50 protein-coding genes and 4 pseudogenes (2 of these 54 cut by a window edge) are annotated in these 57,671 nt (G+C 69.7%); 31 read left to right on the top strand and 23 right to left on the bottom strand.

All coding sequences use genetic code 11. The features are described from left to right. Positions 1-219, bottom strand: the 5' end (the start) of a protein-coding gene (locus OG241_RS04225) for a WD40/YVTN/BNR-like repeat-containing protein (protein WP_405813714.1). The gene continues 867 nt to the left of window position 1, outside the view; 219 of the gene's 1,086 nt are visible here — the first part of the coding sequence; the start codon lies at positions 217-219; its stop codon lies beyond the left edge, outside the window. Positions 220-431: 212 nt separating this feature from the next. Between OG241_RS04225 and OG241_RS04220 the strand changes: the two genes are divergently transcribed. Together OG241_RS04220 and OG241_RS04215 are read left to right on the top strand one after the other, a co-directional pair. Next, positions 432-998: a hypothetical protein gene (locus tag OG241_RS04220; RefSeq protein WP_405813713.1), complete on the top strand. Its 567-nt coding sequence runs from the start codon at positions 432-434 to the stop codon at positions 996-998. A gap of 856 nt (positions 999-1,854) precedes the next feature. Further along, positions 1,855-2,436: a hypothetical protein gene (locus OG241_RS04215; protein ID WP_405813712.1), complete on the top strand. Its 582-nt coding sequence runs from the start codon at positions 1,855-1,857 to the stop codon at positions 2,434-2,436. 125 nt (positions 2,437-2,561) lie between these two features. On the opposite strand, the gene OG241_RS04210 is transcribed toward OG241_RS04215, so the two are convergent. Next, on the bottom strand, positions 2,562-3,188 hold the full coding sequence (locus OG241_RS04210; RefSeq protein ID WP_405813710.1) for a TetR/AcrR family transcriptional regulator: 627 nt from the start codon (positions 3,186-3,188) through the stop codon (positions 2,562-2,564). A 963-nt stretch (positions 3,189-4,151) separates the two neighbouring features. Between OG241_RS04210 and OG241_RS04205 the strand changes: the two genes are divergently transcribed. From OG241_RS04205 to OG241_RS04195, 3 genes are all read left to right on the top strand, one after another. After that, the gene (locus OG241_RS04205; RefSeq protein WP_405813709.1) at positions 4,152-5,672 is read left to right on the top strand and encodes an MFS transporter; all 1,521 of its coding nucleotides are present in this window, start codon (positions 4,152-4,154) and stop codon (positions 5,670-5,672) included. Beyond that, positions 5,672-6,358, top strand: a complete 687-nt coding sequence (locus OG241_RS04200) for a collagen binding domain-containing protein (RefSeq protein WP_405813708.1) — start codon at positions 5,672-5,674, stop codon at positions 6,356-6,358. The genes OG241_RS04205 and OG241_RS04200 overlap by 1 nt, the downstream gene beginning before the upstream one ends. Positions 6,359-6,791: 433 nt before the next feature. After that, complete coding sequence (locus OG241_RS04195) at positions 6,792-8,072, top strand: IS110 family transposase (protein ID WP_405825976.1); 1,281 nt, start codon at positions 6,792-6,794, stop codon at positions 8,070-8,072. An 11-nt stretch (positions 8,073-8,083) separates the two neighbouring features. Here the strand turns inward: OG241_RS04195 and OG241_RS04190 are convergent, their stop codons facing one another. Then, entirely contained in the window at positions 8,084-8,611 is a 528-nt protein-coding gene (locus tag OG241_RS04190; RefSeq protein ID WP_110627331.1) for a hypothetical protein, read from the bottom strand. Positions 8,612-8,782: 171 nt separating this feature from the next. Between OG241_RS04190 and istB the strand changes: the two are divergent. Further along, positions 8,783-9,436: pseudogene (gene istB, locus OG241_RS04185) on the top strand (IS21-like element helper ATPase IstB); the annotation flags it as partial. A gap of 363 nt (positions 9,437-9,799) precedes the next feature. Here the strand turns inward: istB and OG241_RS04180 are convergent. Continuing rightward, complete coding sequence (locus OG241_RS04180; protein WP_329225654.1) at positions 9,800-10,234, bottom strand: limonene-1,2-epoxide hydrolase family protein; 435 nt, start codon at positions 10,232-10,234, stop codon at positions 9,800-9,802. 29 nt (positions 10,235-10,263) lie between these two features. Between OG241_RS04180 and OG241_RS04175 the strand changes: the two genes are divergently transcribed. Next, complete coding sequence (locus tag OG241_RS04175) at positions 10,264-10,878, top strand: TetR/AcrR family transcriptional regulator (protein WP_405813706.1); 615 nt, start codon at positions 10,264-10,266, stop codon at positions 10,876-10,878. A 189-nt stretch (positions 10,879-11,067) separates the two neighbouring features. Further along, positions 11,068-12,357 carry an IS256 family transposase gene (locus OG241_RS04170; protein WP_405812607.1) on the top strand — a complete coding sequence of 430 codons (1,290 nt, stop codon included), beginning with the start codon at positions 11,068-11,070 and terminating at the stop codon, positions 12,355-12,357. 140 nt (positions 12,358-12,497) lie between these two features. Here the strand turns inward: OG241_RS04170 and OG241_RS04165 are convergent, their stop codons facing one another. The 5 genes and pseudogenes from OG241_RS04165 to OG241_RS04145 form a co-directional block, all read right to left on the bottom strand. Further along, the gene (locus OG241_RS04165; RefSeq protein WP_405813704.1) at positions 12,498-13,211 is read right to left on the bottom strand and encodes an IS6 family transposase; all 714 of its coding nucleotides are present in this window, start codon (positions 13,209-13,211) and stop codon (positions 12,498-12,500) included. 163 nt (positions 13,212-13,374) lie between these two features. Further along, positions 13,375-13,794: a methylglyoxal synthase gene (locus OG241_RS04160; RefSeq protein WP_405826039.1), complete on the bottom strand. Its 420-nt coding sequence runs from the start codon at positions 13,792-13,794 to the stop codon at positions 13,375-13,377. Positions 13,795-13,896: 102 nt separating this feature from the next. Beyond that, entirely contained in the window at positions 13,897-14,736 is an 840-nt protein-coding gene (locus OG241_RS04155) for a transposase family protein (RefSeq protein ID WP_405813703.1), read from the bottom strand. A 52-nt stretch (positions 14,737-14,788) separates the two neighbouring features. Then, positions 14,789-15,236: pseudogene (locus tag OG241_RS04150) on the bottom strand (hypothetical protein). 213 nt (positions 15,237-15,449) lie between these two features. Continuing rightward, positions 15,450-15,856: pseudogene (locus tag OG241_RS04145) on the bottom strand (transposase); the annotation flags it as partial. Between the two features lie 408 nt (positions 15,857-16,264). Between OG241_RS04145 and OG241_RS04140 the strand changes: the two are divergent. After that, the gene (locus OG241_RS04140) at positions 16,265-16,816 is read left to right on the top strand and encodes a hypothetical protein (protein ID WP_405812652.1); all 552 of its coding nucleotides are present in this window, start codon (positions 16,265-16,267) and stop codon (positions 16,814-16,816) included. Here OG241_RS04140 and OG241_RS04135 read toward each other — a convergent pair. Further along, a complete protein-coding gene (locus OG241_RS04135; RefSeq protein ID WP_405812650.1) occupies positions 16,773-17,564 on the bottom strand; it encodes an IS5 family transposase in 792 nt (263 codons plus the stop codon). The genes OG241_RS04140 and OG241_RS04135 overlap by 44 nt on opposite strands. A 563-nt stretch (positions 17,565-18,127) precedes the next feature. Here OG241_RS04135 and OG241_RS04130 point away from each other — a divergent pair. The 3 genes from OG241_RS04130 to OG241_RS04120 all read left to right on the top strand — a co-directional run bounded on the left by OG241_RS04130 (position 18,128) and on the right by OG241_RS04120 (position 22,204). After that, positions 18,128-19,669: a streptophobe family protein gene (locus OG241_RS04130; RefSeq protein WP_405813702.1), complete on the top strand. Its 1,542-nt coding sequence runs from the start codon at positions 18,128-18,130 to the stop codon at positions 19,667-19,669. Positions 19,670-19,901: 232 nt separating this feature from the next. After that, positions 19,902-20,585 carry a response regulator transcription factor gene (locus tag OG241_RS04125; RefSeq protein ID WP_405547457.1) on the top strand — a complete coding sequence of 228 codons (684 nt, stop codon included), beginning with the start codon at positions 19,902-19,904 and terminating at the stop codon, positions 20,583-20,585. 11 nt (positions 20,586-20,596) lie between these two features. After that, positions 20,597-22,204 carry a sensor histidine kinase gene (locus tag OG241_RS04120; RefSeq protein WP_405826037.1) on the top strand — a complete coding sequence of 536 codons (1,608 nt, stop codon included), beginning with the start codon at positions 20,597-20,599 and terminating at the stop codon, positions 22,202-22,204. A 48-nt stretch (positions 22,205-22,252) separates the two neighbouring features. On the opposite strand, the gene OG241_RS04115 is transcribed toward OG241_RS04120, so the two are convergent. The 4 genes from OG241_RS04115 to OG241_RS04100 form a co-directional block, all read right to left on the bottom strand. After that, the gene (locus OG241_RS04115; RefSeq protein WP_405813701.1) at positions 22,253-22,927 is read right to left on the bottom strand and encodes a LuxR C-terminal-related transcriptional regulator; all 675 of its coding nucleotides are present in this window, start codon (positions 22,925-22,927) and stop codon (positions 22,253-22,255) included. A gap of 507 nt (positions 22,928-23,434) precedes the next feature. Then, on the bottom strand, positions 23,435-25,645 hold the full coding sequence (locus OG241_RS04110) for an MMPL family transporter (RefSeq protein WP_405547462.1): 2,211 nt from the start codon (positions 25,643-25,645) through the stop codon (positions 23,435-23,437). Positions 25,646-25,725: 80 nt separating this feature from the next. Beyond that, positions 25,726-26,169, bottom strand: a complete 444-nt coding sequence (locus tag OG241_RS04105) for a methylglyoxal synthase (RefSeq protein ID WP_405813699.1) — start codon at positions 26,167-26,169, stop codon at positions 25,726-25,728. Beyond that, positions 26,166-26,837 carry an SDR family NAD(P)-dependent oxidoreductase gene (locus OG241_RS04100; protein ID WP_405813629.1) on the bottom strand — a complete coding sequence of 224 codons (672 nt, stop codon included), beginning with the start codon at positions 26,835-26,837 and terminating at the stop codon, positions 26,166-26,168. Before OG241_RS04100 ends, OG241_RS04105 begins: the two co-directional genes overlap by 4 nt. Before the next feature lie 148 nt (positions 26,838-26,985). On the opposite strand from OG241_RS04100, the gene OG241_RS04095 reads away from it, so the two are divergent. After that, positions 26,986-27,678, top strand: a complete 693-nt coding sequence (locus OG241_RS04095; protein WP_405813630.1) for a TetR/AcrR family transcriptional regulator — start codon at positions 26,986-26,988, stop codon at positions 27,676-27,678. A 438-nt stretch (positions 27,679-28,116) separates the two neighbouring features. Here OG241_RS04095 and OG241_RS04090 read toward each other — a convergent pair whose 3' ends face one another. Beyond that, a complete protein-coding gene (locus tag OG241_RS04090) occupies positions 28,117-29,547 on the bottom strand; it encodes an amidohydrolase family protein (protein WP_405813698.1) in 1,431 nt (476 codons plus the stop codon). Beyond that, positions 29,544-30,821 (bottom strand): CoA transferase, encoded by a 1,278-nt coding sequence (locus tag OG241_RS04085; RefSeq protein ID WP_405813697.1) that lies wholly within the window; start codon positions 30,819-30,821, stop codon positions 29,544-29,546. Before OG241_RS04085 ends, OG241_RS04090 begins: the two co-directional genes overlap by 4 nt. 37 nt (positions 30,822-30,858) lie before the next feature. Between OG241_RS04085 and OG241_RS04080 the strand changes: the two genes are divergently transcribed. The 6 genes from OG241_RS04080 to OG241_RS04055 all read left to right on the top strand — a co-directional run bounded on the left by OG241_RS04080 (position 30,859) and on the right by OG241_RS04055 (position 38,034). Beyond that, positions 30,859-31,923 (top strand): enoyl-CoA hydratase/isomerase family protein, encoded by a 1,065-nt coding sequence (locus OG241_RS04080; RefSeq protein WP_405813696.1) that lies wholly within the window; start codon positions 30,859-30,861, stop codon positions 31,921-31,923. A 272-nt stretch (positions 31,924-32,195) separates the two neighbouring features. Then, positions 32,196-33,674, top strand: coding sequence for an aldehyde dehydrogenase family protein (locus tag OG241_RS04075; protein WP_405813695.1), 1,479 nt, complete (start codon positions 32,196-32,198; stop codon positions 33,672-33,674). Positions 33,675-33,763: 89 nt separating this feature from the next. Next, a complete protein-coding gene (locus tag OG241_RS04070) occupies positions 33,764-34,990 on the top strand; it encodes a CaiB/BaiF CoA transferase family protein (RefSeq protein WP_405813694.1) in 1,227 nt (408 codons plus the stop codon). A gap of 49 nt (positions 34,991-35,039) precedes the next feature. After that, positions 35,040-36,284 carry an FAD/NAD(P)-binding oxidoreductase gene (locus OG241_RS04065; protein ID WP_328974885.1) on the top strand — a complete coding sequence of 415 codons (1,245 nt, stop codon included), beginning with the start codon at positions 35,040-35,042 and terminating at the stop codon, positions 36,282-36,284. Between the two features lie 53 nt (positions 36,285-36,337). Further along, on the top strand, positions 36,338-37,174 hold the full coding sequence (locus tag OG241_RS04060) for a mycofactocin-coupled SDR family oxidoreductase (RefSeq protein WP_405813693.1): 837 nt from the start codon (positions 36,338-36,340) through the stop codon (positions 37,172-37,174). 38 nt (positions 37,175-37,212) lie between these two features. Further along, the gene (locus OG241_RS04055; protein WP_405813692.1) at positions 37,213-38,034 is read left to right on the top strand and encodes an NAD(P)-dependent oxidoreductase; all 822 of its coding nucleotides are present in this window, start codon (positions 37,213-37,215) and stop codon (positions 38,032-38,034) included. A 29-nt stretch (positions 38,035-38,063) separates the two neighbouring features. On the opposite strand, the gene OG241_RS04050 is transcribed toward OG241_RS04055, so the two are convergent. The 3 genes from OG241_RS04050 to OG241_RS04040 form a co-directional block, all read right to left on the bottom strand. Further along, positions 38,064-38,258, bottom strand: a complete 195-nt coding sequence (locus OG241_RS04050; RefSeq protein ID WP_328974882.1) for a ferredoxin — start codon at positions 38,256-38,258, stop codon at positions 38,064-38,066. Positions 38,259-38,325: 67 nt separating this feature from the next. Continuing rightward, the gene (fdxA, locus tag OG241_RS04045) at positions 38,326-38,676 is read right to left on the bottom strand and encodes a ferredoxin (protein ID WP_266586726.1); all 351 of its coding nucleotides are present in this window, start codon (positions 38,674-38,676) and stop codon (positions 38,326-38,328) included. A 14-nt stretch (positions 38,677-38,690) separates the two neighbouring features. Beyond that, on the bottom strand, positions 38,691-40,121 hold the full coding sequence (locus OG241_RS04040) for an FAD-dependent oxidoreductase (protein ID WP_405813691.1): 1,431 nt from the start codon (positions 40,119-40,121) through the stop codon (positions 38,691-38,693). 235 nt (positions 40,122-40,356) lie between these two features. Here OG241_RS04040 and OG241_RS04035 point away from each other — a divergent pair, with 235 nt between their 5' ends. Then, positions 40,357-41,193, top strand: coding sequence for a hypothetical protein (locus OG241_RS04035; protein ID WP_328974880.1), 837 nt, complete (start codon positions 40,357-40,359; stop codon positions 41,191-41,193). A gap of 73 nt (positions 41,194-41,266) precedes the next feature. After that, positions 41,267-42,409, top strand: a complete 1,143-nt coding sequence (locus OG241_RS04030; protein ID WP_266586732.1) for an amidohydrolase family protein — start codon at positions 41,267-41,269, stop codon at positions 42,407-42,409. A 157-nt stretch (positions 42,410-42,566) separates the two neighbouring features. Here OG241_RS04030 and OG241_RS04025 read toward each other — a convergent pair whose 3' ends face one another. Beyond that, positions 42,567-44,036, bottom strand: coding sequence for an NAD-dependent succinate-semialdehyde dehydrogenase (locus tag OG241_RS04025; RefSeq protein WP_405813690.1), 1,470 nt, complete (start codon positions 44,034-44,036; stop codon positions 42,567-42,569). A 205-nt stretch (positions 44,037-44,241) separates the two neighbouring features. Here OG241_RS04025 and OG241_RS04020 point away from each other — a divergent pair, with 205 nt between their 5' ends. The 3 genes from OG241_RS04020 (at position 44,242) to OG241_RS04010 (ending at position 47,108) form a co-directional block, all read left to right on the top strand. After that, the gene (locus OG241_RS04020) at positions 44,242-45,684 is read left to right on the top strand and encodes a carboxyl transferase domain-containing protein (RefSeq protein ID WP_266586736.1); all 1,443 of its coding nucleotides are present in this window, start codon (positions 44,242-44,244) and stop codon (positions 45,682-45,684) included. Positions 45,685-45,733: 49 nt separating this feature from the next. Then, entirely contained in the window at positions 45,734-46,063 is a 330-nt protein-coding gene (locus OG241_RS04015) for a hypothetical protein (RefSeq protein WP_405813689.1), read from the top strand. A 106-nt stretch (positions 46,064-46,169) separates the two neighbouring features. Further along, positions 46,170-47,108 (top strand): VOC family protein, encoded by a 939-nt coding sequence (locus tag OG241_RS04010; protein ID WP_405813688.1) that lies wholly within the window; start codon positions 46,170-46,172, stop codon positions 47,106-47,108. 73 nt (positions 47,109-47,181) lie between these two features. Here the strand turns inward: OG241_RS04010 and OG241_RS04005 are convergent, their stop codons facing one another. Further along, the gene (locus OG241_RS04005; protein ID WP_266531566.1) at positions 47,182-48,339 is read right to left on the bottom strand and encodes a thiolase family protein; all 1,158 of its coding nucleotides are present in this window, start codon (positions 48,337-48,339) and stop codon (positions 47,182-47,184) included. Positions 48,340-48,365: 26 nt separating this feature from the next. Beyond that, positions 48,366-48,785, bottom strand: coding sequence for a Zn-ribbon domain-containing OB-fold protein (locus tag OG241_RS04000; RefSeq protein WP_405813686.1), 420 nt, complete (start codon positions 48,783-48,785; stop codon positions 48,366-48,368). A gap of 143 nt (positions 48,786-48,928) precedes the next feature. Between OG241_RS04000 and OG241_RS03995 the strand changes: the two genes are divergently transcribed. After that, positions 48,929-49,636, top strand: a complete 708-nt coding sequence (locus OG241_RS03995) for a TetR/AcrR family transcriptional regulator (protein ID WP_266586744.1) — start codon at positions 48,929-48,931, stop codon at positions 49,634-49,636. Positions 49,637-49,680: 44 nt separating this feature from the next. Here OG241_RS03995 and OG241_RS03990 read toward each other — a convergent pair whose 3' ends face one another. Further along, positions 49,681-50,448 carry an SDR family NAD(P)-dependent oxidoreductase gene (locus OG241_RS03990; protein ID WP_405813684.1) on the bottom strand — a complete coding sequence of 256 codons (768 nt, stop codon included), beginning with the start codon at positions 50,446-50,448 and terminating at the stop codon, positions 49,681-49,683. 188 nt (positions 50,449-50,636) lie between these two features. Between OG241_RS03990 and OG241_RS03985 the strand changes: the two genes are divergently transcribed. The 6 genes and pseudogenes from OG241_RS03985 to OG241_RS03960 all read left to right on the top strand — a co-directional run. Then, positions 50,637-51,809 carry a thiolase family protein gene (locus OG241_RS03985; protein ID WP_266531574.1) on the top strand — a complete coding sequence of 391 codons (1,173 nt, stop codon included), beginning with the start codon at positions 50,637-50,639 and terminating at the stop codon, positions 51,807-51,809. Between the two features lie 99 nt (positions 51,810-51,908). After that, positions 51,909-54,056, top strand: a complete 2,148-nt coding sequence (locus OG241_RS03980) for an acyl-CoA dehydrogenase (RefSeq protein WP_405813683.1) — start codon at positions 51,909-51,911, stop codon at positions 54,054-54,056. A 430-nt stretch (positions 54,057-54,486) separates the two neighbouring features. Beyond that, complete coding sequence (locus OG241_RS03975; protein WP_405813682.1) at positions 54,487-55,614, top strand: acyl-CoA dehydrogenase family protein; 1,128 nt, start codon at positions 54,487-54,489, stop codon at positions 55,612-55,614. Between the two features lie 11 nt (positions 55,615-55,625). Next, positions 55,626-56,906: an acyl-CoA dehydrogenase family protein gene (locus OG241_RS03970; RefSeq protein ID WP_405813680.1), complete on the top strand. Its 1,281-nt coding sequence runs from the start codon at positions 55,626-55,628 to the stop codon at positions 56,904-56,906. A gap of 140 nt (positions 56,907-57,046) precedes the next feature. Next, positions 57,047-57,553 carry a DoxX family protein gene (locus tag OG241_RS03965; protein ID WP_405813679.1) on the top strand — a complete coding sequence of 169 codons (507 nt, stop codon included), beginning with the start codon at positions 57,047-57,049 and terminating at the stop codon, positions 57,551-57,553. A gap of 24 nt (positions 57,554-57,577) precedes the next feature. Continuing rightward, positions 57,578-57,671: pseudogene (locus OG241_RS03960) on the top strand (electron transfer flavoprotein subunit beta/FixA family protein) (its annotated part continues 370 nt past the right edge of the window); the annotation flags it as partial.

Genomic DNA, 57,671 nt, shown 5'->3' with positions numbered 1-57,671 from the left:
CGTCCGGCCCAGGTCGTCGGAGTGGAATACCGACGGCCCCCAGTGGGCGCTGTCGCCGCCGACCAGCAGCCTCGGGCTCTCCCGCCGGGTGTCGATCGCGACCGAGTACACGGCCTGCGCGTTGAAAGAAGGGCTGTCGTCGAACTCCCACGTGCCTCCGCGCCGGTGCCCGATGAACAGGCCTTTGCGCGTGCCGACCGTGAGCAGTACCTCGGTCATGCCGATCACCTCCGGGACGTCTTTGTCCAGTCATCGGCCAGTCTGCACCCCACCACTGACAGTCACCTCTGGAATCGGCGTCGTCGCAGGTCAAAGCGGTTTGTCGGCGGGATGTGACGGAGACCTCGGACCTGTCGTGAGCAGCGGCGGCCCGTCGCGCGTATGGGAGGACGGCAGGGCATGTCCGTGTGCGCGTGAGGAGGATGCCTTCGATGGCGGCATTCCGTGGTCCGAGGGTGTGGCTGTGGCGTTGGCGGCGCAATCCGCTGAGGCGTCGCGTGGATGCCGTGGAGGGATGGGCCGCACTGGCCACCTGGGCACTCATCGTGCTCACCGGGGTCTTCGTCGGCCTGGTGTCGGCCCACTCCGTCGAACAGGGGCTGGCGAGAGAGCGCGTCGAGTGGCGTTCCGTGACGGCACTGGTGGTGGAGGACGCGCCCGGCACGGTGGGCAGCGAGAAGGTGTGGGCGAAGGTTCGCTGGAGCACCTCAGACGGCACCCGGCACACGGGCCAGGCCCGGGTCGACGCGGGCAGCACCGCGGGCAGCCCGGCGACGGTCTGGACGGACCCGCAGGGCCGTCTGGTGACGAAGCCCGCCACCGAGTCCGAGGCCCGTCTCAGAGCCGTGCTGATCGGCGCCCTGGCGGGCGCGAGCGGGGCGACCGTGCCCTACGTCGGCTGGCGTCTCCTGCGCGGCCGTCTGCAGCGCAGGCGGATGGAGGAGTGGGACGAGGCGTGGGAGCGGTTCGACCCGATGTGGGGCCGCAACACCCGCTGAGAAGGGTCACGGGGGTCGGGGGAGCCGGGGTCGGATGCGTTCGGCCTGCGGCCACCTCCCCTGCTGTGTGCGTCGGCTGAGGTGTGGCGCGCGACGGGGGAGGTGCGGTGCCGCGCCCGGCCGGATCCCGACCACCGTGACGTCGCGCTCGGCGGCCTCGTCGGCGGCACGGCGCAGACCGTCTCCGTGCCGTATCCGCCGTACAGGCGGTGGAAGGAGACCGGGCCCGTCGGTCGGGGCGAGCGGAACGCTGTCGCGGCACTCCGCCGAAGGCGGTGCGGCAGGACGGCCAACCCGCGCGGGGTATGCGGCGGTGGCCGTCAGACCGGACGTAGCCCGTACCCACCCGCCGCACGCGCCCACGCCGAGCGGGCACCCGCCCTGGTGCCGGTGCCGGCACCAGTGTCGAGCGCGAGCAGCAACGAGGAGAGCGGCGCCCCGAGTCGGAACGGCGGCGGCTGTACGAGGCGGTTGCGGGACCGCCTCGTACAGCCGCGGTGGGGGGACGGATCAGCGGTACGTGATGTCGCTGGTCGCGTACTTGCAGTATCGAACGTGCATCGCTCTGGCGCCCTCGCTGTGATCTGGATCTGGGTCGTGACCTGGCCATCTAGTCTTTCTGGTTCTTTCTCGGTGTTTCGCGATGTGTCGTTCAGCACCCCCCTGGGAACTCCCTGAAGGGCTTCGAACCCCCTCTGAACCCCCTGAGATTGAGCCCCGTAAGAGGGGGTGTAGGCCTCGTGTAAGAGGCAGTGAGCTGGAGAAATAGCAGCCCCCCTGCGCCAGCTGACGACGCAGGGGGACTTCCGATGCCCCTGACCAGGTCCCGGCCCGCGACGCGGTCTGCCTGCTGGACGTGCCGACGTACAAGACCGGCACCGCGTTCACCAAGCCGGTCGATCCGATCCTCGGTCAGGCCCTCGGTGCGTGGCAGGCGATCCGTTCGGAGCAGCCGCAGTTCACTGACCGCCACACCGGCGACCTGGTGGATCTGCTGTTCGCCACCCGGGCCCGGAAGGTTTCCTCCGCCTACACCGACAGCACCGTCATCCCGATGCTCTGCCGCAAGGCTGGTGTTTCCCGCCGCCGACGTGCGTGGGAACATCACCAGCCATCGGGCCCGGTCCACGATCGCCAGCCAGCTCTACAACGCGAAGGAGCCGATGACTCTGTTCGAACTGTAAGCCTGGCTCGGCCACTGCTCGCCGCAGTCCACTCAGTTCACTTTTACGCGAAGATCAGCCCGACGGCGCTGACCCGGGCCTACGACGACGCGGGTACTTCTCCAGTAACGTCCGCACGATCGAGGTCCTTGTCGACCGCGACGCGGTCACCTCCGGCGCCGCCGCGCCGGGCCGTCGAGTGCGGCGGGGCGCGCTCGGTGCTGGAGAAGCTGGGGTCGAAGTCGGTCGTACCCGAGGCGGTGCGGTCCAGGTAGACCTCCCTCGTCACCAGATGGCCGGTCGTATCGGAGGTGACGCAGACTCATCGCGCCGCGAGACGGCCGAGGCAAGCCCGCACCCCGGCACCTCGACGACGGCCCTCTGTCGTGGCATGGGGAGATCAGGCTTCCGGTCCCTGTGTGTAGGCAGCAGACCCGGGGAACTCCCGTGCCGGGGGAGGGGGCAGGGGGGTCGGCGAGATGCGCAGCCCATCGACGACCAGGGCGAGGTAGCGCCTGCGGCCCGCGCCGTCGGGATCGCCTAGACGCACCGTGGCCAGAACCATGACGATGACCGCCGCCACGTCACGAATCTCCAGCTCCGGTCGCACCACCCCCGCCTCGACGGCACGTCGTAGCAGCCGTTCAAGGGAGCGCAGGTAGTGGTGCACGCTTTCGACATCGAACGCGTCGGACTCCCGGGCAAGGGAGAGGATGACCTGCCGTTGAGCCAGTACATCGATGCTGGCCCCGAGCACGTCGACGAGATCTCGCCACGGATCTTCGGTGTGCGCCGCCGCCATGGGCTGGATCTCCGTGGTGAGAACGTGGTCCAGGACGGCTCGGACCAGCTCGTCGCGAGCGCGAAAACGCCGGTAGACCGTCATCACACTTACCTCCGCGCGCCGAGCGATCTCCTCGAGGGTCACCTCCGGCCCGATCTCCTCGAACGCCTGGACCGCGACACCGACGATCCGCTGGTAGTTACGAGCCGCATCAGCCCTCAAGGTCCGTCCCTGCGTCGCCATGACTGCACAGTAGTACGCGCTGCCGGGCCGTCGGCCGTCCACAACCTGGCCGTCAGGCCACGTGCGGCGACGTCAAGCCGTACACCGCCAGTGCGGCGGCACCTCCGGTGCTTTCGTTGTGACCCGTTCCCTGGGTTGTGACCATCATGAAAATAAGTGAAAGCCAACTAACACTTATCGCCAGAGTGGTGCTACGGTCCAGGTGTGATGAGCAATCTCTTCCAGATCACAGATCAAGATCGCCGTGGCAACCGGGTCCGGCCGGTCATTGGCGCCGCGACGGTGGTGGCACTCGCCGAAGCGGGCGCCGACGGGGTCATCCCTTCGCGCACCGAGGAGGATCTGACCACGGTGGCCGCGCCCTTCATGCAGGAAACCGGGGGCGGAGCGATCGCCCACAGCGCGACGATCCTCTCCCTCGCCTCACCCACGAATTCCCAGGTCACCGGCGAGATCATCGAAGTCGACGGGGGAGTCAACTTCCGCCCGTCGGCCTTTGGCCGTCGGACCTGTAGGACACCCCATGGGACGACGGGTCGGCCGAATGGGGGTGCGCGCTCGGCGTTCTCGCAGGACGTGCCGGGTCGCCTCCGCCGCATCAGTGGTGACATCACCGTGTTGCGTCCGGCCACGGAGAGCGCATGCTCACGGGCAGCCGGAGCGGCACACTCCGCGGCAGCCTTTTCGGGAGGCGTACGAAACAGCTCGATCTGCGACGGCGAGGCGCACCCGGGGCGCCGTACAGCCGTGCCTGCTCCGCCGGCGACGTGGCGGGAGGGGTGCGCCGGGAGACCGCGGTCTCGTCGGCGAAGGCCTCGACCGTCAGGGTCTCGCGGACGCGCTCAACTCAAGGTGCCCGGCCGCTTGTGCAGCGCTTGACGGGCTGCCCGCTTTCTGACGAATGAACGATCGCACGACGTCCCCTCCATCCCTGTTACCGATCGCCCCTACGGAGGCTCGACCATGCCCCATTCCCGTCCCCGAACCGTCGATGACGGAAGGGCCACAGCACCGCGATCCCAGGCCGTGGTGGCGGCCCTGGCCTTCGGCGGAATCGTGTTCTCGCTGATGCAGTCCCTGGTCATCCCCATCATCCCGGACCTTCCGAAGCAGCTGGGAACCTCGCCGTCGAACGCTTCCTGGGCCATCACCGCCACCCTGCTCGCGGGCGCCGTCGCCACCCCCGTGATGGGCCGGCTGGGAGACATGGTCGGCAAGCGCCGCATGCTTCTGGTCAGCCTGGTCATGCTGGTGACCGGCTCGGTCATCGCCGCACTCAGCGACTCACTGACACCAATGATCGTCGGACGGGTGCTGCAGGGAATGGCTGCCGGCGTCATCCCGCTCGGCATCAGCATCATGCGTGACGAGCTGCCCCCGGAGCGGCTCAGCTCCGCCACCGCACTGATGAGCGCATCCCTGGGCGTGGGCGGTGCCCTCGGCCTGCCCGCCGCCGCGGCCATCGCCGACAACTTCGACTGGCACACGCTGTTCTGGGCCTCCGCCGGCGCCGGCGCCCTCGCCACCGTCCTGGTACTGGCGCTCGTACCGGAGTCGCAGGTGCGCACTGGCGGACGCTTCGACGTCGTCGGCGCCATCGGCATGGCGGCCGGCCTGGTCTGCCTGCTCCTTGCCATCTCCAAGGGCGCCGACTGGGGCTGGACCAGCGGCACCACCCTCGGCCTGTTCGCCGCGGCCGTCGTGGTGCTGCTGCTGTGGGGCTTGTTCGAACTGCGCGTCAAGGAACCGCTGGTGGACCTGCGCACCGCCGCGCGCCGTCAGGTGCTGTTCACCAACGTCGCCTCGATCGCCGTTGGGTTCGGCATGTTCACGATAATGCTTGTCGTGCCGCAGCTCCTGCAGCTGCCCACTGCGACCGGCTACGGTCTGGGCAGGTCGCTGCTCACCGCCGGCCTGGTCCTGGCGCCGATGGGCCTGGTGATGATGGCCGCGGCTCCGGTGTCCGCCCTCCTCTCCAAGGCCCGGGGCCCGAAGACGACCCTGATGACCGGCGCTCTGATCGTGGCCGCCGGCTACGGCCTGAACATCGTCCTCATGGACGAGGTCTGGCAGTTCATTTTGGCGTCCTGCATCGTCGGCGCCGGCATCGGCTTCACCTTCGGCGCCATGCCTGCCCTCATCATGGGCGCGGTCCCCGCGTCCGAGACGGGTGCCGCGAACAGCCTCAACACCCTCATGCGGTCTATCGGCACGTCGTCCGCCAGCGCGGTCGCCGCCGTGATCCTCTCCCAGATGACGACGACGGTCGGCTCCGTCTCCCTGCCGTCGGAGAACGGCTTCAAGACGGTCATGGCCGTCGGCGCCGGCGCAGGCCTCCTCGCGTGCGTCCTCGCCTCCTTCATCCCGCGCCACCGCCCCGCCACCGCCAGGGCGGTGGACACTGCAGCCGAGTCGGCCATACCGACCGCGATCCCGGACAGGGCCGCCGTACCGGCCACCGGGGCCAACACCATGGAGAAGTAGTGGGTCACCGTTCACCGGCCGCCGCCCAGCGGATGCCGGTGCCCTCCACCGCCGCGGCCGTTGCCGGAGGGCTACCGGACGGTGGACGCGCCCGAGGCGCGGGGAAGACGCCCCTGGCCGGAGCCTCGATGACGCTGATCCCGCTCGCAGGACGTCAGGTGGGCCGCTCCGTCACCCGCGCCGACGGCTCGTACGGCGTGGACGCGCCCGGCGCCGGATCCTACGTCCTCATCGCGTCCGCAGACGGCTACCAGCCGCAGGCCACGACAGTGGCCGTGGGCGACGAGCCGGTTGCGTTCGACATCCTGCTCAGCGGTACCAGCGGGCTGACCGGGGTGGTGCGCTCCGCCGACAGCGGGGCCCCGGTCGCCGACGCCGCAGTCATCGTGACCGACGTGCGCGGGGACGTCCTGGCCAACCGAACGCCATCTGGCCGCACTGCCGCCCGACTCACGTCCGCTGCCGTCGGTGGCCGCCTACGACCAACTCCTGCGTCACACCCGGCCGTCAGCCGGGCGTCCCACCAGTTAAGGAGCCCCGCCATGAGCGTCACCCGTCACCGCGGCCTGACCGAACAGGCTGCTGATGCCGCCATCGATGCCGCCTGCCGCAACCTGCGGCTGCCCACGATGCGCGGCCAGTTCTCCGAGCTCGCCGACGCCGCGGTCCGCGATCAGATGACCTAATCCGTAGTTAGAGCGGTCGAGTTGGACGCTCAAGCGGTGATGGCCGCGCGGGTGCCAGGTGGATGCATGCGGTTCGGCCTGGCCTTTGAGGCCTACGGACAGACTGGGCACGTCTTGGCGCCCGTGGGCCATCACCCCGACCTGCATGTTGGTGCTCGTCGGCGCTGGACGTACGCCTGCAGATGACTGGGCTGAGAAGGCCTGGCGGTAGATCGGCGCCGTTCAGCGCTGTCGGGCATCAACACCAGGCCTTGCTCGTTCGTTGGTGTTGGTGGGACGAGCCCACCTCATGGTGACCTCTTGATAGGCCTGAGCCGTCTGAGCTCCTGCATAGACCGAGGCCCGTGGGGCGAGCTGGTGCCACGAACAGCTACTGAGGTGGCGGACCGGCTGTAGAGGCTGAGTCCTGGGATTAGGTCGCTGCGTGGCCCGCATGAGCTCGTGGATAGGACAGAGCTACGGCGGAAGGAAAGCCTTGATCTACTGCGGGATTGATTGGGCCGAACGTACCCATGACGTTGCCTTGGTCGACGACAGCGGCCAACTCGTCGCCAAACGGCACATCACCGACGATGCCGCCGGCTATCGGGTGCTCCTGGATCTGCTGGCTGAGTACGGCGACACCGAGGAGAACCCGATCCCAGTTGCGATCGAAACCTCCCGTGGCCTGCTGGTCGCGGTGCTGCGGACGGGCAAGCGCAAGATATTCGCGATCAATCCGATGGCCGCAGCCCGCTATCGCGACCGGCATGCCGTCTCCCGCAAGAAGTCCGACCCCGGTGACGCCTTGGTCCTGGCGAACATCCTGCGCACCGACATGCATGCCCACCGGCCACTGCCGCAGGACAGTGAGCTGGCCCGTGCCGTCACGGTTCTCGCTCGCGCCCAGCAGGATGCTGTCTGGAACCGCCAGCAGATAGCCAACCAACTCCGCTCCCTGCTGAGGGAGTACTACCCCGCGGCTTTGATGGCCGTTGAGTCGTGGAAGAAGGGCCTGTGCCGGCCCGAGGCCCGCGAACTTCTCCGCCTCGCCCCCACTGCGACGCGAGCCGCAGAGCTGACCCGCGCACAGCTTCAGGCCGCCCTCAAGCGAGCCGGCCGCCAACGCGGCATCGCCGCGGAGGCTGACCGGCTCCGTGACATCCTCCGAGCCGACTGGGCTCACCAACCTCAGCTGGTTGAAGATGCACTCGGCAGGCAGATGCTCGCCCTCCTGCTTCAGCTGGAAGCCGCCTCCAAGGCCGCCGACGACCTCGAAGAGGCGGTGGATGAAGCGTTCCCTGAGCACCCGGATGCTGAGATCATCCTCAGCTTTCCCGGCCTCGGCATCCAGCTCGGCGCCCGGGTGCTCGCCGAGATCGGAGACGACCGCCAGCGCTTCGCAGACGCCCGCGGACTGAAGGCATACGCCGGCGCCTCACCCATCACTCGCGCCTCAGGCAAAAAGTCGAGCGTCACCCGGCGGTGGGTGAAAAACGACCGACTGAACCACGTCGGCTATCTCTGGGCCTTCTCCGCACCCAACGCCTCGCCTGGAGCCAAGATGCACTACCGCCGGCGTCGCGACGATCACGGAGACTGGCACGCATCCGCCCAGCGCAACCTCTTCAATCGCCTGCTCGGACAGCTCTACCACTGTCTCCAGCACGGCCGCCGCTTCGACGAAGCCGTGGCTTTTCCTGCCCCAGTCTCTGCGGTCGCGCGGGTGGCCTGAGCGCGGGGATCTCACAGAAGTCCGGCGGCCTGCCGAAGCTTCGCCCGGCTGTCCGGGTTGATCAGGCCTTCCGGCAGCATCGCCACCACACTTGCGTGTTGCTCGAACACGGCCCTGCACTGCTCGCGCTCGGGGTGATCGTTGTCGTTGCCGAACCACAGCGCCATGGCCTCGTTGCCGGAATCGATCGGCTCGGAGTAGTCGGCGACAGTGACCAGACGGTCCAGTAGTCCGGACCGCTCAGGAACCTGCGGGTCGCCTGCGAGACGAAGCAGGAACGGCAGGACCACCGGCATGGCCGGATTCATCTCGGCGATGCTGAACATGGTGTTGGTGAGCACACGCTGGGCCTCGGCCGCGGCAGCCTGATCGAGCAGGCCGTACAGCAGGACTGGGATCGCGGCAGGGCACCCGGAAAACTCCGACCAGCGGACCTCCTCACACCCGTGGAGGGCAGGATGCCCACGGCCGGCATCAGCTGCCTGCGGATACTCGTGGAGAAACCGAGCGATCGCCGCCTCCTTGGCGGCCACATCCATCCTGCACACCTGTCTGTCCCCCGTCCCGCCGCCATAAGCCCCGAGCTCTGCGTCAACCGCACTCTTGCCCGACCGGCGATCCGCACGCAAGCCAAGACAGCGAGCCAACAGTGTTCGATTCCCCAGGCGCACACAGCTGCTCGGCTTGACGAGTTAAGCGCCTGAGGTGTCTACCGCGGGTTCCTGGCCGAGCTGCTGATGGCCGAGTGCGACGACCGCAACCGCCGCCGTTGCGAGCGCCGGATCAAAGCCGCGGACTTCCCCCGCGAGAAGGCACTGCGCACCTTCGAGTTCGACGCGAACCACGCCATCGACCCAGCTGCATCCACACCCTGGCCTCGTGCGACTGGGTCCGCAAAGGGCTGCCCCTGTGTCTGATCGGCGACAGCGGCACCGGCAAGTCACACCTGCTGATCTCGCTGGGCACCGAGGCCGCGATGGCCGGCTTCCGGGTCAAGCACGTCCCGGCCACCAGGCTCGTCAACGAGCTCGTCGAGGCCGCCGACGAGAAACTGCTGACCGAGACGATCGCCCGCTACGGACGAGTCGATCTTCTCTGTATTGACGAGCTGGGCCTACATGGAGCTGGACCGGCGCGGCGCCGAGCTGCTGTTCCAGGTTCTGACCGAGCGCGAGGAAAAGAACAGCGTGGCGATCGCCTCCAACGAGTCGTTCTCCTCCTGGACCAAGACGTTCACCGACCCGAGGCTCTGCGCGGCCATCGTGGACCGCCTCACCTTCGGCGGCAACATCATCGAGACCGGCAGCGACTCCTACCGACTCGCCCACACCAAAGCCCGCCAGCAGGCCGCTGCCGTCTCCTGACGGCACCGGGCCCTTCCTTCCCAGGCGCCGATCACACCGACCGGAGGACGGGTCAACGTGGAGAGCCCGCAGGTGTCGGCGTACACCTGCAGGAGAAGAACAACTCCCCTCGCTGGGCAGGCAGGCTCCAGGATGACGCGCGCAGAAGCGGAACGGTCACGCTGGCATGGTGGCCGGTTCGGTTGTCATCCCGTCGCCTGATCTGGTGGCTATCACGCCGCCCTGGGACCGCAAGCTTGGCGAATTCGGCCGGCGGATCGGAAATGGGTTGCGGTCCCAGCACGGCGTGACCGAGGCGCCATCAGGCGACGGGATGACAGCCAAACCTCGACGGGCGCACAGAAGGGCGGCGCGGCCCCTGGATCAGGACGATTGCGGGACCAGGGCGCTGTAGTCCTCGCCGGTGTTCATCTTGACGAGGAGCGCAGTGTCGAAGTAGTCGGTCCACCGGCTGATCTTGCCGCCAGTGATAACGAAGGTGCCCATCACCGGAACCCCGTGCTTGATACCGTCCGGTGTGCGGATCATGTCGACCCGCTCGGTGAGCACGACATCACCGTCCCCAGCCAGGTTGACCATCCGGTACTCATAGCTGTCTGGGAACGCCGTCATCTGCTGAGCCAGGTTCTCTACGATGGCGTCGACGCCGACCGCCGGCGGCATACCGACGTTGTGGTACACGGCGTCGGCAGTGAAGAAACGGCGCAGGACCTCCGCGTCACGTTTGACCATCAGGTCGCAGAACTCGCTCACCAGCGCTGTGTTGGTGCTCATCATGTCCTCCGAATCAGTCAACATACAACCTGTATGTGGACCATACTGAGGGCATGTCGAACGAGCAACCCCCCACCCGGGCCTCCGCGATCGCGCAGCGGTCAGAGGCCACCCGCGCGGCCCTACTCGAGGCGGCCAGGCGCCTGTTCGTGACCAAGGGCTACTTCAACACCGGGACCGAGGAGATCGTGGCCGAAGCGGGGGTCGGGACGAGGGGTGCGCTCTACCACCACTTCAACGGCAAGAAGGCGCTCTTCCACGCGGTATTCGAAGCCGTCGAGACCGAGCTCTTGACCGCCGCCTCAGGCGCAGACCGGATCGGCAGCGCCGCCGAACAGCTCAGATCCGGGCTGATCGGATTCCTCCACGCTGCCGCCAGCCACCGCGACGTGCAGCAGATCCTCCTCATCGACGGACCCGCCGTCCTCGGCTGGCAACAATGGCGCACCCTGGAGGAAAAGTACGGACTCGGCGCCATCCGCACCCTCCTCGAACGCGCCGTCACCGAAGGCACCATCGCCCCACAACCCCTCGACGCGCTCGCCCACATCCTGCTCGCAGCACTCGACGAGGCGGCTCTCTACATCGCCAACGCCCCCGACCCCGACACAGCCAAAGAAGAATCCGCCACCGCCATGGAACGACTCCTCCGCGGCATCAGCGCATAACCCCAGACGCGATCTCATCACCCAGTCCAACCGGGGACGCTTCCAGCGATCGAGCGCACCCACTCCCTGTACCACATTCGTGCAACACGACACCGGCGAAGCACGACAGGCGACGATCATTGACGAACACGTCGACCGCAGGGGACTGTAAAACGTTCGGTGTAACTCCCGATCATGGAAGATGCATCGATGACCAGCAACAACGTGACTGAGCCCGAGGCCGTCGAGCCGTCTGAGGCGCCGGCGAAGTCTGTGGACAACCGACTGATTGACGAGCTGGTGGGCCGGGCTCAGGCCGAGGGCCTTCAGCTGACCGGCGAGGGCGGGCTGCTCCAGCAGCTGACCAAGCGGCTCCTGGAGTCCGCTCTCGAGGGTGAGATCACCGACCATCTCGGCTATGACAAACACGATCCGGCCGGGAAGAACGGCGGCAACTCACGGAACGGCACCCGGGCCAAGACCGTGTTGACCGATGTCGGCCCGGTGGAGATAGCCGTGCCCCGCGACCGGGAAGGCAGCTTCGAGCCGAAGATCGTCAAGAAGCGGCAGAAGCGTCTGTCCGGCGTGGACGAGATGGTCATCTCGCTCGCGGCGAAGGGCCTGACGACCGGTGAGGTCCAGGCCCACCTGGCCGAAGTCTATGGGGCCGAGGTGTCCCGGCAGACGATCTCAACGATCACCGACAAGGTTCTCGACGGGATGGCCGAATGGCAGAACCGGCCCCTCGACGCCGTCTATCCCGTGATCTTCATTGACGCCATCCACGTGAAGATCCGTGACGGGGCGGTTGCCAACAGGCCCATTTACGTGGCCCTGGCGGTCACTGTCGAGGGTCGGCGGGACATCCTCGGGCTGTGGGCGGGCGACGGCGGCGAGGGCGCCAAGCACTGGATGCACATCCTCACCGAGATCAAGAATCGCGGTGTGAACGACGTCCTCATGCTGGTCTGCGACGGGCTCAAGGGCCTGCCTGACGCGGTCGAGGCCGTCTGGCCCCGCACCACGGTCCAGACCTGCGTGGTGCACCTGCTGCGGAACTCATTCCGTTATGCCGCCCGCCAGGACTGGGACAAGATCGCCCGCGTCCTCAAGCCCGTCTACACCGCGGCGACCGAGGAGGCCGCACTCGAGCGGTTCGCCGAGTTCGCCGATGCCTGGGGCCGGAAGTATCCGGCGATCGTGCGGCTCTGGGAGAACGCGTGGGAGGAGTTCACCCCGTTCCTCCGCTTCGACACCGAGATCCGGCGCATCGTCTGCACCACCAACGCGATCGAGTCCGTCAACGCCAGGATCCGGCGGGCGGTCAAAGCCCGCGGACATTTCCCCACCGAGCAGGCCGCATTGAAGTGCGTCTACATGGCCATCACGTCCCTGGACCCCACCGGCAAGGGACAAGCCCGCTGGACCATGCGCTGGAAGACCGCACTCAACGCCTTCGACATCACCTTCGACGGCCGCCTCTCGGCAGCCCGTCAGTAACTCCAACAACCCCAGTTACACCGCTCGTTTGACAGACCCGACCGCAGCTCAGAAGCCATAGCCCGGCACTGTCAATTTGTGTGGGTGATGGGGTAGTTGGGGCAGGCTGGGGTGGTCTCGTGTGGCCGGTGTTGTGCCCGTCAGGCATTCGCGGGGGCGCAGCCGGTGACGGTGCGCCAGATGGTGAAACGGTGGGTCATTTCGGTGCGGTAGTCACGGGCTGTGAGCAGGTGGCGGCGAGGGCGGAAGTGGGCTGAGACGCCGCTGAAAGCGGACAGGAATCTCTGGGCGTGCCCTGGTGAGGTGAAGCGCCGCATGGCGCGTTCCCGCTGCCTCGTTGGCTGGTGACTGTTCTCGGCCCGGTTGTTGAGGTACTTCGACTGACGGTGCTCGGCCGAGGGCATGACCTGGCGGTGGGCGGCGCCGTAGGAGCGCAGTTTGTCGGTCACGATCACCCGGGGCACGTACTCGTACTCCTTGAGCAGACGGCGGAAGAACCGCTTGGCCGCCTGCGTGTTCCGCTTTGACTGGACAAGAATGTCGAGGACGTTGCCGTCCTGGTCCACAGCGCGCCAGAGGTACTGGAGCTTCCCGTTGATTTTGAGGAGGACCTCGTCCATGCACCACTTGTCGCCCGGCCGGGGACGCCGGCGCCGCAGCTGGTTGGCGTAGGCCTGGCCGAACTTGGCGCACCACTGCCGGACCGTCTCGTATGAGACCGTGACGCCCCGCTCGAGCATGAGTTCCTCGACCTCCCGGAACGAGAGCGGGAAACGGTGGTACAGCCACACGCAGTGAGCAATGACCTCGCCCGGATACCGAGAGCCCTTGTACGACGGCGGCACGGCATCCACGAACAGGCCCTCCCCAAGACGATCGACTCGAAGACCATCTCGCGGAGCCCGACCGCCAAGTTGACAGTGCCCACATCGAAGCTTCGTTGTGGGACGGCGACTTGGCAAGGTCACCCCCACAACGGAGCTTCGTTGCGTCCGGTCGTGCACCCGACCAGCATCGTCACACCGCCGTGACCTGCACATCCGAGAGATCACCACGACTTTGCAATCGCCCTGGCTGCGGCATCCGCGAGGGGAACCACGAGTCGGCAAGAGCATGTGCCGTGGCCGGGTTTGTGGCGGTGGGAATGTTGTACAGGGTCGCGAGGCGCAGCAGTGCATACACGTCGTGAGCGTGCGGGTGGACTCCCAGCGGGTCCCAGAAGAACACCAGGCAGGTCACCTGTCCGGCGCTGACCAGCGCGCCGATCTGCTGGTCTCCACCCAACGGCCCCGACTCGACCGAGTCGACGGGTAACCCCGTCGACTCGGTCACAACACGCGCCGTACTACGTGTGGTTACCAATCGCTTCCCCATGAGCCAGGCGTGTTGCGCCTGGGCCCATTTGGCGAGTTCATGTTTCTTCGCATCGTCTGCAATGAGAGGTGTGCAAGCTGAAGTTCCTGGTCACGTGGCTGGTGTGCGTGGGCGTCGGGATGCTCGTGCTGGTCGCTGGCAGGTGACTTTGGTGAAGATCGTCGGTCATCGGGCGACTTCGCGGTTCGTGAAGACCAGCAGGGCCCGGACCAGGGCGGTCGCCCAGGAGGGGTCGGTGCGTACCTTGCCGAGGACGCGCCAGTTCTTGAGGTGGGCGAAGCCGTGCTCGACGGGTGCCCGGACGGCCGCCAGTGCCGTGTTGGACAGCTTCTGGCCTCGTGTCAGGGGCCGGTTCCGGGCTGCCTTGTAGCCGGTGATCACCGCCGGGTCGGCGTCGGGGCCGCCGTCGTCGAGGCCGACGAATCCCAGGTCGGCGATGGCTCCGAGCCCGGCTTCCCGCAGTTTCCGGGTGAGCTTGTCGTGCCGGCAGGCGGTGATCTCCGAGGTGCGTCTGGGGCGGGCCGCCGAGATCCACAGCAGTCGACCCCGGTCGTCGGTGAGGGCGATCACGAGCAGGCCGTGGCATTTGTTCTCGCCGGAGTAGTTCTTCCGGTTTTCCTTCCCGGTTCTGCGCCGGGTGCGGATCACCGATCCGTCCAGCAGTACGATGCCGCCGCCCATTCGGGTGATCTTCTTCAGGGCCCGGTCCAGGCGTGGGGCGCGGGCGGCGAGCAGGCCGACGACCTCCCTCACCCATCGGGTCACGGTGGTGCGGTGTACTCCGTTGCCGCCGGCCGGGTCGCCGGGCCGCTGGTCACAGCGCAGCACTGCCAGCACGATGGTGGCGATCTTCCCGGCGAGCAGGGTGCGCCACCGCGAGCCGATCTTCTTGAGGTGGCCGCGTATCAGGTCGGCGAGATGGTTCAGGGTGGCGCTCGACAGCGGCAGGCGGGCGGTGTGGACAAGGCCGTCAGGGCCCTCGACGGGATGGTTGTTTTTCGTCACACAAACTCAACTGCCGTTGGGGGCCCGTCCGTTACGGGCGCACCGCGCGTGACTACGGACGTGCCGTGAACCGCCCGTCGCCCCGCTTGTGCAGCCAGCCGCGGTCGGCGAGCTTGGTCATCTTCGCTCGCAGAGGTTCCAGCTTGCCGCGCACCGAGGCGTCCAGGCCCAGCCGCTCGCCGACCGCCCTGACCTGCACCGGGCCGTCGGCCTCCCGCACGATCGCCAGGATCTTGCGGTAGTCGCCGGGCAGCGCGCCCTCGTCGGCCGCGTCGCTGCGGTGCGGGATGAGCAGGACCGCCCGCCCGGCCACCTTCGCCGATACCGGAGCGCCAGCCCCGGCATCGGCCTGGACCTGCTCGGCCAGGCGGTTCAACACCCGCTCCGCGATTCGCCAGTTCGTCCCGTTCGACCTGGACCTCCTGAAGCTGCTTGGCCAACTCCTCCCCGAGGGCGTCCAGTTCACTCCGGCGGGCGGTGATCCACTGCCGCTCCTGCATCCCCGCGCCCTCCCGCGTTCTCACGGCGTGCCGACCTGCTGACGGATCGTAGGCGGGGGTCTGTCGTGGGCGCAGCCGAACCCGGCATCCCGCAGGAGCCGGACCTGCCCGACGATCTACGCCATGGTCATCGGCCGCCGACCGGCACGAGCGCCCAACTCGCCATTCACACCAGACCCGTGACCTGCGACTTCACGATGCACACCACTCCATGGAGTCCTGGACACTGGCTGCGGTGACCAGCACTGCCAGCAGCAGGCTGAGGGTGTCGGTGATGATGCTTCGCTTGCGGCCTGCGATCTTTTTGCCCGCGTCGATGCCCTGACTTCGCGTGGGGACACTGGTGTCGGTCTTCACGCTCTGCGCATCGAAGACAGCGGCCGACGGGGCCGCCGGCCGGCCCTGTGCGCGACGGGCCTTGTCACGCAGCAGGTCATGCACCCTGTGCGTCGTGCCGTCCGGTTGACATAGAGGATCGCGTTCACGATCTCCCGCAGATCGTGAACCCGCGCCGCGATCCCCGGCCCTGTCCGGCCTGCCCGCCAGGACACGAACACCGGCTCGATCAACATCCAGCGGGCATCGCAGACATCACTGCGATACGGGCGTCGAGGACTCACAAGACACGCAACGACCCACCAGCGTCCTGGGTCACAGCGAGTACCCCAAATCACTTGCAAAGCAGATCAGTTGCCCTCTAAGTCGATCGGCGGGGCCACGTTCCACCACGTGGGAGGTCAGGTCGACGTCCTCGCCGGTGGGTTCGTCGCTGATGGGGTGCCGATAGGTCACCACGGGTGAGTCGATGACGGCGAAACCCGGATAAGGCCTGCCGTTGCTCAGACACTGCTTCGTCGCCCAGTTGGCACGTGGAGACTTTCGTTTGGATCAGCGGTCGACCAGAGCGAGAGCCTGAGAAGCTGTTGTCTTTCCGGACTTGAGGACTGCGTTTCCGCTGGTCAGGCGTAGGGTCGGCGATCCCGTGGGAGTTGTGGCCTGTCGTGTTGTCGCTGCCCGGGAGGTCGTGGATGCCGTCGGTGGTTGGGCTGTTGGAACAGCGTGAGCTGGGTGCTCGCCGTCGTGTTGACGAGCTGCGGGAGGAAGCCGACCGTGTCCAGGCCGAGTTGGCCGTGGCCGAGCGGGAATGGAGGGAGTGGGCCATCGCCTGCTCGCGGGTCGGCGAGGTGCTGGCCCCCGTGGACGAGAGCGGGCAGGACCCCGCCCGGGCCGAGGGGACCGCGCCAGCCGCCGGGGAGCAGACCGGAAAGACGCCGCAGGTGCCGGAGGCAGCGAAGAGGAAGTCGCAGGTTCCGATGTGGCGTGAGGGGCTGGCCTGGTCGGTGCTGTCGGTGGACTATCAGCGCATCCTCACCGCGCTCGCGGACCGGGACCGGCTCCGTCAAGGTCCGCTGACCTGCCAGGAGTTGGCCGTGTTGTTCGGTCTTGACGTGGTGCCGGCCAAGGTGGAGGCGCTGCGGTCGAAGGCGAAGCGACTGGTCGCGCGGGGCTGGCTGGCCGAGGGGCAGCCGGGACGGTTCACGCTCGCTGCGGGTGTGGCCGGGCGAGGCGGCGGGTCATGAGCAGGGTCATCGACCAGTAGATCATCGCTTCGGCGCTGGTGGTGCGGCGTTCGTAGTCGCGTGCCAGGCGGCGGGTGCGCATCAGGTGGGCGAAGAGGCGCTCGACGATCCACCGTTTGGGCAGGACCACGAAGCCGCGCATGTCGTCGCTGCGTCTGACGATCGCGAGGACCAGGGCGAGCACGGTGAGGCAGCGCTCGACGAGGCTGCCGGTGTAGCCGCCGTCGGCCCAGACCAGCTCCAGCCGGTGGTGGGCGTCGGCGACCTGCCGCAGCAGGACCTGGGCGGCGGCGCGGTCGCCGGTGTCCGCGGCGGTGACCATCACGCCCAGCAGCAGGCCGAGCGTGTCGACCACGACGTGCCGCTTGCGCCCGTTGACCAGCTTTCCGCCGTCGAAGCCGCGGCTGTCCGCACCGACGACGGCGTCCGCCTTGACGGACTGCGAGTCGATCACGCCAGCCGTCGGCTCCGTGTCGCGCCCGTCCCTTTCGCGGATCCTTGCGCGCAGCCGGTCGTGGAACTCCTTGACCAGCCAGTGGTCGCGCCAGCGGCGGAAGAACGCGTAGACCCGGTCCCACGGCGGGAAGTCGGCGGGCATGGCCCGCCACTTGATGCCGTTGTCGACCAGGTAGCGGATCGCGTCGAGTATTGCCCGGTGGCAGTACGCCTCCGGCTGTCCGCCCCGGCCGCGCAGCCAGCCCGGCACGGGCAGCAGCGGCCGGGCCACGGTCCACTCCGCGTCCGTCATGTCCGAGGGATACCGCCGAACACGTTCCGGGTGATCGGCTGCGTTTCCGAACCGGTGGGCGACACAATCACACGTCGGTGCAGCCGAGTTGAACTCCACCGGCGTGTGCACGTACAACTGCGGCAACAGGGTCTCCTGGATCTCGGTTGGCTTCGCAACCCCGAGCTACCAAGAGGCCCTGCCTTCATGCCCGCAGCCGGCGCCAACCACCCGATCGAGACTCCCGTTCGACGCACACCCCTCAAGATCGGAACGACAACAGCTACTGAAATGTAGCGTCCGGGCAGGCGACTGGCGACGGTCTTCTCGGAGTGAGCGGCGATGCCTTGCCACGGCTGTCAGTGCAATCCTGGGAACTTTCTGAGAAGCGGGCCAGGACTTCGGCCGTCGGTGTGCTGTGACCTGTGTCGTTCTCTGTCAGCTCTCAGGAATCTCCCAGAACCTCTCAGGAACGTCGTATCCGCAACCGCCACTGTGCGCGGGTCCCCATGGGCACGCGGCGCCGCACTCTCCCCGTCTGGCGCCGCATGTCTCCTTCCATGAACGAAGCGGAGTTGCTCTGCATGGCTGCCACCACACCCCGTCTCCAGACCAAGCCGGACTCCCGTCCGCAGCCCGGTACGATCCCCCGGCCTCTACGCCGCACCGTGCCGGTGCAGTTCGTCGGGCCATGGGAGAACTTCGTGGAAGGGGCTGCGGCGGCGCTGTGCGCGGTGGTCGCCATGATGGCCGTGTCCGCGCTCGCGCTGATGTTGCTCGACGCGGGATCTGTCGGCTCGGTTTGGTCGTTGACCATGGCTCTGACGGCTATGGCCGTCGGCGGTTCCGCCAGCGCCGGTTCTGATGTGTCCGGGGACAACGGGTCGATGGGTGGCCTGGCCTCCCTGTTCGGCGATGCCATGAGGCCGTCGATGAGCGGTGCGGCCGACGTCGTACCGCTCAGTGTCACGCTCGTCGGTGCCGTCGTGTTGTGGATCGCCTTCTCGCGGCGGTTGGGCCATGGGCAGCAGCGGCGGTTCGCCGCCGGTGAACTGGCCGTCCGGGCGGCGGGAGCGGCGACTGCGGCGCTTTTCACGCTCGTGATCGTGGCCGCTCTTGCGAAGGGATCGGCCACGATGCCCGCGTCGGCGATGAGCGGTATGAGAGGCCGGGGCGGCGGCCAGGCTTCCGAGGGTTTCGGAGGGAGCGGCGGCCTTGGTGAGCTCATGGGCGGTGGCAGCGGTGGTCTGGGCGGTCTCATGGGTGGTGGTTCGGGGTCCCAGATGACCGTGACGTACCACGTGAGCACCGGGTCGGCGGGCTTTGGCGCGTTGCTGTGGGTGGCCGTCGTGCTCGGTGTGGGATGCCTGATCAGCCGTCGTGTGCGGCTGCCGTTGGGCGGTGCGCTGGGCGGACTGCGCAGCGGCTGGGGCCAGAGTCTGTCGGCTGTTGTGCGTACAGTCCTCATCCTGGCGGCCGTACCGCTGGTGACCGTGGCCGTCGTCGGGTCAGTGGTCGGCGGCAAGGCGGCCTCAGCGGCAGGTGCCGCCCTGCTACTCGCCCCGAACGCCGTGGCGGTGTTCCTGACCCTGGGCGTCGGTTCCTCGTGGACGGCCGAGATGCATCCGGTGCAGAGCGACAGCAGCAACCCGCTCGCCTCTCTGATGGGCGTCATGGGCGGGAGGACTGGGGCCATGGGCGGCGGCCAGCAGGCTGACCGTACCGAACACCTGAGGTCCCTGGCACTTGGCGGCTGGCCCCTGTGGCTCGCGGCCCTCATGGCGACCGCGCTCATCCTAGTCTGCTGTGCTTACCGGGCGGCCCGTGCCACGAACACGGCCCACCTGGTTCCGCTGCACCCCTACCGAGGACCGTTGGCCGGGCACCTTGGCATGGCCCAGCGGTTCGGTGTCGTCACAGCGGTCGTGATGGGTGCGGCGGCCTGGCTGGTGGGGGCATCCGGCAATTTCGGCATCAGTATGTTCGGCAGCGAGATGGGCGGAATGCGGGCCGAGCTGAGCGGCAGCGTGTTGCAGACGGTCGCCTTCGGGCTGCTCGTCGGCGGGCTGGCCGGTTTCGGCGGAAGTCTGTTGGCCGCTGTGCGCGGTGTTTTCGGGGCACGGTGACAACGGACTTTATGTGGCGGAGACAGGACGGTTCCGTATCCTGCCTTGCAGGATCCCGGCTGCCGTGGGCTGCGCGTTTTCTGCCGTGTCCCCCTATCTGTGGCGGGGCCGGGAGCGTGTTCCCGGTGACTGGAGGCTTCCTTTGACTGCGATTGAGCGTTCTGCCTTGCCTGGCACCGGTGCTGGAAGCGACTTCGGCTTGACGCGTGCCAGAGATGTGAATCTATTGGTCGTGGACGACGAATCCACTGTCCGGGAGCTGTTGTGCGCGGCCCTGAGGCATGCCGGCTTCACCGTTGCGGCGGCCGGGACGGGGCAGGAAGCACTGGACCGGGCGCGGGAGGTCTCACCGGATCTGGTGCTGCTCGACGTCATGCTGCCCGACCTGGACGGCTTCGAGGTGATCCGGCGGCTGCGCGGGCAGCATCGCCTTGCCTCGGGGCCCCAGACCGGACACGTCCCCGTTGTGTTCCTCACCGCCCGCGACGGCACCCAGGACAAGATCGAGGGGCTGGTACTGGGCGGCGACGACTATGTGACCAAACCCTTCGACCTGGAGGAGCTGATCGCGCGGATCCGCGCGGTGCTGCGCCGCACCGGCGGCGACCCCACTGCACTCTTACGGGTCGCTGACCTGGAACTCGACCCCGAGGGAGTGCAGGCGGCCCGTTCGGGAGAGCCGCTGCGGCTGTCGCCCACCGAGTTCCGGTTGCTGCACTACCTGATGACCAATGTCGGACGCACGGTCTCCAAGGCGCAGATCCTTCAGCGCGTGTGGGACTACGACTTCAACGGCGACACCGGCATCGTCGACACCTACATCAGCTATCTGCGCCGCAAGATCGACAACGGCGGTCCCAAGCTCATCCACACAGTGCACGGCGTCGGGTACGTGCTGCGAGGGCCGAAGACGTGACCAGCTCCCGTATGCCTGGGGTGTGGGCGAGGGCGTCACTGCGCAGTCGGGTGCTGCTGCTCGCTGTCGCGCTCCTGACGGTCGGCTTCACGGCGTTCAGCCTGGTCACCGGCAACGCCCTGCGTGGCTACATGGCGGACCGCGTCGACGCGCAACTGCGTGCTGTCGCTCAGGTGTTCGCCCTGGTTCCGCCCACGGCAGCGGAGAGCGGCGCCGCACGAAAGCTGCCATCCGGCCTCGGTGACTTCAGCACGGAAGTCCTCGGTAACCCCGTCATCACCTATGTTACGGAAGACGGCACGGTCGAGACCAGTGTCGACTCCCTCGCCGGGACCGGCCGGACGGAGCAGGCGACAGGCCCGGCACTGCCCCGGATGAACACCGCTGCGATCATCGCCCGCGGCGGTCGCCCCTTCACCGTCGCCAGCACGAAGGGCGACACCCGCTGGCGGGTGATCGCCGTGCCAAGGATCATCGGCGCCCGCCTGCCGGGCGCCGCGACGACGAACTCCTCCAATTCCGGCAGTGTCCTTGTGGCGACGACGATGACCCAGGCAGACAGCACGGTGAACCGCATGTGGCGGATCTACCAGAGCACGGGACTCGGCCTGCTTGCCGTCCTGGCCGTGGCCGGCTGGTTCGCGGTCCGCTCGGGACTGCGTCCGCTGTTCCGTATCGAAGAGACAGCAGCCGAGATCGCCGGCGGCGATCTCTCTCGTCGTGTGCCCGAACTGGCCGGTTCGAAGACGGAGTTGGGGCGACTGGCGGCGGCGCTGAACGGCATGCTCGGGCAGCTTGAGTCCGCTTTCGCCGCCCGCGCCGAGTCCGAGGCGCGGATGAGCCGGTTCGTCGCCGACGCCAGCCACGAGCTACGCACCCCACTCGCCGGCATCAAGGGCCTGACCGATCTGCACCGCATGGGCGCCCTGCCTGAACGTGAGGACGTCGACGCCACGATGAACCGCATCGCCCGCGAGTCCGAACGCCTCACCCGGCTCATCGAGGACATGCTCCTCCTGGCCCGCCTCGACGAACACGCGCTGAAGACCACGGGCAAGCCCACCGGTTCCCGCGCGTCGGAGGGCCCTCCGGATCTCGACCTCGCCCCCGCCGACCTGCGCACCCTGGCCGCCGACGCCCTCCACGACGTACGCGCTCTGGACCCGTCCCGCACCGTCACGCTCACCGGACCGGGCAGCGAGGGCCCACCCGCCCTCGCGCCGGCTCTCGCCGACGAGGCCCGGCTGCGCCAGGTGGTCACCAACCTGGTCGGGAACGCCGTCGCCCACACCCCGTCCGGCACACCTCTGCGGATCGGCGTCGGCACGGTCGGCGGCCACGCCGTCCTGGAGGTGGCCGATGAGGGCCCCGGGCTCACGCCGGAGCAGAGCGACCGCATTTTCGAGCGCTTCTACCGTGCCGACACCTCTCGCAACCGCGCCACCGGCGGGGCCGGTCTAGGCCTGTCCATCGTCCAATCCATGGTCACCGCCCACGCGGGACACGTCGTGGTCGACTCGACCCCTGGTCAGGGCGCCACGTTCCGGATTCTGCTCCCAAGACTCGCCGACCAGCCGACGCCGACCGGCCCACTTGAACCAGCGACGCTCAAGGGATGACCAGTGCACATGGGCTCTGGCCTGGTCCGACTCCTCGGGCATCCAGCATCAGGCCGCGGGTCGTATGAGGCCGGACTCGTAGCCGAAGGCCACCGCCTGGACACGGGCGCGGGCGCCGATCTTGGCGAGGATGTTGCTGACGTGGCCTTTGACGGTCGCCGGGGCGATGGGCAGCCGCTCGGTGATCTCGGCGTTGGACCAGCCGGAGGCGACGGCGATGAACACGTCGTGTTCCCGACCGGTGAGCGGGTCGAGCCCGGAAGTCTGAGGGGGCACCGGGCCGGCGTCGGCAGAGGCGGGCAGGAGGCCATCGAGCTGGGCGAGTTCACTGTCACGGCCGGTGAAGCCAGCGACGGCCAGGGGAAGTTGGGCGGGGACCGCGCACGGCATCGCGGCCGTTGTAGGCATCGGGGCAGGGGATGTGTCCTGGCGCAGAACGGCCGTCTGGATGTCCCGCAACGCTGGGCTGGGGTCGATGCCCAGGTCGTGGGCCAGTCGCCCGCGAGTGTGATGGAAGCGGTCCAGGGCTTCGGCGGAGCGGCCGCTGAGGTGCAGTGCGAGCATCAGCTGGCCCGCCAGACGTCCGGAGGAGGCGGGCAGGGGTACGGCGCCGCACAGATGGGCGAAGGCTGCCTCGGAGCGCAGGCGCTCGGGGTTGTCGCCGACGGCTCTCAGGAGGCGGGCGGCGGTCTCGGGTCCGACGCCGTTGACGGCCAGCAGCATCGGAGCGGCCTGAGTCGCCGATGTGGTTAACTCCGCGTCGTACTCGCTGATTTCACGCCCGAGGTCTTGGTAGCGGCGGGCAAGGCGACGCAGGGTTGACAAGGTCGGGTGTCGGTCGGAGTCTGGCGCACACACTGATCAGGTCTGCCGCTGCCAGACCGCGCAGGGTGTCGGGCGCGGTGACCAGGAAACTGCGGATCTGATTGATGGCCTGGGTGCGGGCCTTCACGGCCGAGGTGCGGGCGTTGCGCAGGACTCGCAGTCCCTCGGCGGCGCCGGCGTGGATCTTGGGTATGACGCCCGCGCGTCCGGAGGCGACTGCCTCGGCGGCGGCATAGGCGCAGGGGCGTGGGAGTGGTGCGACCGGGCGGGGCGCGGCACGGGGGCGCCGTCACCTCGGGCAGAGATTCATACGGCCTATGGCCTTCTGGTGGGGCGTCCCGGCTCATGATCTCCGGGACGCCCCACCACGGGTGCCTGTTCCGCCTTGTGGCGCAGGGGCGGTCTTCAGGAACGCGCGGACGGCTCGGGTTCGGGGGCCGGGCTGTCCTGTGCGGAGGCCGGGAAGGGTTCGTCGGGTGGGTCGACCGAGAGGTGGGGCATCCTGCGGTCCAGCCAGGCCGGGAGCCACCAGTTGGCCTTGCCGAACAGGTGCATGGATGCCGGGACCAGGATGGTGCGCAGGACGAAGGCGTCCAGGGCGACCGCGGCGGACAGGCCGATGCCGAACTCCGCGATCGTGCGCTGGCCGCCGAAGACGAAGGCGATGAAGACGCAGACCATGATGGCGGAGGCAGCGGTGATGACCCGCGCCGTCTCCACCTGGCCGACGCGCACCGAGCGGGCGTTGTCCTTGGTGTGCACCCACTCCTCATGCATTCGGCTGACCAGGAACACCTGGTAGTCCATGGACAGTCCGAACAGGATGGAGATCATCATCACGGGGAGGAAGGCTTCTATCGGACCTGCCCTGCCGAGTCCCAGGGCTTCCGAGCCCCAGCCCCACTGGAACACCGCGATCAGGATGCCGAAGGAGGCTCCGGCGGCCAGCAGGTTCATCACCCCCGCGACGACCGGGATCAGCAGACTGCGGAAGGCGAGCATGAGCAGCAGCCCGCCGAGGATGACGATCACCACGATGAACAGCGGCAGCTTGCCGGTGAGTACCGTCGCGAAGTCGTTGAACGTCGCGGTCGGTCCGCCGACGTAGACCTTGAGGGCGGTGCCCTTCTCGGCTGTGGGGATCACCTCGTCACGTAGGCGGTCGATCAGGTCGGAGGTCTCCTTGTCCTGGGGGGAGGCGGTGGGGAAGACCTGGACGATGCCCACCGTGGAGCCGGGCCGGATGGGCATCGCGGTGACGCTCGCGACGCCTTCGACGTTCTCCAGCCGGGCGGACAGTTTCGTCAGGGCGGCCTTGTCCGCGGCCGAGGGGACCTGGGCGACGAGCTGCAGTGGCCCGTTGAAGCCGGGGCCGAATCCGTCGGCCAGCAGGTCGTAGGCCTTGCGGGTGGTGGTGGACGCCGGGTTGTTGCCCGCGTCCGACGACCCCAGGCGCAGGGAGAAGACGGGGAGGGTGAGGGCGACCATCACCACCAGCGCGACCAGGGACAGCACACGGGGGCGCCGCTCGACCACAGCGGCCCAGCGGACCCAGGGGCCGGATGTGGCGTTCTCGGGCAGTGGCTCGCCGGCTGCCAGCCTGCGCCGCGCCCGCCGGCCGAGAACCCGCATGCCGAGCAGTCCCAGCAGGGCCGGAAGGAGGGTCACCGCGGCGAGGACGGTCAGCGCCACCGTCAGCGCCGAAGCCACGGCGACTCCGTTGAGGAATTCGGTCTGCAGGACGAACATGCCCAGCAGGGCGATGCAAACGGTGCCGCCGGCGAAGAGTACGGCACGTCCCGAGGTGTTCACCGCCCTGACCAGGGATTCCTGGACGTCGAGCCCGGACTGCAGGCCCTTGCGGTGCCGGGTGACGATGAACAGGGCGTAGTCGATGCCCACACCCAGGCCGATGAGGGTGGACAGGGTCGGGGCGATCTCACCGATGGTCATCCCATGACTGAGCAGGCCCGTGGCGAGGATGGCGGTGCCGACCCCGGCTGTCGCGGTCAGGATCGGCAACAGCATGGCGAACAGCGAGCCGAAGGCGATGAAGAGCACCACGGCGGCCGCCAACACGCCGATGAGTTCACTGGTGGCCGGCGGTGCCTGCTCGGTGCTCTTGATCGCCTGGCCGCCCAGTTCGACCTGCAGGCCGTCGGTCCTGGCCGCATCAGCGGTGTCGATCACCCGCTGGACGTCCGCATCGTCGAGGTCCTGCTGGACCTTGGCGAAGTTCACCTGGGCGTAGGCGGTGCGGCCGTCCTTGCTGATCTGGGCCGCGCCCTGCGCACTGTAGGGGCTGGTGACACCGCTGATCTCGGGCAGCTTGGCGATCTTGTCCAGGGTGTCGGTCATCCGCTCCCTCGTCGCGCTGTCGCGGACGGAGCCGGAGTCGACATGCCAGACCACGGTGTCCGTGTCGCCGGCCTGAGCGGGGAAGGACGATCTCAACAGGTTCAGTGCCTTGTTGGACTCGCTGTTCGGCAGTGAGAAGCTGTTGTTGTAGGCGCTTCCGGCGCTCTGCGAAGCGGCAACGAGTCCGCCGAGCAGGCCGAGCCAGAGCAGCACGACGACGACCCGGTGTTGGTAGCACCAGCGTGCGAGAGTAGACAATGGGGCTCCACGTTCAGGGGTGGGTGGTTCGGTAGGTGCCGAGGCGCTCTCGCCGAGAGCCGGGTCCGGTGACCGGATCATCATGATTTTGCAATCGCCCTGGCCGCCGCATCCGCGAGGGCCTGCGAGTCGACAAGAGCATGTGCCGTGGCCGGGTTTGTGGCGGTGGGAATGTTGTACAGGGTCGCGAGGCGCAGCAGTGCATACACGTCGTGAGTGTGCGGGTGGACTCCCAGCGGGTCCCAGAAGAACACCAGGCAGGTCACCTGTCCGGCGCTGACCAGCGCGCCGATCTGCTGGTCTCCACCCAACGGCCCCGACTCGACCGAGTCGACGGGTAACCCCGTCGACTCGGTCACAACACGCGCCGTACTACGTGTGGCTACCAATCGCTTCCCCATGAGCCAGGCGTGTTGCGCCTGGGCCCATTTGGCCAGTTCATGTTTCTTCGCATCGTGTGCAATGAGAGCTACCACCCTGGGTGGCGTGGCCGTGTTCGCCGCGGGCGTGCCGGAGGTGTTCACCGGGTGCCTCCGGGGGCGGTGTGGACGATCTCGGCCTGGTCGCGTTTGGTGTAGGCGTCCCAGTAGTGCTCGGCGATGGTCTCGGGTTCGGTGCCGGGGCCGCTGCCGATGTACACGCCGATGGCCACGTGTGCGGTGTGCACTCCGTGCTCGGCGAGGTCGATGCCCAGGGCGATGGCGTAGTTGCGCAGGGCCGCCGCCGCGACGCCGATGCTGCCGAACGCGCCGCCGCTGGGCCGGATGGAGGAGGCGCCCGTGGAGAACAGCAGGGTGCCGCTGCCGCGTTCGAGCATGGCGGGCAGCACCTGACGGACCGCGGCGACCGCTCCGTAGAGGTAGTAGTCGAGCTGCTTGTGGAGGTCCTGCGCGGTGGCGTCGACGGCGGCGGCGCCGGCGAACGTGGGGTCGGCGGGTGAGTACTCCAGTACGTCGAGGGCCCCGAACCGGTCGGCGACCGCGGCGAGCGCCGACTGCAGCGAGTCGGGACGCGTCACGTCCGCGGCGAAGCCCGCGGCCTCGATGCCCTCCTCGGCGAGCTGTGCGGCGAGCGCGTCGAGCTTGTCCTTCGTCCGGGCGACCAGGGCGACCTGGAAACCCTCCTTTCCGAAGCGGCGGGCGATGGACAGGCCCAGTCCGGGGCCTGCTCCGATGACGGCGATGACGGGCATGGGTGGTGCTCCTGTGGTCGGACGGACTGAATGGATGAGGCGCACCCTTTGCCGTGGCAGCGGCCAGGACTGAAAGTCGAGGGCGGCCTCATGTTCTGGAGCGTAGCAGAGAATATGAGGCTGCCCTCCGGTTGATAGGCTGAGGGGCATGGCCATCGACCGTCCGTCCGCCTCCGCCGAAAACCCGGCCCCTGTCCGCCCCCTGCGGCGCGACGCGCAGCGCAATCGCGAGTCCCTGCTCACCGCGGCCCGCTCCTGCTTCGCCGAGCAGGGCCTGGAAGCATCCCTGGAGCAGGTGGCCAAGCGGGCCGGGGTGGCCATCGGCACGCTGTACCGGCACTTCCCCACCCGGCTGAACCTGGTGCAGGCGACCTTCGCCGAGAAGCTGACCCTCTGGCGGGAGGCCGCCGAGAAGGCCGTCACCATGGACGACGCCTGGGCGGGGCTGTGCCACTTCCTGGAGACCATGTGCGAACTCCAGTCACAGGACCGGGGGTTCAACGACCTGGCCTCCATACGACTGCCGGAGAGCGCCTGCCTGGCGGGCACCCAGACCCGCATCCGCGAACTCGGCGTACACATCGTCGAGCGTGCCCAGGAACAGGGCAGCCTGCGCCCCGACCTCACCCCCCAGGACCTCGCCTTCGTCATCTGGTCGCACAGCCGCGTCACCGAGGCCACCCACGCCATCGCCCCAAACGCCTGGCGCCGCCACCTCTACCTCCTGCTCGACGGCTTCCGAACCGACCGCGCCCACCCACTGCCGGCACCGCCGCTCACCGGGGAGCAGCTGTACCGCGCCATGATCACCCTCGGCGGAAACGGGGCCTGCGGCACCTGACCATCGGCACGCGTCGTTGTCTGGCTCTAATGACTCCTAAGAGGTCGTTTTGAGATATTTTGTGCGACTTCACGCGCCACAGACAGGTGCTTGCGTCTCTCGCGTATCGGGTTCCTGCAGGGAGCGGCGGGAGTAATCGCCGATATCACCTTCCCTTGGAATGAGACGGGCTTCCTCGGATGAGACGGGCAATTCGAGCCTCCCTCGCACCCCGCTAATCGCCCCAACCCCTGAGGTATCTCAAGGCCCAATCCGCCACGGGGACTTGTTGGGATGAAACGTAATCTGCAGATGAAAACGACCTCTCAGCGCAACGTCCCCGTCGATGCCTGCCGCTTTCTTTCCGGTGCTCTGCTGCGTCACCCGGCGCACAACTCCTGATCTCGGATGTCCGTCCAAGCGGATCAAGCCCACGGCGCCGGTGAACCGCGCAGCTGTTCACGCGTCCTGCGCGGGTCCGGTGTCATCGCCGGCCACGGGACGACCGCCGATCAGCACCAGCCGTACCAGCTCGGCGTCCAAGAGGGCCAGTGCCTGGGCCACGGGGGCGCGCAGCAGCACCAGATCGGCCGGCGTCCCGGGGCGGATCCGCTGTGGCGAGTCGCCCGGCCGCTGGGCGGTGGAGAGGTAGCCCTCCAGTGCCTGGGCGGGAGTGAGCCGTTCGCCGGGGCCGAGGACCGTGCCCGAGCCGGTGCGCCGCTGCACGGCGGCGCGCATGACCGCCCAGGGGTCGATGGGCCCGTAGGGCGCGTCGCTGGACAGGCCCACCGGGATCCCGGCCGCACGCAGCGAGGCGCAGCGGTACAGGTCGCCGTGCTCGTCGGCGGGTGTGCCGCGCCGGTAGTCGTCGCCGCGGTCGGCGAGGAAGCCCGGCTGGGTCACCACCCGCAGGCCCAGGCGCCGTACGGTCGGCAGGACTTCGCAAGGAGTCAGGGACGCGTGTTCGAGCCGGTCGCCGGGGAGCGTACCCACTTCCTCCAGTACCGCCAGGAGCAGCAGGATCGCTTCGCGGGTCACACAGTGCACGGCGACCGGCCGGCCGGTCCGGTGCGCCGCCTCGACGGCTTCGGCGAGTTCGTCGAAGCCGGGCAGCGCCGAGTCGGCGATGACGATCTTCCACGGGCCGGATCGCGGACCGGACCGTTCGGGCGGGCTGCCGGTGAGCGGTGCGCCGAGCAGATGCACCCGTTGCGGCAGTTCTTGGCGGGCCATCGCCTCGGACACGGCCGCGACCGTGGCGGCGTCCAGGCCGGGCGTGGCGTCGGTGACCGTGGTGATGCCGTATCCGGCCAGTCGTCGGCCCAGGTCGGCCAGCGAGGGCGGGGCACCGGGCGGCAGGCGATCGCGCAGCCAGGCGTCCGCCCGCCACAGCCGTCCGGTCGGGCGGCCGTCGGCGTCCCGTTCCACCCCGGCGTGATCGGCCGTGGCCAGGCCGACGGCCGCGACAGCACGGGAGTTGAGCATCCACAGCGCGCCGCTGCGGTGCTGCACCCTCACCGGCACGTCAGCGCGCAGCGCGTCCAGCCGGGCCGCGTCCAACTCGCCCGCCACGGATTCGTGGTAGCGCACCCCCCGGACCCAGCCGTGCCGGTCGGGGCCGGTGCGGTGCAGGGCCCGCGCCAGCCCCTGCGCGTCGTGGACCGTGGCCGGGTCGCACGCGGCGGAGGCGAGGTCCGCCGCGGTGGCGAACAGGTGCAGGTGATGGTCCGTCAACCCGGGCAGCAGCGCTCCACCGTGCGCCTGGAGCTCGTGCTCCGCACGGCCCGCGCGCGGCAGGGCGCGGCCCGTCTCCAGCACCCGGCCGCGTCCGATCCGCACATCCAGGAGCTCTCCGTCGATCTCCGCGCCGCGGATGAGCAGGCCGGTCATGGTACGGCGATCCCGAGCCGGCGCAGCACCGCACCGGTGTCCGCGCCCAGCATCGGCGCGGCACCGGCGGGCGTGCGGGCCACCGGCGCCGCCACCGGGACCAGGCCCGCGCCGGTGTCCACCTGCCAGCCGTCACCGCCGCCGGAGGGCAGCGCGCGCGCCGTGGGGGCCGTATGCGCGCGTACCGTCGCCGCCACCACATCGGCCATCGCCACCTCCCACAGCACTCCGCCACCGCCCTCGGGTTCGGACATCGCCAGCGCGGCGGCCGTCAGACCGGTCAGCGGGTCGGCGATCGCGTCCCCGCAGAAGACCGGCGTTCCCTGGTCGTCGGTGGCCAGCAGGCCGCCTGCCGCGGCCACGTCGTCGCCGAACCCCACCCGGTCCACGGACCGGCCGTAGGCGGTGATCGACACCCAGGTGCAGCCGCGCTCCACCTCGGCCGCCGCGTCCAGGCCGAACCGGGCCAGGGCCCGGGGGCGGGAGGCCTCGACGACCACGTCCGCGGCGCGCACCAGCGCGTGCAGCGCCGCTCGGCCGACCCGGTCGGCCGGGTCCAGTGCCACCGCGCGGTGCCCGGCGTGCAGCAGGTCGTAGAAGGCCCGGTTGCCGAACCTCGCACCGTCCGGACGCGAGGGCACCTCGACCTTGACCACCTCCGCCCCGGCCAGCCCCAGCAGGTGCGCGCACAGCGGACCGGCCCACAGTGCGCTGAAGTCCACGACCAGCATGCCGCGCACCGAGCGGGGCCGGCCAGGGCGCGGCACGCGTACGGCATCCGCCTCCAGCCCCCCGCCCGGCCACCCGCGTACCGCCCCGGCCGCCAGTCCCAGCAGCGCCACCCGCTCCTCCAGCTCGGCCGTGCTGTGCGCGGCGAGCCAGGCGGCCAGTCGCCGCGGCAGCCACTCGTCCAGCTCATGCCCGATCAGCGCGCTCCACAGCAGCGGGTCGTCCGGGCGTACGCAGGAGACCGCCGCCCAGCCGTCCGCCGTGGGCAGCAACCGGCACCCGCCGCCCACCGAGACCCGCCCCCTGCGAGTGGCGCCGGTCAGCGCCGCCCGCTCGGCCAGCAGCCGCCCTCCGTCCACCCGTACCGGACGGCCCGCCTCCGCGCCGGCCCGCCCGATGTGCGCGGCCAGGCGCGCGGCGAGAGCGGCCGCCTCGCCCATGGGTACCAGCGGAGTCCCGCCGGCGTGCCCGGTCAGCCACATCACTCCGCTGCGTGCCCAGGCGTCTGCCGCGGCAGCTGCTGACTGCGGTGCCCCGGTGACCATGCCCAGATGGTAGAACGGGGAGGTGGCTGCCCCAACCATGATCCGTGTCGAGGACCTGGCCGCGGGCGCGGCACAGGCGGAGCTGCTCGGTGCGGACGGGACCGTGGAGGATCCGCTGGTCGTCGTCGACCTGGACCAGCCGGCCGCCGACGAGACAGTGCTGCGCCGGGCGGTGCGCCGGGCCGCGGAGTGCGACCGCCTGCTGGTGGGCCTCACCCGCACGACCGACGGCACACGCCACCTCGTCCCACCGCTGCTGGACGCGCTGGACCTGACACTCGTGCCCGTCGACAGCGCCGATCGGCGTCTGGTCGCAGTCGACGACCCTGAGGCGACAGCCCGCACCCTGGTGCGCGCGGCCGCGGACAGCCCCCAGGCGGCCGTCATCCTGGGCCGTCTGCTGCGCACCGGCCCGCGGCTGACCGTAGGACAGGCCCTCGACGCCGAGTCGCTCGCCTACTCCACACTGCTGGCGGGCCGTCGCTTCGCCCGCTGGCAGGCCGCCCGCGCTCCCCGCCGGCCGCCGCCGCCCGCCCCGGCCGATCCCGTGCTCGTGTGCCGGGACGGGGACGTCCTGCGGGTGACCCTCAACCGGCCGGAACGGCACAACGCCTATGGCCGGGAACTGCGCGACGCCCTCGTCGCCGCGCTCGACCTCGCACTGCTGGACGACACCCTCACCGAGGTCGTCCTGAGCGGCAACGGGCCCTCCTTCTGCTCCGGCGGCGACCTCGGCGAATTCGGAGTCGCCCGCGACCTGGACACCGCACATCTGATCCGCACCCGTGCCGGCGCCGCCCTTCCCCTGCACAAGCTGCGCGACCGCGTCACCGTCCGCCTCCACGGCAACTGCATCGGCGCCGGGATCGAGCTGCCCGCCTTCGCCTCCCGGGTCGTCGCCGACCCGGGAGCCGTCTTCCGCCTGCCCGAACTGGGCATGGGCCTGATCCCCGGCGCCGGCGGAACGGTCAGCGTTTCGCGCCGCATCGGCCGCTGGCGCACCCTCCATCTCGTGCTGACCGGCTGCCCGCTCACCGCCGAACGCGCCCTGGACTGGGGTCTGGTCGACGAACTGAGCTCGTCCGGCCCGACCGGCGCCTGACCCGGAACACGGGAACACACGCCGAGCTGAGGCGTGCACGGATCTCGACACCCCTGCCTGGAAGCCATACGATATGGCTTCCAGAAAGCCTTTCGTTAGCGTGGACGGAGGGGCTGGCGTCCTTGCGACCTGCGGTGTCACCGCAGGAACCGGGCGTCGGCCGAGCCCTGCCGGGGGGACCGCCGCCGCGTACCCACGGTCAAGCGCCGCCCCCCGCCGTTGCCGACCGTGACGTCACCCGCGATGTCCGCACCCACGGAGAGGTAGCGCAAATGATCGAGACCAGCGTCGGTCCGTTCACACCGGAACGCCGCATGCTCATCGACGGCAAGCTCGTAGAAGCGGCGTCCGGCAAGCTCTTCGACAACATCAACCCCGCGACCGAGGAAGTGCTCGGCAGCGTCGCCGACGCCGGGCACGAGGACATGGCGCAGGCCGTCACTGCGGCCAGGCGGGCCTTCGACGAGACCGACTGGGCCACCGACCACGCCTTCCGCCGACGCTGCCTCGAACAGCTGCAGGAGGCCCTGGAGTCCGAACGCGAGCAGATGCGCGCCGAGCTCGTCGCCGAGGCCGGCACCCCGGTGGCGATGACCCGGCTGCAGTTGGACTCCCCTCTGGAGGACGCCCTCCGCTGGCCCGCCGGGTACATCGAGCAGTTCCCATGGGAGCGGCAACTGCCCGACGGGAACGCCTTCGGGATGGCCAGCAAGCGGAAGGTGGTCAAGGAGCCGCAGGGTGTCGTCGGCGCGATCATCCCGTGGAACTACCCGTTCGAGGTGACCGCCAACAAGCTCGGCCCGATCCTCGCCACAGGCAACACGGTCGTCGTGAAGCCCGCACCGGACACCCCCTGGAACGCCACCCGCCTGGGCCGGCTCATCGCCGAGCACACCGACATCCCCGCCGGTGTGGTGAACATCGTTCCGTCCTCCGACCACCTGGTCGGCGAGGCCCTCACCCTCGACCCGCGGGTGGACCTGATCTCGTTCACCGGCTCGACGGTCACCGGCAAGCGGATCATGGAGAAGGGCGCCGCCACGCTCAAGCGCGTGTTCCTCGAACTCGGCGGCAAGTCCGCGATGATCGTCTGCGACGACGCCGACCTGGCCCAGGTGTTGCCGGCCGCCAGAGCCGTCTGCTCGCACGCCGGGCAGGCATGCGCGCTGCAGACCCGCGTCCTGCTGCCCCGGTCCCGGTATGCCGAGGGCGTGGCGATCCTGAAGTCGGCCATGGAGAACATCCCGTACGGCGATCCGACCGACCCGGCCAACATCCAGGGCCCGCAGGTGAGCGCGAAGCAGCGCGACCGCGTCCTGGCGTACATCCACAAGGGCGTCGACGAGGGCGCCGAACTGGTCGTCGGAGGACGCCGGCCGCCTCACCTCGGCAAGGGCTACTTCATCGAGCCCACGCTGTTCGTCAATGTCGACAACTCCATGACGATCGCCCAGGAGGAGATCTTCGGCCCCGTCCTCACCGTGATCGCCTACGACGACGACGAGGACGCGATCCGCATCGCCAACGACAGCAGCTACGGGCTGTCCGGCGGAGTCTTCTCGGCCTCGCCCGAGCGGGCCATGGCCATCGCGCACCGCATCCGCACCGGGTCGATCTCGGTGAACGGCGGCAGGTGGTACGGCGCCGACGGACCATACGGGGGCTACAAGACCAGCGGGATCGGACGGCAGAACGGCGTCGAGGGGTTCGAGACCTACCTCGAGACCAAGCTCATCGGGTACATCGGCTGAGCGGTCCTCGACCGCCGCGCCACAGACCCCGCGTTCAACACCGGACAAGGCACCGGGCAAGCAAGGCACCGGACAAGCAAGGAGTACCCGTGAAACGTCCCATGGAAGGCGTACGGATCGTCGAGGTCGCCCAGTACACATTTGTGCCGGCGTCCGGCGGGGTCCTCGCCGAGTGGGGGGCCGAGGTCATCAAGATCGAGCACGCGGTCCGCGGCGACGCGCAGCGTGGCCTGGTGAAACTGCTCGGCCTCGACGTCGTGCCGACGACATCCTTTTTCCCGATCATGGAGGGCCCGAACCGGGGCAAGCGCAGTGTCGGCATCGCCCTGGAGGTGCCGGAAGGCCGCGCGCTGCTGGACGAGCTGATCCGCTCGGCCGACGTGTTCGTCACGAACTTCCTGCCGAGCGCGCGGGAGAAGCTGCGCATCAACGTCGACGACATCCGCGCGGTCAATCCCGACATCATCTACGTCCGCGGCACCGGCTTCGGCGCCCGGGGCGAGGATGCGGGCAAGGGCGGATATGACAGCACGGCGTTCTGGGGAAGGGCCGGGAGCGCCGACGGCGTCACACCGGTCGGCGCCGACCGGCTGGCCAAAATGCCGTCGGGCGCGTACGGCGACTCAATGGGCGGCCTGACCATGGCCGGCGGCATCGCGGCCGCGCTGTACGCCCGCAAGGCGACCGGCGAGCCGTCGGTCGTGGACGTGTCCCTGCTGGGCCTCGGCGCCTGGGCGACCCAGTACTCCGTCAACCAGGCCCTGCTCGTCGGCGGCCCGTTGCCCAAGGTCCAGGAGCCGCGGCACGGCTCGTCGTCGAACCCGCTGGCCGGGTCCTTCCGCACGGCCGACGGCCGCTGGCTGCTGCTGACCATGCTCCAGCCCACCAGGTACTGGCCCGAGTTCTGCGAGCGCATGGGACGGCCGGAACTGGTGACCGACCCGCGCTTCGCGGGCGCCGCCGTCCTGGAGCACGGCGCCGAGGGCGGTGACATCGTCGCGGAGATCATCGGCGGTATCACCCTCGACGAGTGGTGCCGGCGGATGGAGGGCGCGCAGGGACAGTGGGCACTCGTGCAGAACGCCTACGAGGTCGGCATGGACCCGGCGCTGCGCGAGAACGGCTTCATCACCAAGGTCGTCGACGCCGACGGGGTGGAGCGGGAACTCGTCGCCAACCCGGTCCAGTTCGACGAGACACCCGTGAAGAGCCGACGGGCTCCGCAGTTCGCCGAACACACCGACGACGTACTGCGCGACCTCGGCAAGTCCGAGGAGGAGATCATCGATCTGAAACTCCTCGGTGCGGTCACGTGACCGCACCGAGCACCGGCCACAGCGGGGCGTGCCGCGGAGAGGGAAGCACGTGAGGGCCGGCGTGCGGCAGGTGGTGGTCGTGGGCGCCGGCCTCGGTGGTCTGACCGTGGCAGAGGAACTGCGCAGGCTCGGCTTCGGCGGGTCCGTCGTCGTGGTCGGCGCGGAGGCCGAGCCGCCCTACGACCGGCCGCCGCTGTCGAAAGAGGTACTGAAGGGCACGCGCGCCAACCCGCCACTGCTGCGCGAGCCGAAGGAACTGGACGCCCTCGGACTGGATCTGCGGCTGGGCACCGTGGCGAGGGGCGTGGATACCACGGCTCGCCGAGTCCACCTGGAGGGCGGCGGAGAGCTGCCCTACGACGTGCTCGTCATCGCGACCGGCGCACGGGCCCGCCGGTGGGAAGCCGCCGGTGCCGCGGCGAACGTCTGGTCCCTGCGCACCGCACAGGACGCCGCCCACATCGCTGCGGCCGTCGCGGGCCGGGGCCGCATCGGCGTGCTCGGTGCCGGCTTCATCGGGTGCGAGGTGGCGGCCAGTGCCCGGGAGACGGGCTGCGACGTGACACTCGTAGAGGTCCGGTCGGCGCCACTGTCACACGCGCTCGGTCCGCAAGCGGGAGCCGAGATCGCCAGACGCCATCGGGCGGCCGGGGTCGACTTGCGGTGCGGGGTGACGATCGACGAGGTCGTCCTGGACGGTGAGAACCTTTCCGCGGTCCGGCTCTCCGACGGCAGGAGTGTCGCGCTCGACGCGTTGGTGGTCGGCCTCGGCGTCGTCCCGGACACCGAGTGGGTCGAGGGCTCGGGGATCGCGGTCGACGACGGCGTCGTGTGCGACGCGTCCGGGCGGACGTCCCACGAGGACGTCTACGCCGTCGGCGACGTCGCGCGCTGGGTCAATGCACGCACCGGCCGGCACCGGCGGATCGAGCACTGGACCACCACGACCGAGCAGGCGGCGATCGTGGCGAGCGGCATCGCCGGGCACGAGCGCCGGGTGCTCGACGAGGTGCCGTACTTCTGGAGCGACCAGTACGGCACGAAGATCCAGTGCGTCGGCGAACCGGACGCGGGCGCCGACATCACCGTACGGATGACCGGTGCGGGCGGAGACCGGCCGCTGTACCTCTACAGCCGTCACGGCGAGCTGACCGGCGTCCTCGGATTCGGTCTTGCCCGCGTCGTGACGCGGCTGCGGGCGCTGGTCACGGAACGGACGGCACTCGGGGACGCCCTGGACGTTGTCGACGGACTGCACCCGCAGGCGCCGTCACGGACGAATTCACCAGCATGAGGAAGAGGGCGCGTCACCGTCCAGGTGAGGCCCCGTCGGCGAGGAGAAACGACATGACAGGTCGGGTTACGGGCAAGGTCGCACTGATCACCGGTGCCGCACGCGGGCAGGGACGCAGTCACGCCGTCCAGCTCGCCCGCGAGGGCGCGGACATCATCGCGGTCGACTATCTCACCTCCTTCGACACCATCAGCTACCCGATGGCGACGCAGGAGGATCAGCAACAGACGGTGAAGGAGGTCGAGGCGCTCGGCCGGCGGATCCTCACCATTCAGGCCGATGTCCGCGACGGGGCCGCCATGCGGAAGGCGGTGGCCGACGGCGTCGCGGAGTTCGGCAAGATCGACGTCGTGGTGGCCAACGCCGGTATCTGCGCGATGACGAAGGACCAGCCCCTGCAGGCGTGGGTGGACGTCAGCGGCGTCGACTTCGGCGGCGTGCTCAACACCCTCAACGCGGCGATTCCGCACCTCGGTGCCGGTGCCTCGCTGGTGGTCACCGGTTCCCTCGCCGCCCTGGTCAAGGGCGGCCCGAGCAAGGAGCCGGGCGGCGTGGCCTACGCCTGGGCCAAGCGCTCGCTCGTCTCGCTTGTCCATGACCTCGCGCTCGTGCTGGCGCCCCACTCCATTCGCCTCAACGGGGTGCACCCGACCAACTGCAACACGGACATGCTCCACCACGAGGCCATGTACCAGACGTTCCGGCCGGATCAGGAGCACCCCACGCGCGAGGACGCGACCAAGGCGTTCCCGGTGATGCAGGCCATGCCGGTGCCGTGGGTGGAACCCTCGGACGTCAGCCAGGTGATCGTCTTCCTGGCCTCGGACGAGTCGCGCTACATCACCGGGCAGTTCATCAACTGCGACGCCGGAGGACATCTCAAAATCTGATCGAGCGGTATCCGGCTGCACAGCGCGGAGGAGGACTGATGCGCGTCGGCTTCGTCGGCCTGGGCGACCAGGGCGCGCCCATCGCCGCGCGCATCGCGGCGGCGGGGGTCGACTGCACGGTGTGGGCCCGCCGCCCCGAGACGCTCGACCCCTTCCGCGCCGGCCCGGCCCGGGTGGCCGACGCCCTCGCCGACCTCGGCGAGGGCGTCGACCTGCTCGGGACCTGCCTGTTCGACGCGGCCGGCACATGGGAGGTCCTCTTCGGGTCGGCCGGTGTCGCACCGGCGATGCCGGCCGGCGCGACGATCGCGGTGCACAGCACGATCTCGCCCGACGAGGTGCGGGCACTGGCCCGCGAGGCCGCGACGTACGGTCTGCACCTGCTGGACGCCCCGGTCAGCGGTGGCCGGATCCGCGCGGAGGCGGGCGAACTCATCACGATGGTCGGCGGCGAGCAGAGCACGTTCGCCCGCTTCGAGCCGCTGCTGCGGACGTTCTCCGCCGAGGTCGTGCACGTGGGACCCGTGGGTGCGGGCCAGCACGCCAAGTTGCTGAACAACGCCATGCTTGCCGCGCACCTCGCCCTCGCGGCGGACGCCTTCCGGATCGCCGAAGGCCACGGGATCGATCCCGTGGCCTTCGGAAAGGTGCTCGCGGGCGGCTCGGGCCGGAGCTTCGGCGTCGAAATGTACGCTCGTGCCGGCGGACTGGCGGCCGTCGCCCGGTCCCAGGCCCGGCCGACGCTCGGCAAGGACGTCGCACTGCTGGCCGACTCGATGGTGTCCGCCCGCGAGGGCGGGCTTCTGCTCTCGGCAGCCCGAGCGGCGATCGCCGGGCTCGACGCGGCCGCCGACGACTGAAGGACGACGCCGGCGGCCGCATTCGCGTGTCAGGAGCTGAGCGTGATGGCGCGCTCCGGGCAGTTGGTGGCCCCGGCGCGCGCCGCGGCCTCCAGCTCCGGGGGCACCGCCTTGTCGGAGCCGATGTCGCTGTAGCCGTCGTCGTCCACGGTGAAGACCTGCGGGGCGACCGCGTTGCAGCGCGCGTGACCGCTGCACTTGGCCGAGTCGGCGGATGCTTTCATGTGCTGTGTCCTTTCCTGGGGGCGGCGGGGCGTGTGTCGGCCCCGCGCCGAGTGAGGTTCGAGTCGGTCAGGCCCCGGCGCCGACCTGCGGTGGCTGCGCCACGACGAGGGGGGTGTCGGCGTCGACCGGACCCACGGATCGCGCTCCGCCGGGATTGCCGAGCGGCGCCCCGTCGACCAGCGGAAGGGAGAAGAAGGCGGCGTTGTCGGCGATCGACGCCTGAAGGGCTTCCGGCACTTCCTGATCGAAGTAGACGGCGTCGTTCGGGCACACCGGTGCGCAGGCGCCGCAGTCGATGCATTCCTCCGGATTGATGTACAGGGCTCGGGCACCCTCGTAGATGCAGTCGACCGGACACTCGCGCACACACGCGCGGTCCTTGAGGTCGACGCACCTGGTGGTGATGACATACGGCATGACGGACTGCCTCCTCACGTTCGTGGCGCGAGCCGCGCCGCATCCGAAACCGCGTCGGCGCGCGCCCGGTCGACGACGTCGTGCATCTGGGTGAGCGAGGTGAGCTTGACGCGCGGTCGCCCGAGCGGTTCGCCCCTCGCCCGCTCGTGACGGTCGATCGACAGCCACGCGTTCCAGTCGACGGAGGCCGGAACACCACGGCGGATCCATGCCCGCACCTCGTCCGGCGCGGCACTCGCACGTCCGTTGAGCCGTCCCCGGCGCAGGTCGTCGAGAAGGGCCGTGACGGTGTTCTCGGCGTCCGACTTGTTCGTGCCGATCACCCCCGAGGGCCCGCGTTTGGCCCAGCCGACGACATACTCACCGGTCAGGGCCACGCTGTCGGGGCCCACCAGCCGGCCGGCGACGTTGCGCAGGACGCCGGTGTGCGGATCCAGCGGAAGGCCCTCGACCGGGCGCGCGCGATGACCGACCGCGCGTATGACGAGGTCACAGGGCAGCACCTCGTGCCGGTGGGTCGGCCGCGCGACGACGCGCCCGTCCGGATCGGCTTCCAGTACGTTGTGCGCGGTGCGGACCGCGCTCACGCGCTCGCCGGCGGGGTCACCCAGAAGTTCGACGGGCGAGCGCAGGAAGCGGAGTTCGATGCGCCGGCTGCCCGGTGAGGCCGGGCGCCGGGAGAACTCGGTGAGCAGCGCCAGCCGCCGTGCCGCCGGTGAGTCGGCCCCGTGAGCGGCCAGCTCCCGGGCACTGTGCGGGTCGAGCCGGAGCTCGGCCGGATCGACGACGACATCCACGCCGTCGAGCCGGCCCAGCTCCAGCAGCTCCGGTGTGCTGAAGGCGGACTGGACCGGGCCGCGCCGGCCGAGCACGCTCACCCGGCGCAGGGATGAGGCGGCGAGCGTGTCGATCGCCCGGTCAGAGGCGTCGGTTGTGCGAAGGGTCTCCTCGGGCAGTACGAGCATGCGTGCAACATCGAGCGCGACATTGCCGTTTCCCACGACCACGGCATGGGCGCCACCCAGGTCGAACCTCCGGTGCGCGTGGGCCGGGTGGCCGTTGTACCAGCAGACGAAGTGCGTGGCCGGATGCGATCCGGACAGGTCCTCGCCGGGGATGCCCAGCCGTGCGTCGAGTTCGGTGCCCATCGCGTACACGACCGCCGTGAACCGTTCGAGCACCTCGGCGCGGGTGATCGCCTCGCCGAACTCGACGCCGCCGAAGAAGCGGACAGCGGGATGCGCGGCCGTGCGCTCGAAGACGCGGGCCACAGACTTGATCTTGGGATGGTCGGGTGCGACGCCGGCTCGCACCAGCCCGTAGGGGGTCGGCAGGCAGTCGAAGAGATCGACGGCCATGCCCGCGCGCACGAGGTGATCGGTCGCGTAGAACCCTGATGGGCCGGCGCCTATGACGGCGATTCGGGGCGGGGGAGTCTGGGCCACGGCTCGGACCTTTCCGGCGACGACGTCGAGCGGAACCTGAACCGTTCCGGGCTTCGAAGGGGCTGTGGTGCACCATACCGTATCAATTACGGGAAGCTCCCTCCAGTGGTGGTGCGCAGTGCTGTCGGCCGAAGTCCGGGCGTGTTGGCGCAGCGGGCTCCCACGTCCTTGCCCCGATGTGGCGAGGTAGTTACAGTAGGGCTATCGGTATCGTCGATGAGGACGGAGGGCCACTATGCGGGCCCCTCTCGCGGTCGAACGTCTCGGGCAGGTGAACCTGTTCACGCGGTCCTTGGACGCGGAGCTGACTCTGCAGCAGGACGTTTTCGGCGCACGGGTTCTCCGGCGGTGGGGGGACGGGCCGGCGGGCAGCAGGCATGCCCTGGTCCTGATCCATCGCACCGGTGTCGAGACGTTCGCCCCGACCGCGCCGGGCGGGGCCGTCGCACTCCGGTCCGACGGCAACGGCTGGGATTCGCTGCAGTGGCAGGTGTCCTCCCTGGGCGATGCCGTCACGGCGCTGCGAGAGCACGGCGTCCGGGTCGGCGAAGACGCCGACGGCCGCGCCTTCGTGCGCCCAAAGGACATGCACGGCCTGGCGATCGGGCTCACTGACCGCCGCGCCGAGAGCCACGACCGCGACCTCGTGGACCGCGAACCCGCCTTCTGGTCGGACGAACATGCCCTCGGGCTCGTGGGCGGCGCGACCGTCAAGGTGGTCGCGGCACAGCCGGAGAAGGCCGCCGCCGATCTCGCCGCGCTGGTGGGCCGGGAGGCGTACGTCGTCGAGCGACGGCACCTGAACATGGCCGGGCACGGAGTGCGGTTCGACGACCATGCCGTCGAGTTCGTCGGCTCGGCGACCGGCTCGCGGGCGGACCTCGCCGGCGGCCATCTCGTCGAGCGCGGGGAGCGGATCTTCTGCCTGACCTTCACGGTGCGGGATCTGCTCGCGGCGCGGACGTTCCTGGTGGGAAGGGATGTGCGGTTCGAGCAGTTCGGCCGGCACAGTCTCCTCCTCGCCCCGGTCGACGCCGGGGGAGCGCGCATCGAGATCACCGACACCAACTGAGCCGCCTCCGCGTGTGATCGCGGAGTTCAGGCGAGGTGGGTGACACCTTGCTGACTGGAATGTGGAGGACCGCATGCTGCCACCTGATGCCCAGATCGTCTCCGTGGACGACCACGTCATCGAGCACCCGAACGTCTGGACCGACCGCCTGCCCAAGAAATACCGGGAGGCCGGCCCCCGGATCGAGCACCGGCCGGACGGCAGCGACGTATGGATCTACGAGGGCGCGCTCGCCGGCACACTGGCCCTCAACGCGGTGGCCGGCAAGGATCCCAAGGACTTCGGGCTCGATCCGCGCAGCTACGACGACATGCTTCCGGGCTGCCACGACATCCACGACCGCATCCGGGACATGGACCTCGAGGGCGTCTGGGCCCAGATGTGCTTCCCGAACATGGGCGGATTCGCCGGCAGCGGATTTGCGAAGTCGAAGGATCTCGACCTCGCGGCCGCGTGCGTCCGGGCCTACAACGACTTCATCCTGGACGAGTGGTGCGCGGCCTATCCCGAACGTCAGATTCCGCTGGTGATGGTGCCGTACTGGAACGTCGAGCAGAGCGTGGCCGAGATCGAGCGGACAGCGGCCAAGGGTGCCAAGAGCGTGACCTTCCCGGAACTGCCCGACCGGCGGGATCTGCCGTCATGGCACAGCGACCACTGGGACCCGGTGCTCGCGGCCGCCGCCGCCCACGACCTGCCGCTCTCGCTGCACTTCGGGTCGGGCGGTAGCCCGCAGGCCTCACCGGAGGCGATGAGCACGAACTTCACCGTGGGCATCTCGCTGTTCGGCCTCAACTCGATGTCCGCGACCGCGGAACTGCTGCTCTCGCCCGTCTTCCACAAGCACCCGAACCTCAAGGTCGCGCTGTCCGAGGGCGGGATCGGCTGGATGCCGTACATGCTTGAGCGCATCGACGTGGTGTGGGAGCGGCACCGCTGGTACAACGACGTCAACAAGGACGTCCGTCCCTCGGAACTGTTCAAGGACCACGTCTACGGGTGCTTCATCTCCGACCGGGCCGGTGTGTTCACGCGCCATCTGATCGGCGTGGAGAACATCATGTTCGAGAGCGACTACCCGCACTCCGACAGCAACTGGCCCCAGACCCGCAAGTTGCTCGAGAACGTCATGCTCGACGTTCCGGACGACGAGGTCCGCCTGATGGTGGAACTCAACGCCCGCCGTCTGTACAACTTCCCGCGCTCCGACGCCTGAGGCACAACACCGCCCCGCCCGGCCACCGACATGTGAGGGGACAGTGTCGGTGGCCGGGCGGGGCTGCGTCTGACGCCCGCGGCTGGGCCGTACTTGAAGAGCGGCGCGGGCCGACGGGTGCGCCGTGCACGCACCGGAAAGGCACGTCCGCGAGGAGTCACAGCGTGATGCCGACCAGCTTGGTGTCGAGGTACTCGTCGATGCCCTGCGGTCCGCCCTCGCGACCCAGCCCGCTGTGCTTCGTGCCGCCGAACGGCGCGGCGGCGCTCGTCGGGTTGATGTCGTTGATCCCCACGATGCCGAAGCGCAGCGCCTCGGTGACCCGCAAGGCGCGGGAGAGGTTCTCGGTGTAGACGTACGCCGCGAGACCGTAGGCCGTGTCATTGGCCATGGCGATGGCCTCGTCCTCGTCGTCGAAGGCGATGACCGGGGCGATCGGGCCGAAGGTCTCCTCGTGGTAGATGTCCATCCGTGGTGTCACGTCGGTCAGGATGGTGGGGGCGAAGAACCGGCCGCCCGGCAGGCGCGGGTCGGTGAGCCGTTCGCCGCCGGTCAGCACCTTCGCTCCGTGCCCGACGGCGTCTGCCACCTGCCGCCGCATCTTCGTCATGGCGGCCTCGTCGATCAGCGGGCCGATGCTGACGTCCTGGTCGAGCCCGTTGCCGGCCTTCATCGCGCTCACCCGCTGGACGAGGACGTCGAGGAAGTCGTCGACCAACTCCCGCTGGACGAACACCCGGTTGGGGCAGATGCACGCCTGACCGGTGTTGAGGAATTTCACCAGGCCGAGGCCCTTCGCGGCGCGCCGCGGGTCGGCGTCGCCGAAGACCAGGAACGGGGCGTGACCGCCGAGTTCGAGCGACACCCGCTTGACGGTCTGCGCGGCCTTGGCGCTCAGCATCATGCCGACCTCGGTCGACCCGGTGAACGTCAGCTTGCGGACGGCCGGGCTGTCCAGCAGGGCGTCGCCGACCGGCGCCGGGTCGCTCGTGGTGACCAGGTTGACGACACCCGCGGGCAGGCCTGCGTCGTGCAGCACCTGGAAGACCGCGACGGCGCACAGCGGGGTCTGCTCCGCCGGCTTGAGCACGATCGTGCACCCCGCGGCGATCGCCGGTGCCACCTTGCGTGTGATCATGGAGACCGGATAGTTCCATGGAGTGATCGCGGCGACCACGCCGACCGGCTGACGCATCGTCATGAAGCGGTGGCCGGCCCGCGAACTCGGGATGGTCGCGCCATAGACCCGCTTGGCCTCCTCGGCGTACCAGCTCAGGAAGTCCGCGGCGTAGCGCACCTCGTTGCGGGCCGCCTTCAGCGGCTTGCCCTGCTCCTTGGTCATGAGGACGGCGAGGTCCTCCGCGCGCTCCAGCATCAACGCGTGCGCGCGCTCCAGGTACGCCGCCCGCTCGTAGGCGGTCGTGCGCGACCACGAGGCGAACGCCGCCGTGGCGGAGTCGACCGCGCTCCGCGCCTCGGACGCCGATCCGTCCGAGGCCGCGCCCAGCACGGACCCGTCGGCGGGGTTGAACACGTCGAACTCCCGGCCCAAGGCGGCTGCCCGCCACGTTCCGTCGATGTACAGCGTGGCCGCGGAGGTCGACCGGGCGGAGTTCTCGGCAGTCATGGAGCGGGCCTCCAGATGGAAGTCGGATTGGCTTTACGGTATACCTTTCGGGATGTCTTGTCAGTGCGTGTGACCAGCATTTTTCGATGTCGCGGGTGTGACGTTTGCCGCGTTGTCGGGCGGCTCGGGAATTGAGATGGTTGGTGGACCATCAATCTGTTCGCCCGAGCCTCACGCTCGATGGCACCCCTTCGATGGGAACTCCATGACCGTCGAGCGCAATCACGTGGGCCTGTCCATGCCTTCGCTGACGCACGAGTGGGATGCCGATCTCGCCTCGGCGAACCCGCTCCGTTTTCCCGGCTACGACGCTCCGGCCCCGCAGGACGAGTCCGTCCGTACGGGTGTCGCCGAGCATCCCCGTGGTCCCCTCGTGGTGATCGAGTGCCGGTTCGACCGGCACGGTGGCACGATGGGTGTGGCCGCCGGTGAACGCATCGTGCGCGCTTTCGACCGAGCCCGAGAGGAGCGGCTGCCGGTCGCCGCGTTCGTGGCCAGCGGCGGTGCGCGGCTGCAGGAGGGCCTGGTCTCGCTGACCCAGATGGCGCGCACGGCCGGCGCTGTCGGGCGCCTTCGCCGCGCCGGCCTGCCGTTCGCCGCGGTGCTGCGGCCGCACACGACCGGCGGCGTCTACGCGTCCTGGGCCTCCCTCGCCGACGTCCTCGCCGCCGAGCCCGGGGCCACGATCGGATTCGCCGGTCCCCGGGTGGTCGCGCAGGTGACCGGCTCCTTCCCGCCCGCCGACTCGCACACCGCGCAGGCCGCCTACACGCAGGGGCGGGTCGACGCACTCGTCGGACCCGAGGCCCACTGGGTGTGGCTGGGCGACGCGCTGTACGGTCCCGGGCCGGCGCTGCGACTCCCGCCCGGGCGTCCGCTGCCGGCTCCCCGCAAGCCGATGCCCCGCGACCCCTGGGCCGCCGTCCTGCACGCGCGGGATCCCCGCCGCCCCTCGGGGCTGGAGTGGAGTGCCCTGCTGACCGAGGGCTGGGTGGAGCTGCGGGGAGGCGACCCGGCCGTCCGGGCCGGCCTGGCCGTCATGGCGGGCGAACGCCTCGTCGTCGTGGCGATGGACCGGCACAGCCGACCTGACGCGGCCGCGCGCGTACTCCCGGCCGGATTCCGCCTGGCCCAGCGCGCGTTCGACCTCGCCGAACGGTTGCGGCTGCCGGTGCTCACCTTGATCGACACTCCCGGCGCCGAGCCCGGACCGGCGGCCGAGGCCGACGGTGTGGCCGGTGAGATCGCCCGGACGCTGCTGGCGATGTCCGGCCTGACCGTGCCCACGGTGGCCGTGTGCGTCGGGGAGGGCGGCAGCGGAGGAGCCATGGCCTTCGCGTACACCGACCGCCTGTTCCTGCTGGAGGGATCGGTGTTCTCCGTCATCGGTCCGGAGCCGGGAGCCGCGGTCCTCTTTCGCGACGCGTCCCGGGCGGCGGAGCTGGCGCGGTCGTTCCGGCTGACCGCCGTGGAGCTCGCACGGCTCGGGGTGGTCGACGACGTGCTCCCGGACGGTGACGTGGGCGCGGTCCGGTCCGCGGTCCTCGTGGCCCTGCGCGAGGCGCACCCCGGCGAGCGGGACGCACGCATGGACAGGCTCGCCCGCAGCCACCTGCGAAGGCCCTCGATGATGTGCCGCCCGGAGTGAGTCCGGGCGGACGGCGCACGACCCGGCACACCGTGAAAGGAATGGTGGGATGAGTACTGCGATGTTCCTGGCCTGGAGCAGCCCGGCGGGCCCCGAGGCGGAGGACGAGTTCAACGACTGGTACGTCAACACGCATGTCCCGCAGGTGCGAGAGGCCGTCCCGGCCGTCACGGTCGTGCGCCGCTATGCGGTCCTGGGCACCGGTGAGCAGTCCGGGCCCCGGCGGTACCTGTGCTGCTACGAGCTGAGTGACGCCGATGCGGCGAGCGCGGCGCAGGCGCTGGCCGCGGCCTTCGACAACGGCCGGTTCGACATGTCCCCGGCGATGGACACGACCACCGCGCCACCCGACCTGCAGTTCCTCGTCCCGGTCGACTGACCCCTCGGTCCGATGTGCCGCGCCGGCATGTCCGGGCGCTGCGCAAGATGAGACTGTAAGCCTTACGATAAGCCATACGGAAGGGTTACCCGTCGGAGGGACGGTCGTGCGGAAGCAGGCGAAGAAGACCGGTGACTTCGGCATCGGCATGATGATCCACGCGGTCCACATGACCGATGACGTCACGAAGCTCAACCAGTTCTACGAGGACGTGTTCGGCGGCCTGGTCTACATGGGCGTCGACGAGCCCAACTTCCTCCCGCCGGAGGACAGGTGGGCCGGACTGATCATGATCAGCGACCTGTGCATCGAGACGATGGCACCCAACACGCCGGTCGATGCGACCAAGCCGGTCGGGAAGTTCTACACCAAGTTCGGTCAGCACCTGCACTCGGTCGGCTACCTGGTGGACGACCTGGTCGGGCTGGGCAACCGGATGATCGGGAAGGGCCTTTACATCGGCAGGCCGGGCGGCGGCAAGATCGAGGAGATGGACCCCGACACGCAGTACTTCTACCCGAGCCCACGCGACACCGCGGGCCTCATGGTCGAGCTGTGCAAGGTCCACATGCCGGACGACCCGCGCGAGCTCGGAACCTGGTCCTCACAGCGCAAGTTCTGGGAGACCAGCCACCCGCTCGGCATCAAGCGCATGCTGTACGTGACCCTCGGGGTGAAGGACCTCGAATCGGCGGTGAAGACCTACGTCGACGTCATGCAGGCCGTGCCGATCGCCGAGGGCGTCGACGGCGGCGGGCAGTACAAGTTCGCGACCGTCCACCTCGGCGACTGCCTGCTCCAGCTCGCCGAACCGCTCGGGCCTCACTCGCCGCTGGGCAGGCACGTCGCTCAGTGGGGCAACATGATCTACTCGATCACCTTCCGGGTCAACGACCTGGACTCGGCTCAGAAGTGGCTGAACGGCAAGGGCATCAGGACCTCCCGCCCGCGCCCCGGCCTGCTCGCCGCCGACCCGCAGGACACCTTCAACGCGCCGTACTTGTTCACCACGGACGTACTGGAGGGCGATCCGTTCGAGGAGTGATCCCGCGTATGCGTCGGGCCCGTGCGGAGTCCCTCCGCACGGGCCCGACATTGTCCGGGTACGCAAGGGCGCGTCACTCGGCGGTGATGAGGGCGCAGCCGGAGAACGGGCCGACGGCGTTGCTCACCACGCCGGCCGTCGGCCGGCCCGGCAGCGCGCGCTCACCCGCCGTACCGCGCAGTTGACGGGTGACCTCGATGAAGTAGTTCGCGCCGTGCCGGCGTCCGATGTTGCAGGCGCCGCCGTCGGTGTTGGTCGGGATGACCCCGTCGGCCCGGGTGTGCCCGGACGACACGAACGGACCGCTCTCGCCGATGCCGCAGAAGCCGAGCGCCTCCAGCCACTGCAGTGCGATGAAGGAGAAGCCGTCGTACAGCCCCGCCACGCCCACGTCCGACGGCTTCAGGTCCGTGCGCGACCACATGCGCCGGGCGGCCCGGAACGGGGACGACTGCGTCATGTCCTCGACCAGGCTGAAGTCGCTCTCCTGGGTGGTGCCCATCGCCCAGGACTCGAAGAACACCGGCTTTTGGCGCAGGTCGCGCGCCCGCTCCTCGGTGGTGAAAATGAGTGCCGAGCTTGAGTCGACCGGGTAGTCGCAGTCCAGCAACCGCAGGGGCGCGGCGATGTAGCGCGCGCTCAGGTAGTCGTCGATGGTGAGCGGTTCGGTGAAGAAGGACTCGGACGGGTTGGCGATCGCGTACTCGCGCTGGGCGACGGCGAAGGCGCCGAAGTCCTCTTCCTTGGTGCCGTACATCGCCATGTGCCGCTGCATGTACAGCCCGGCCCAGTGGGAGCCGGTGAAGGAGCCGTAGGGCATGGTGAACTGGAAAGGCCCGGGCGCGCCGCGTTCCATGCCCGGGACCAGCGAACTGCCACCCGCCGCGCCCGCGCGATGCACGGTGCGCAGGGTCAGGACCGTCTCGGCGCTGCCGGAGGCGATGGCGGCGATGGCGTGCTGCGCGGCCATCGAGTAGGCGGCGCCGTCGACCGACCCGGAGTAGAACGCCAGGTCGGGGATGCCCAGCATCGCCGCGGTGTGTGTCGCCGACACGTACTGGTGCGGAAAGCTGTGCACGACGACGCCGTCGATGTCGGCCGGCTTGACACCGGCATCCTCCATCGCGGCGATGGACGCCTGGGCGGTGAGGGTGTCCAGCGACAGGCCGGTGTCACGGCCCACCGTCGAGTAGCCGACGCCGACGATCGCGACGCGCTGTTTCTTGGGCACGGGAGTCCTTTGGGGGTGGTTGTCGGTCAGGCCCGTACCAGACGGAAGACGGGCAGGTCGATCTCGTCGCTGAGGGCGCGGAAGCACACCTCGACCGGATCACCCACGTTCACGCCGTCGGCCGGGAGATCGACGATGTTGGTCAGGAGCTTCAGCCCCGGCCGCTCGTCGAGTTCGACCACGGCGATGCACAACGGGAGCTTGTCGGCGAAGGAGGGGTGGAACGCCTGCGTCGCCGTCGTGTAGCTGTAGACGGTCCCGCGGCCGGACACCTCGGCTCCGCCGAGGTCGAAGGAAAGGCAGGAGTGGCACACCGGCTCGGGCGGATGCTGGTAGGTGCCGCAGGCCGAACAACGCTGGATCATAAGCTCACGGCGGCGGGCGGCCTCCCAGAAGAAGCTGGTCAGCTCGTCCGGAGCAGGCAGTAGAGGCGGTGACTCGGTCATGCCCGGTCTCCCTGTCGGTAGGCCTGTCGGTAGGGGGAACGCATTGCTAGCGTGTCATACAGTAAGCCATGCCGTATCCTCGTCGAGGTCTCTGGTCGCCTTCTCGAGCGCCTAGCGCTCAGACTCCCGGTGAGGATCGAATCGTGCCGAACGAAAAGCGGCAGACGACCCGGCACCGTCGCAAGCGCGGGTCGATCAGTGCCGACGAAATAGTGGAGGGCGCCTTCGCGGTCGCTCGTCGGCGCTCCCTGGACCAACTGAGCATGCCGTCTCTCGCCGAGCATCTGGGCATCGGTGTGACCAGCCTCTACTGGTACTTCCGAAAGAAGTCCGACCTGCTCGGCGCGATGACGGACGTCGCGGTCGACCGGTTCCTCACCCGGATGCCCGCGGTACGTACCGAGGACAGCTGGCAGCGGGCCATGCTTGAGCATTTCACCGCGCAGCGCACCGTCCACCGGGAGGACGAGGTTCTCTCCGACCTGCTGCTGACCCGGACGTCCAGCTACGGCGCCGAGGCGACGCGGCGGACGATGGAGCTGATCGAGGCCATGGTCGGCAAGCTCGTCGACGCCGGGTTCACCCCTGACGCCGCCATGCTGGCGTACAACGCCTTCTCGGTGTACACGCGGGGCCACATCATCCACGACCGCCTCCTGCGCCGGTCGAACACGCCCACCCTGGACCAGCGGCAACAGCGCATGACCGACTGGTCCTCGATGCCGGTCCTGGCGAGTCTGCTCGACCGGCATCCGCTCGCCGGCACCACGGACGAGGACTTCGCCTTCTCGGCCGCCCGGTTGCTGTGCGGCTTCGAGGTGGCGCTCGCCGAGCAGGGCGAGCAGACCTGACCCGCCGGGCCGACCGGGCGTGGGTCAGAGGTTGAATCGCTGGGTCAGAGGTTGAACCGCAGCGCGCCGTCGATGCGGATCACGGTGCCGTTGAGATAGTCGTTCTCGGCGATGTGCACGGCGAGCCGGGCGTATTCGTCGGCGTGTCCCATGCGCTTGGGGTTGGGCACCCCCGGCCCCCATTTGGCCTGTGCCTCCTCTTCGGTCATGCCGTAGGCGGGCGTGAAGAAGGTGCCGGGGGCGATGCACATGACGCGCACCCCCGCGGGGACGAGGTCCCGTGCCGCGGTGAGGGTGAGCCCGATGACGCCACCCTTGGCCGCGGAGTAGTCGCTCTGCCCCGCCAGGCCCTCGAAGCCGGCGATGCTCGCGGTGGAGACGACGACGCCGCGCTGGCCGGAGTCGAGCGGCTCGTTGTGGGTCATCGCCGCGGCGGCCTTGCTCATCACGCGGTAGGTGCCGGTGAGGAAGATGTCCATCGTCCGGGCGAAGATGTCGGCCGAGTACGGGATGCCGTCCCGGCCGACCATCCGGCGCCCGGCCGCCGGACCGCCGTGGACGATGACGGCCGTGCGCAGCGGCCCCAGCTCGGTCGCGGCGGCGACCGCCTGGTCCACCGACTCGTCCTTGGTGACGTCGGTGGGCACGAAGACCACGGCGTCGCCGAGTTCGGCGGCCAGGGCCTTGCCCTTGTCCTCGGCGAGGTCGGCCACCACCACCTTCACGCCGGCCTCCACCAGGCGGCGGGTGGTCGCCTCGCCGAAGCCGCCGGCGCCGCCGGTCACGAGTGCGGACGATCCGGAAAGATCCACGATTCCTCCTGGGGAAGACGCGCCCCGGCGGCGTTCCGTCGGGCGGCGGCGGGTCGATGCCCCGACTGGAAACAGCAGGGTTCGATTCACCGGAAGTACTGTACTGTTGCAGCAACAGTATTGACTACTGTTTCGCGTCGGCCATCAGGGCGCCGCGGACCCGAGGCCATCACCCCAGAGAGGTGCACGTGTCCGCTCCAGTCATCGTCAGCGCAGTACGCACTGCCATCGGCACCGCCCGCAAGGGCACTCTCGCCAACACCGACGGCGAGACCCTCGCCTCGGCGATCGTCGAGGAGACGGTGCGCCGATCGGGGCTCGAACCCCAGCGGTTCGACGACATCCTGCTCGCGGAGAGTCAGTACGGAGGCGGTGACCTGGCGCGCTACGCCGCCGTCGTGAACGGCATGCTGGACGTGCCCGGCGTCGCGCTCAACCGGCACTGCGCCGGCAGTCTCACCTCCATCGGCCTGGCGGCCGCGTCGGTGCAGTCCGGCATGGAGTCGGCGCTCGTGGCCGGTGGTGTGCAGGCGACCTCGATGGCGCCGCGGCTCAGGCAGCGGGTCGCCGGCACGGCCGACGAGTACGCCGACTGGTATCCCGCGTCGCACCCGAACTCGCCCGAGGCGCCCAACTTTGACATGTCGATCTCGGTCGGCTGGAACACCGCCAAGGCCGTCGGCATCACCCGCGAGGAACAGGACGCCTGGGCCTGCCGGTCGCACCAGCGCGCGGTCGCGGCGATCGACGCCGGCAAGTTCGCCGACGAGATCGTGCCGCTCAAGTTGGACGGCCCGGGCGGCGCCCCGGTCGAGTTCGCCGTGGACGAGCACCCCCGGCGCGACACCTCGTTGGCGAGGCTGGCCTCGCTGAAGGTGCTGCACCCCGAGATCCCGGGCTTCTCCATCACCGCGGGCAACTCCAGCGGCATCAACGACGCCGCCGCCGCGGTGGCCGTGACCGGCGCGGAAGTGGCCTTTGACGAGGGGCTCACGCCACTGGCGAAGATCCTCGCCTGGGGCGCGGCCGGGGTCGACCCGGCGCTGATGGGCTTCGGGGCGCTGCGCGCGGCCGACAAGGTGCTGCGGCGAGCCGGACTGACGTACGCCGATGTGACGCTGTGGGAGATCAATGAGGCGTTCGCCGCCGTCCCGATCGCCGCCTGCAAGGAGTTCGGGCTGGACGAGGAGCGGGTGAACTTCAGCGGCAGCGGGTGCAGCCTCGGCCACCCGGTGGCCGCGTCCGGTGCCCGCATGGTCGTCACGCTCGTGCACGAGTTGCGGCGGCGCGGCGGCGGTCTCGGGCTCGCGACCATGTGCGCCGGTGGCGGCCAGGGCGGCGCGGTCCTCATTGAGGTCTGAATCGGCTGAACGGGCGCCTGGAATTCACTACTGTAAATCTTACGGTATAAGGAGCGGTCGACGGTGGGTCGGCCGGTCCCAGCATCGAGGAGTCGCCCGATGGGGCTTGCCATCACCGAGGAACACCAGGCGCTCGCGGCCGTCGTCCGCTCCTTCGCCGCCGATCAGCGGGTCAGGAGCGGCGCGCGTGCCGCGCTGGACGCGGACGCTCCCGCCGTACCCGAGACGTGGAAGCGGATCGGCGACCTGGGCTGGCTGAGCCTGCACCTGCCGGAGCAGGCGGGCGGCTCCGGCTTCGGCCTTCCGGAACTCGCCGTCGTCGTCGACGAACTGGGTCACGCGATCACGCCCGGCCCGCTCCTGGCCACCGCCACCGCCTCCGCGGTCCTGTCCGCGACCGGGGGTGACTCGCTGCACGAGTTCGTCACCCGGCTGGGCGACGGCTCGGCCGTCGCCGGACTCGGGCTCAAAGCCGGACTGACCCGCGACGGCGACGGCGCGTACAGCGGCGAGCTGACGGTGCTCGCCGGGCGATGGGCCGACGTGCTGCTCCTCGCGGCCGGCGACGACCTGCTGATTACCCCCACCACCGACGCGGCGGTCGACGTGGTCCCGGTGAAGGGCCTGGATCCGTCGCTGGGGCTCGCCAAGGTCTCCGTCACCGGGCTGGTCCCGGCCGACGGCCATGTCCTCGCCGGCGCCCTCGGCCCGGCGGTCGCGATGTTCCGGACGCTGGCCGCCGCCGAGGCCGCCGGCGGGGCGCGGGGCTGCCTGGACCTCGCGCTGGAATACGCCCGGGTGCGAGAGCAGTTCGGCCGGACCATCGGCAGCTTCCAGGCCGTCAAACACCACCTGGCCGACATGCTGGTCGCCGTCGAGTTGGCCACCGCGCTCGCCTGGGACGCGGCCCGAGGAGCGGCCGCACCGGCCGAAGCGGAGCTGGCGGCCGCGGCGGCGGCCGGCCTGGCCCTGCGCAGCTACCAGGAGTGCGCGCACAAGGCCGTCCAGATCTTCGGCGGCATCGGCTTCACCTGGGAGCACGACGCCCACCTCCACCTCAGGCGCGCGGCGGCGCTCCGGGCCGTGGTGACCGCCCTGGGCTCGGCCGAGGACGACGTCTACGACGCCACCCACGCCGGCGTACGGCGGCAGTTCGCGGTCGAACTGCCCGAGGAGGCCGACACCCATCGTGCCGAGGCCCGCGCCTTCCTCGACCGGTACCGCGCCGCTCCGGAGGAAGAACGCCGGGCGCTGCTCGTGTCCTCGGGATACCTGGTGCCGCACTGGGCCGAGCCGTTCGGACGCGGGGCGGGCGCGATCGAGCAGCTCGTCCTGGAGGAGGAGCTGGCCGGGATCGAGATGCCCTCGCTGGGCATCGGCGGATGGGTGCTGCTGACGCTCACCCAGACCGCGGACCAGGAACAGATCGAGCGGTGGATCACCCCGAGCCTGCTCGGCGAACTGCGGTGGTGCCAGCTGTTCAGCGAACCGGACGCCGGCTCCGACGCGGCCGCCGTGCGAACCCGCGCCGAACGCGTCGAGGGCGGCTGGCGGGTGACCGGCCAGAAGGTGTGGACCAGCGGCGCGCAGGACTGCAACCGGGGCCTCGCGACGGTACGGACCGACCCGGAGGCGCCCAAGCACCGGGGCATCACGGCGATGGTCGTCGACCTCACCGCGCCCGGCGTCGAGATCCGGCCGCTGCGCGAGATCACCGGGGACGCGCTGTTCAACGAGGTCTTCTTCGACGACGTGTTCGTCCCCGACGCCGACATCGTCGGTGAGCCGGGCGGCGGCTGGAAGGTCGCCCGGGCGACTCTCGGCAACGAGCGGGTGACGATCGGCGGCGGGTCGTCCGCGCGCCTTTCGGCCTTCGAACTGACCGACCTCGCGCTGCGGCACGGCGCGCTCGACGCCGAAAGCCGGCGGGCGATCGCCCGGCTCCTCGTCGAGGAGCAGGCGATGCGGGTGATCAACCTGCGCCAGGCGACGCGTGCCGTCACCGGGGCGGGGCCGGGCGCGGAAGGCAACGTGACCAAGCTGCTGTCGGCCGAGCACGCCCAGCGCGTGAGCGAGCTGGCGCTGCGGCTGTGCGGCACGGCCGCCGTCACCGGGGACGAACCGGAGATCGCCGTGGAGTACCTGTTCGACCGGTGCCTGACGATCGCCGGCGGCACCTCGGAGATCACCCGCAACGTCATCGCCGAACGCATACTCGGCCTGCCCCGCGACCCACTGGTGCGCTGACCGGGCAGGGAGCGGGACACGGCGGGCCCGTCCCCGGTCACCGGGGACGGGCCCGCCGTGTGACGACGTCAGTCCAGCTCGACGACGCTCTTGGCCGGCTGCGTCTTGCCCGTGCCGCCGGACCCTCGACGACGACCGGCTTGCCGAGGCGTTCGGCCAGCTGCACGACACCCGCTATGCGCGGACTTCGGGACATAACCGGTGCCCCGCAGCCGGTCCGCGACCTGCTGGGGGGAATCTAAATGCGGCGAGTCGGGCATCGGCGGAACTCCCGTGCTGGGGTGACGTGCCACCCGTCGGTCCTGCGCCCGACCGCAAGTTGCTTTTACTGTATGCATTACCGTAATGGCGTGTAGAGTGCCGGTCAAGGCGGCTCCGGCGCCATGGCCGTCGGCTTCGCAGTACATCGTCGGGAGGACAAGGTGCCGTCATGAGATTCGAACTGACCGCCGACCAGCGCTTGTTGCAGACGGCGACAGCGGACTACCTGGAGAAGTCCGCCCCGCTGGGCGTGATCCGCGCGTTGCACGACGAGGGGCGCACGTTCGACCGGGAGACCTGGCGGCGTGGGGCGGAACTGGGGTGGACGTCGCTCGTCGTGCCGGAGGAGACGGGCGGCGGCAGCGTCTCCGGCGAGGGGGTCGTCGACGCGACCGTCATCGCCGAGCAGTTCGGACGCGGGTGCGCGCCCGGACCGCTCGCCGCGGTCAACGTCGTCGCCGCCGCCCTCGCCGAAGCGGCCGGAGCGGACCGGCACGCCGGACTCCTCGGCAGGCTGCTCGACGGCTCGATGGTCGCCGCCTGGGCCTGCTGTGCGCCGGGAGGGGGCTGGGACCCCGAAGCGGGCGCGATCGAGGCACGGCCCGACGGGGACGGGTACGTCCTCGACGGCACGCACGACGGCGTCGAGCACGGCGGCGACGCGGACGCGTTCCTCGTACTCGCCCGTACCCCCGAGGGCCTGAGCCAGTTCGTCGTCGAGCGCGACGCGGACGGCGTGTCCGTCCTCCCGCTGGAGAGCCTCGACATGGTGCGCGGCTTCGCACGCGTCGACTACACCGGCGTACGCGTCCCGGCCACCGCGCTCGTGGGAGCGGCCGGCGGTGCCGCGACCGCCGTCGAGCGCCAGTTCCAGCTCGCCGTCGTGCTGCAGTGCGCCGAACTCGTCGGTGTCGTCGAGCGCGTGCTGGAGTTCACCCGGCAGTGGATGTTCGACCGCTACTCCTTCGGCCGGCCGCTCGCCTCCTATCAGGAGCTCAAGCACCGGATGGCGGACATGACGCTGTGGTCGGAGTCCGGCCAGGCGACGATGGCCGCCGCCGCCCGCGCGGTGCAGGAGCGCCGGGCCGACGCCGGTGAGCTGGTCAGCGTCGCGAAGTCCTACCTCGGCCAGCGGGCCACCGACATCATCCAGGACTGCGTCCAGTTGCACGGCGGCCTGGGAGTCACCTGGGAGCACGACATCCACATCTACCTGCGCCGGGCGACGGTGAACCGGCTCATGTGGGGCACGCCGTCCGCGCACCGCCGCCGTATCGCCGATCTGCTGAACGTCTGAGGAGATTCGAGATGACCGCGACGACGACGGCCGTGTCCGACGCCACCGGCATGGAGAGCGTCGACAGCTTCCGCCTGCGGGCCCGCGAGTGGATCCCGGCGAACCTGCGGCGCCTGGCCGACCTGCCCGCCGACGAACGTGCGCAAAGGAACCTGTCGAGCGACCAGAGCGCCTGGCAGCGGGCCCGTGTCCTGCAACGCACGCTGTACGAGGGTGGCTTCGCCGGAATCTGCTACCCCGAGGAGTACGGCGGTCTCGGCCTCACCCCCGCGCACCAGCGCGCCTTCAACGAGGAGGTCACCGACTACGAGATGCCGATGCTGCTGAATGTGCCGACGTTCACCATCTGCGGCCCGACCATCCTCGACATGGGCAGCGAGGAGCAGAGGCGTGAGCACCTGGCCGCCGCGATCCGCGGTGACGAGGTGCTCGTGCAGTTCCTGTCCGAACCGGGCGGCGGCTCCGACCTCGCCGGAGGGACGACCCGCGCCGAGCGCGACGGCGACGTGTTCGTCCTCAACGGCTCGAAGATCTGGAGCTCGGGCGCCTACGCCGCCGACTACGCGCTGTGCTTGGCCCGCACCGACTGGGACGCGCCCAAGCACCGGGGACTGACGATGTTCCTGATGAAGGTGCATCAGCCTGGTGTGCACATCGAACGCATCAAGCAGGTCAACGGCGGCGACGAGTTCTGCCAGGAGTTCTTCGACGACGTCGTCGTCCCGGCCTCCGCGGTGGTCGGCGAGGTGGGCGGCGGCTGGGCGGTCGCCTCGCGCCAGCTGTTCCACGAGCGCAACGCCGTCGGCGGCGGCTCACCGTACTTCAGCGGCGCGCGGGCCGAAGGGCGGCGCGGCACGGAGACCGATCCGCTCATCGACCTGGTCCGCCGAACCGGCCGGGCGGACGACCCCTACGCGCGGGAGCTGATCGCCGAGGCGCACGCCCTCGGCGTCATCCACGGGCATCTCGTCGACCGGGTCACCGCGGGCATGCGCACGCAGAAGATGCCTCCCGCCGCCGGCTCGCTCATCCGCCTCTTCCACGGCGAGAGCGCCACCCGCCAGGCAGAGATCGCACTCGAACTCGCCGGCCCGGCCGCCGCGATGTCCGCCCCCGACGGGCCCGACACCCGCGAGGTGGGCGTGTCCTTCCTGTTCCGCCAGGCCGAGCAGCTCGGCGGCGGCAGCACCGAGATGGCACGCAACATCATCAGCGAACGGATCCTCGGAATGCCCCGCGAGTACGCCGCCGACCGCGACGTCCCCTTCAACCAGGTCCGGCACGGGCGCTGAAGGCCGAACAACGCACCTGAGGTCCTCGGGAAGGACATAACGGAACATGACCACAGCAGAACCCTCCCTCGCGACCACCCCGTCGGCCGCGGAGGTGGTCCGGCGCATCGTGCGGGCCCTGCCCTGCGAGGAGGAACGACATGGGTGAGGCGGGTGACGCCGCTCTGCTGCTGGTACGGCTCACTGTGGGCGCGGTGATGGCCGTACACGGCTGGAACCACTGGCGCGGCGGAGGCGGGATCGAGGGCACCGCGCGCTGGTTCGGCGGACTCGGGCTGCGCCGACCACGCCTGCAGGCGCACCTGAGCGTGCTCACCGAGATCGGCGCGGGCGTCCTGCTGGCCGCCGGGCTGTTCACCTCGCTCGCCGGCGCCGCCGTCATCTCGGTGATGCTGGTCGCGGGTCTGCTCGCGCACCGCCGCAACGGCTTCTTCGTCTTCAAGGACGGCTACGAGTACGTCCTGGTCCTCGCCGTGCTGTCGCTGGCACTCGCGGCCTTGGGGCCCGGCGAGTACGCGGTGGACACGGCCGCCGGCATCGAGCTGACCGGCTGGCCGGGCACCGGCGTCGCGCTCGGCGCCGCGGTCCTCGGGACGGGGACCCTGCTCGCGCTCTTCTATCGCCCGCAGGCGCCGAGCGCGTCCTGACCCGCCATGTGAGGAGAAACACGAGTGAGTCTGAGGATTGTTGTCACGGTGAAGTACGTGCCCGACGCCACGGCGACCGACCCTTCGCCGATGACCTGACCGTCGACCGGGACGGCGT

The organism is Streptomyces sp. NBC_01390 (assembly GCF_045040105.1).
In the GTDB taxonomy this organism is placed as follows: domain Bacteria; phylum Actinomycetota; class Actinomycetes; order Streptomycetales; family Streptomycetaceae; genus Streptomyces.
This window is presented reverse-complemented; position numbering and strand designations above follow the sequence as displayed.

Coding starts and splice junctions, on each gene's coding strand:
- OG241_RS04220 (WP_405813713.1), top strand. CDS start 432: ATGGCGGCATTCCGTGGTCCGAGGGTGTGGCTGTGGCGTTGGCGGCGC.
- OG241_RS04210 (WP_405813710.1), bottom strand. CDS start 3,188: ATGGCGACGCAGGGACGGACCTTGAGGGCTGATGCGGCTCGTAACTAC.
- OG241_RS04205 (WP_405813709.1), top strand. CDS start 4,152: ATGCCCCATTCCCGTCCCCGAACCGTCGATGACGGAAGGGCCACAGCA.
- OG241_RS04195 (WP_405825976.1), top strand. CDS start 6,792: ATGAGCTCGTGGATAGGACAGAGCTACGGCGGAAGGAAAGCCTTGATC.
- OG241_RS04190 (WP_110627331.1), bottom strand. CDS start 8,611: ATGGATGTGGCCGCCAAGGAGGCGGCGATCGCTCGGTTTCTCCACGAG.
- OG241_RS04180 (WP_329225654.1), bottom strand. CDS start 10,234: ATGTTGACTGATTCGGAGGACATGATGAGCACCAACACAGCGCTGGTG.
- OG241_RS04175 (WP_405813706.1), top strand. CDS start 10,264: ATGTCGAACGAGCAACCCCCCACCCGGGCCTCCGCGATCGCGCAGCGG.
- OG241_RS04170 (WP_405812607.1), top strand. CDS start 11,068: ATGACCAGCAACAACGTGACTGAGCCCGAGGCCGTCGAGCCGTCTGAG.
- OG241_RS04140 (WP_405812652.1), top strand. CDS start 16,265: ATGCCGTCGGTGGTTGGGCTGTTGGAACAGCGTGAGCTGGGTGCTCGC.
- OG241_RS04135 (WP_405812650.1), bottom strand. CDS start 17,564: ATGACGGACGCGGAGTGGACCGTGGCCCGGCCGCTGCTGCCCGTGCCG.
- OG241_RS04130 (WP_405813702.1), top strand. CDS start 18,128: ATGGCTGCCACCACACCCCGTCTCCAGACCAAGCCGGACTCCCGTCCG.
- OG241_RS04120 (WP_405826037.1), top strand. CDS start 20,597: ATGCCTGGGGTGTGGGCGAGGGCGTCACTGCGCAGTCGGGTGCTGCTG.
- OG241_RS04115 (WP_405813701.1), bottom strand. CDS start 22,927: ATGCTGCTGGCCGTCAACGGCGTCGGACCCGAGACCGCCGCCCGCCTC.
- OG241_RS04100 (WP_405813629.1), bottom strand. CDS start 26,837: ATGCCCGTCATCGCCGTCATCGGAGCAGGCCCCGGACTGGGCCTGTCC.
- OG241_RS04095 (WP_405813630.1), top strand. CDS start 26,986: ATGGCCATCGACCGTCCGTCCGCCTCCGCCGAAAACCCGGCCCCTGTC.
- OG241_RS04090 (WP_405813698.1), bottom strand. CDS start 29,547: ATGACCGGCCTGCTCATCCGCGGCGCGGAGATCGACGGAGAGCTCCTG.
- OG241_RS04085 (WP_405813697.1), bottom strand. CDS start 30,821: ATGGTCACCGGGGCACCGCAGTCAGCAGCTGCCGCGGCAGACGCCTGG.
- OG241_RS04080 (WP_405813696.1), top strand. CDS start 30,859: ATGATCCGTGTCGAGGACCTGGCCGCGGGCGCGGCACAGGCGGAGCTG.
- OG241_RS04075 (WP_405813695.1), top strand. CDS start 32,196: ATGATCGAGACCAGCGTCGGTCCGTTCACACCGGAACGCCGCATGCTC.
- OG241_RS04060 (WP_405813693.1), top strand. CDS start 36,338: ATGACAGGTCGGGTTACGGGCAAGGTCGCACTGATCACCGGTGCCGCA.
- OG241_RS04055 (WP_405813692.1), top strand. CDS start 37,213: ATGCGCGTCGGCTTCGTCGGCCTGGGCGACCAGGGCGCGCCCATCGCC.
- OG241_RS04050 (WP_328974882.1), bottom strand. CDS start 38,258: ATGAAAGCATCCGCCGACTCGGCCAAGTGCAGCGGTCACGCGCGCTGC.
- fdxA (WP_266586726.1), bottom strand. CDS start 38,676: ATGCCGTATGTCATCACCACCAGGTGCGTCGACCTCAAGGACCGCGCG.
- OG241_RS04035 (WP_328974880.1), top strand. CDS start 40,357: ATGCGGGCCCCTCTCGCGGTCGAACGTCTCGGGCAGGTGAACCTGTTC.
- OG241_RS04030 (WP_266586732.1), top strand. CDS start 41,267: ATGCTGCCACCTGATGCCCAGATCGTCTCCGTGGACGACCACGTCATC.
- OG241_RS04025 (WP_405813690.1), bottom strand. CDS start 44,036: ATGACTGCCGAGAACTCCGCCCGGTCGACCTCCGCGGCCACGCTGTAC.
- OG241_RS04020 (WP_266586736.1), top strand. CDS start 44,242: ATGACCGTCGAGCGCAATCACGTGGGCCTGTCCATGCCTTCGCTGACG.
- OG241_RS04015 (WP_405813689.1), top strand. CDS start 45,734: ATGAGTACTGCGATGTTCCTGGCCTGGAGCAGCCCGGCGGGCCCCGAG.
- OG241_RS04000 (WP_405813686.1), bottom strand. CDS start 48,785: ATGACCGAGTCACCGCCTCTACTGCCTGCTCCGGACGAGCTGACCAGC.
- OG241_RS03980 (WP_405813683.1), top strand. CDS start 51,909: ATGGGGCTTGCCATCACCGAGGAACACCAGGCGCTCGCGGCCGTCGTC.
- OG241_RS03975 (WP_405813682.1), top strand. CDS start 54,487: ATGAGATTCGAACTGACCGCCGACCAGCGCTTGTTGCAGACGGCGACA.
- OG241_RS03970 (WP_405813680.1), top strand. CDS start 55,626: ATGACCGCGACGACGACGGCCGTGTCCGACGCCACCGGCATGGAGAGC.
- OG241_RS03965 (WP_405813679.1), top strand. CDS start 57,047: ATGGGTGAGGCGGGTGACGCCGCTCTGCTGCTGGTACGGCTCACTGTG.